This is a genomic window from Sphingobium sp. LMA1-1-1.1 (assembly GCF_040676365.1).
Taxonomy (GTDB): Bacteria; Pseudomonadota; Alphaproteobacteria; order Sphingomonadales; family Sphingomonadaceae; genus Sphingobium.
Genome location: NZ_JBEGHS010000045.1, coordinates 171213 through 225115, shown reverse-complemented (window position 1 = coordinate 225115; position 53903 = coordinate 171213). Strand labels below are relative to the sequence as shown.

Below are 53903 nucleotides of genomic sequence, written 5' to 3'. Positions count from 1 at the left end.
CGAAGGCGTGGATGGCGTCGCGCACTGTCAGGCGCATCGACATCCAATGGCGCGAGGATGTCCGCCATTGGCATCCGGGCCAGCCCTGGATCTGGGAAGCGGGCGGCTTTGGCGTGTTCGATCCGGGCATCAACGCCCTGTCGATCCTGACGGAAATCGTGCCGGAGCCGGTGACGATGCTGTCCGCCAGCCTGGAGGTGCCGGAAAACAAGGACGCGCCGATCGGCGCCGCGCTGCGCATGGCGACGGCTTCCGGTGCGGCGGTGGAGGCGGTGTTCGACTGGCGCCAGACGGGGCCGCAGACATGGGACATCGCGGTCGAGACCGCGAACGGCAGCCTGCTGCTGTCGGAAGGCGGCAACATGCTGCGCCTGGACGGGGAAATCCAGCTCAAGGCGCCGGACCAGGAATATCCCGCCATGTATCGCCGTTTCGTCGATCTGGTGGCACAGCGGGCGATCGACGCCGACATCGCGCCGCTGCGGTTGGTGGCGGACGCCTTTCTTTGTGGCCGGCATTGTCCTACGACGGCATTTGAGGACTGAACAGGGGGAACAGGGCAGTGGGAAGCGAGCGCAAGGACGGACCGGAACGCAAATTTCCGACGGACGAGGGCTCGCTGCGCATCCACCAGGCGATCGCCCGGCAATTGGGCACTGCGATCCTGACGGGCGTCCACAAGCCCGGCGACCTGTTCGAGGGCGAGATCGAGGCGTCGGTGCGGCTGCACGTATCCCGCACCGCCTATCGCGAGGCGGTGCGCATCCTGATCGCCAAGGGCATGCTGGAAAGCCGGCCCAAGGCGGGCACCCGCGTGCTGCCGCGCAGCCGCTGGAACGTGCTGGACCCGGAAATGCTGGCGTGGATGTTCGCCGGCGAGCCGGACCGCGATTTCGTGCGCGACCTGTTCGAACTGCGTGGCGTGATCGAGCCGGCGGCGGCCGAATTCGCGGCGCGGCGACGGACCGATGAGCAACTGGCCGTGATGGCGGCCGCGCTCGACGAGATGGAGAAGCATGGACTTTCCACGCCGGAGGGCCGGTCGGCGGACCAGCGTTTCCACCATGCGGTGCTGGCCGCGACGCATAATGACGCGCTGGCCGCGCTGGCAAGTTCGGTGGGGGCGGCGGTAAGCTGGACCACCACGTTCAAGCATCGCAAGAAGCTGCTGCCGCGCGACCCCCTGCCCGATCACAAGGCGGTCCACCAGGCGATCGCCGCCCGCGACACCGCCGCCGCGCGCAACAGCATGGTGGAACTGCTGCGACTGGCCATGGCCGACATGGACGTGGTGATGGCGGAACCTCGCAGGCCCTGAGCCTGGCGCGGCGACGGGAAAGCCCCCGTCAGTTCAACGTCCTCAGTTTACGGGGGCGCGCCGCCGGTAGCTCAGCGCTTCGGCCACATGGACGCGCCCGACGCGCTCCGCGCCTGCCAGGTCGGCGATGGTCCGCGCCACGCGCAGCACGCGGGTATAGCCGCGGGCGGACAGCTTCATCGCCGCGGCCGCCTGCGCCAGCAATTCGCGCCCGGCCTGATCCGGCCCGGCAACCTCCTCCAGCCTTTCTCCATCCACCTCGGCATTGGTGCGCAGCCGCGTGCCGTCATAGCGCCGCGTCTGCACCGCCCGCGCCGCCGCGACCCGTGCGGCGACCTCCGCCGATCCCTCGGCGGGAGGCGGCAGGACCAGGTCGGCCGCCGTCACCGCCTGCACCTCCACATGCAGGTCGATGCGGTCGAGCAGCGGTCCCGACACCTTGGCCTGATAGTCCGCCGCGCAGCGCGGGGCACGGGAACAGGCCAAGGCGGGATCGCCCAGATGGCCGCAGCGGCAGGGATTCATCGCCGCCACCAGTTGCACCCGCGCCGGAAAGGTCACATGCGCATTGGCCCGCGCGACGGTGACTTCCCCCGTCTCCAGCGGCTGCCGCAGCGAGTCGAGGACGGTCCGCTGGAATTCGGGCAGTTCGTCGAGGAACAGCACGCCAAGATGCGCCATGCTGACCTCGCCGGGCCGCGCCTTGTGCCCGCCGCCGACCAGCGCCGCCATGGAGGCGCTGTGATGCGGATTGCGGAAGGGACGGGCGCGGCTGATCCGGCCGCCCTCCAGCGTGCCGGCGACGCTCGCCACCATGGATGTTTCCAGCGCCTCGCCCGGCGTCAGTTCGGGCAGGATGCCGGGCAGGCAGCTCGCCATCAGCGACTTGCCCGCGCCGGGCGGGCCGACCATCAGCAGATTATGGCCGCCCGCCGCCGCGATCTCCAGCGCGCGCTTGGCGCTTTCCTGGCCCTTGACCTGGCGCAGGTCGGCGGTTCGCTCCGGCGGCTGCACCTCGCCGGGCTGCGGGGGCGACAGGGCGGCGGCGCCCTTGAAATGGTTGAGGATCGCCAACAGGTCCGGCGCGGCGATTACCTCCACCTGGCCGGCCCAGGCGGCTTCGGCGCCCTGCGCCACCGGGCAGACGAGGCCCAGTTCCCTCTCCCCGGCATGAAGCGCAGCGAGCAGCACGCCAGGCGTCGGGGCGATGCGGCCGTCCAGGCCCAGTTCGCCCACCACGACATAGCCCGCAAGCGTTTCGGCATCGATCACGCCCATGGCGCCCAGCAGCGCCAGCGCGATCGGCAGGTCGAAATGCGATCCCTCCTTGGGCAGGTCGGCGGGGGAAAGGTTCACGGTGATGCGCTTGGGCGGCAGCGACAGGCCGATGGCTGCGATGGCGTTGCGCACACGCTCCCGGCTTTCTGCGACCGCCTTGTCAGGCAGGCCGACGACGATGAAATTGGGGAGGCCGGGCACGAGCTGGCACTGAACCTCCACGCCGCGCGCTTCCAGCCCCAGATAGGCGACCGTCGATACCGTCGAAACCAATGATGTTCCCCCAACGCCCCAAACGGCCTGCCTTCGCAGGAACAGGCAGGCATTTCAATCTCTTGGTAGAGATGAGCGGGATCAGCCTTCTTCGGCGCGCCCCTTGAAGCCCTGGGCCACGACATACCATTCGACGCTGCCCTTGCGGCTGGCCGGCGGCTTGGCGTGCTTGATCGTGGTGAAATGCCTTTTGAGGATGGCGAGCAGGTCGGCGTCCGTGCCGCCCGCGAACACCTTCGCCACGAAGGTGCCGCCCTTGCGCAGATTTTCGACGGCGAACATGGCTGCCGCCTCGACCAGTCCCATGGTGCGCAGATGGTCGGTCGCCGCATGCCCGACGGTGTTGGCCGCCATGTCGGAAATGACCAGGTCGGGCGCGTCGCCCAGCGCCTCGGCCAGAAGAACGGGCGCCTTGTCGTCCATGAAGTCCATCTGGAACAGCGTGACGCCCGGAATGGGATCGGTCGGCAGCAGGTCGATGCCCACCACCTTCGCCTTGGGGCAGAGTTTCCGCACCACCTGCGCCCAGCCGCCCGGCGCCACGCCCAGGTCGACCACGGCGCGGGAACCCTTCACGAAATGGAATTTCTCATCCAGTTCGATCAGCTTGAAGGCGGCGCGACTGCGCCACCCTTCCGCCTTGGCGCGGCGGACATAGGGGTCGTTCAACTGTCGTTCGAGCCAGCGGGTGGACTGTGCCGTCCGCCCCTTCGCCGTCTTGACCCGCACCTTGCCGGCACCAGTGCCTCTCACATCTTCACTCCGTCGCGGTCCATCAGGCCGCGCAATATGCCCTCGCGAATGCCGCGATCGGCCACGCCCAGTCGCAGGGCGGGCCAGATGTCGAGGATGGATTCCAATATGGCGCAGCCGGCCACGACCAGGTCGGCCCGCTCCGTCCCGATGCAGGGCAGCTTCTGCCGTTCCGCCAGCGGCATGGAGGACAGCCGCGCCGAAATCGCCCGCATCGACGTGGAAGGGACGATCAGCCCGTCAATCGCCTGCCGGTCGTAGCGCGGCAGGTCGAGATGCAGGCTGGCGAGCGTCGTCACCGTGCCCGATGTGCCCAGCAGGCGAATATCGGCCTGCGGCGAGGGCAGCCGGCGCGCCAGCGGCGCAAAGGCGTCCGCTACACGCGCGCGCATCCGGGCATAGGCCGACAGCCGGTCCATGGGATCGGCATGGTCGAACGCCTCGCTCTCCGTCAGGGAGACGACGCCCCAGGGCGCGCTCACCCAGTCGACGATATGCGGCGCGCCCGCGCGATTGGCGTCCACCAGCACCAGTTCGGTCGACCCGCCGCCAATGTCGAAGATCAGCGCTGGCCCATCGCCCGGCTCCAGCAGCGCGTGGCAGCCCAGCACCGCCAGCCGTGCTTCCTCCTGCGCGCTGATGATGTCGAGGGCGATGCCGGTTTCCCGATAGACCCGCTGGATGAATTCAGCCCCGTTGGAGGCGCGGCGGCAGGCCTCCGTCGCGACCGAACGGGCCAGCGTGACATGCCGGCGGCGCAGCTTGTCGGCGCAGACCGAGAGGGCCGAAATCGCCCGCTCGATGGCTTCGTCGCTGATCCGGCCGGAAGCGGCAAGCCCCTCCCCCAATCGCACGATACGCGAAAAGGCGTCGATGACGATGAAGCCGTCCGCCGAGGGTTTGGCGATCAGCAGGCGGCAGTTGTTCGTGCCGAGGTCAATCGCCGCATAGGACCCCCGGCCCCGCAGCGCGTGAGGCAAGAGGCCCCGTGATTTCGACGGGGGAGTGAGGGCCGCAGCCTTGCTCCCATTGCCCGGACCGGAACGGACCCCCTTGCCCGAAATTCCGCCGGCCGGGCCGGAACTCTGCGGCGATGGGCGGCTGTGCTGCACCATGGCCGTATCTCTTTTCTTCTTCGCCAGCGCCGAGAGGCGCCGGAACTTGCCCCAAGAGTAGGCAAAGGAAGAGGAAAGCGCAAGGCGGGGCGGACAGCCCCCCTCAGACAAGCGGCATGAGGGCCGCGACGATCCACCGTTCCTCCGCGCGCAGCACGCCCCAGGCGCGGGCGGCGGCGCGGCTGTCCATCACCTCCACGCCGATCCCGCGGCCTTCCAGTTCGCGCACGAAGGCGCGCGGCGGCTGGCGCAGGGCCGCGCCGGTGCCGACCAGCAGGAATTCCGGCGGGACATCCAGATCGAGCAGGTCGCCCAGATCCGCGACGGTCAGCGCATCGACGGCGGGGGCATGACGCCAGGCGAGCGCCCGCACGGGAGAGAGCAGCAGGCCGTCGGGAAAGACATCGTCCCTGACGCGAAAGCCGCGACCCTGAAAGCCGGTGACGATCGGCCCCTGCCCCGCATCATCGCGGCGCAGCTCTATCCCGGACCTGTTCCCGTTCAGGGCCGCGCCCCGTCGTCGCGCGGGCCCATGCGCTCCGCCTGGGCGGCGGGATTGGCCTTGCTCGCCTTCTTCTCCGCCGCGGCGGGGGACAGGCCAAGGCTGATCAGCAGTGAGGAGGAGACATAGACCGAGGAATAGGTGCCAACGATGATGCCCAGCATCATGGCCGCAGTGAAGCCGCGCAGCACATGGCCGCCCAGCAGCAGCAGCGCGCCCAGCGCCAGCAGCACGGTGAGGGAGGTCATGACGGTACGCGGCAGCGTCTCGTTGACCGACAGGTCGATCAGCGACTTCATGTCCATCTTGCGATATTTGCGCATGTTTTCGCGGATGCGGTCGTCGATCACCATCTTGTCGTTGATCGAATAGCCCACGATCGTCAGCACGGCGGCGACGATGTTGAGGTCGAATTCCAACTGGGTGATGGCGAAGAAGCCCAGCGTCATCAGCACGTCGTGCATGATCGCGACGAAGGTGGAGACGCCGAACTGCCATTCGTAACGGAACCAGGAGAAGATCGCGATGCCGATCACCGCCAGCATCACCGCCAGCACGCCGTTCTGGATCAGCTCGCCCGAAACCTTGCCCGACACCGTGTCGTAGCGGGAGAAGGTGACGCCGGGGAATTCCGCCGTCATCGCCTTGCGCGCCTTTTCGACGATGGCGTTGGCCGCGCCCGCGCCGCCCTGTTCCGGCAGCGGCAGGCGGATCTGCACTGTCCTGGGATCGCCGAACTGCTGGAGCGAACCGTCGCCCACGCCCAGCCGGTCGATCACGCCGCGCACCTTGTCGGTTTGCGGCGGCGTTTCGAACTTCGCCTCGATCATCAGTCCGCCGACGAAATCGACGCCGAGATTGAGGCCCTTGTAGAAGGTCGCACCGACCGCCACCACGGTCAGCAGCGCCGTCAGGGCAAAGGCCCAGTGGCGCAGCTTCACAAAGCCGATATTGGTGTTGTCCGGGACGAGCTTAAGCAGTTTCATGTTTCTCTCCGCCCGTCAGATGTGGATTTCGGTCGGGCGCTTGGCGCGAACCCAACGCGACACCAGCAGGCGCGTGAAGGTGACGGCGGTGAACACGCTGGTCGCGATGCCGATCAGCAGCACGATCGCGAAGCCCTTGACCGGACCCGACCCCAGAGCGAGCATGATGCCGCCGGCGATGGCGTGGGTCACGTTCGCTTCGAAAATGGTGCGGCTGGCTTCCTTATAGCCATGTTCGATCGACTGGACCACATTGCGGCCCCGACGGCGTTCCTCGCGGATGCGTTCGTAGATCAGCACGTTGGCGTCGACCGCCGTACCGATGGTCAGCACGAAGCCGGCGATGCCCGGCAGGGTCAGCGTCGCCCCCAATATGCCCATCACGCCCAGGATCACCAGCACGTTGATGGCGACGGCCAGATTGGCGTACATGCCGAAGCGGCCGTAGCTCAGGAACATGAAGGCCGCGACGGCGACGACCGCGATGATCGAGGCGGTAAGGCCGGCCTTGATCGAGTCGGCACCCAATTGCGGACCGACCGTGCGCTCCTCCACCACGGTCAGCGCGACGGGCAGCTTGCCCGACCGCAGCGCGATCGCGAGCTGGTTCGCGCTCTCCACCGTGAAATTGCCGTTGATAACGGCGGAACCGCCCAGGATCGGCTCATTGATGTTCGGCGCCGACAGCACCTTGCCGTCCAGGATGATGGCGAAGGGACGGTTGACGTTCTGCGACGTCACCTGGCCGAATTTGCGCCCGCCCGCGCCATTGAAGCGGATGTTGACGTTCGGCTCGTTGCCCTGCTGGTTATAGCCCTGCTGCGCGTCGGTCAGGTCTTCGCCCGACACCATGACCTGCCGGTAGACGGCGATCATCGGCGGCCCGGCCGGATTGGTCGGATAGGGCAGCACTTCGCTGCCCACCGGGGCGCGGCCCTGCGCGACTTCGGCCGGGTTGGCGTTGACGTCGACCAGCTTGAATTCCAGCTTCGCGGTCTGGCCGAGCAGATCCTTCAGCGCCTTGGGATTCTGGAGGCCCGGCACCTGCACGACGATGCGGTTGTCACCCTGCTGCTGGATGGTCGGTTCGCGCGTGCCCATCTCGTCGATGCGTTTGCGGATGACTTCGGTCGCAACTTCCATCGCGCCCTTGACCGCATTGTCGATGCCCGCCTGGGTCGGCGTGATGACGATGGTGGAGCTGTTCACCACCTCGACATTGAAATCGCGCTGGCCGGTGAGGCCCGCACCCTGCGTCAGCGGCCGGATACGCTCCACGGCGGCGTCCACCTCCGACGGGTTGCGGACCATGAAGCTGAGCTTCCCGTCGCGGCTGGAAATGTCGCCGATCGCGATCTTCGTGTCGCCCCGACGCAGTTCCGTGCGGACCTGCTCCTCCATATTGGCGAGCCGCTGCTTGGCCACATCCTGCGTCGATGCTTCGAGCAGCAAATGGCTGCCGCCCGACAGGTCGAGGCCCAGATTGACGCGGGTCTGCATGAATTTGGGCAACTGCTCGACCACCCGGTCAGGCAGGAAGCTCGGCACGGCGCAGGCTATGCCGATCAGCAGCGGCGCCAGAATCGCAAAGACCGCCCAGCGGGGAAAGTTCAGCATGGACGTCTCAGTCGTTCGCGGGCTTGGCGGTGGCGGGATCGATCACGTCGGTCAGGGTGGACTTCACCGCCTTCACCTTCATGCCCGGCGCCAGTTCGACCTCGGCATAGAAATCGTCGACGCGGACCACCTTGCCGACCAGGCCGCCGCCGGTCACGACCTGATCGCCCTTCTTCACGGCATCGATCTTGGCCTTGTGGTCCTTCATCTTCTTCTGCTGCGGACGGATCAGCAGGAAGTAGAAGACGACGAAGATCAGGACCAGCGGGGCCATCTGAACCAGCATGGAGGCGCCGGACGATTCCCCGCCCGCGGTTTGGGCAAAGGCTGGAGATATGAACATGCTTGGGACTTTCGCCTTCTTCTCTTGTCCTGTCGCGGGCGCAGACAAACGCCCACAGATCAAGGGCGCGCGGCTAACACAGATCGCACGGCTGAGGCAACATGATTAGGGTTTCCGACGAATGCGCAAAAAGCCTGCATCGAATGGCTTGCATATTCGCCAAACTGCTTCTAATTGCGCCGCTCCGGTCGGGACGTAGCGCAGCCTGGTAGCGCATCACACTGGGGGTGTGGGGGTCGGAGGTTCGAATCCTCTCGTCCCGACCAAATTTCCGGCAGGGCTTTTTTCAGCCTGCCTGGTCTCCTTCCCTCGCCGGATGGCCTGCCTCAGCGCTTTTCCGCTGTCCTACAGCTAACCAAATGGGATAAATGATCCGCCTTTCGGAAACAGGAGGGCGGTTTTCATGGATATTGCGGCTATGATCGACGAGGTCATCGCGCGGGAGGGCGGCTACAGCAACCATCCGGCGGATCGCGGCGGTCCGACGAATTTCGGCATCACCCAAGGCGTGGCGCGGGAAAACGGCTATGGCGGCGACATGCGGGCGCTGCCCAGGTCGGTGGCCGAGATGATCTATCGCCGGCTTTATTGGGAGAAGCCGGGTTTCGCCTTTGTCGCCGAACTGGCTCCGGCGGTGGCGGAGGAACTGTTCGACACGGCCGTGAACATGGGGGCCACGGTCGCGGGCGGCTTCCTTCAGCGGGCATTGAATGCCCTCAACCGCAACGGGCGGGATTATGCCGATGTGAAGGTGGATCGGGCCGTGGGCGCGAGGACGCTCGCCGCGCTGGGCGCATTCCTGGCCGTGCGCGGGCGCGCGGGCGAGAAGGTGTTGCTCAAGGCGCTGGAGGCGCTTCAGGGCGAGCGCTATCTGGCGCTGGCCGAGAGCAGGCCCGCCAACGAGGCCTTTCTCTACGGCTGGCTTGCCAATCGGATCGGTTAGGAGGGTCGGCATGACCTCTACGCGCAGGCGCATCGCGCGCGACCGGTGGACGCTGTCGGCGCGTCCCGCCTTTCTTTATGTGATGTACGGACTGTTGCTGTGGTCGGTGCCGCTGGGGCTGATCGGCGGGGTGCGCCCCGACGTGGCGGCGGGGATCATCCGGGCGATGCAGGCCTATTTCAGTGCCTTGCCCGAACCGCTCTATGCGCTCTTCGGCACCGGTTATCTCGGATATACGGCAGCGCGGACCTGGGGGAAGGCAAAGGGGGTGGAGCGCTAGCACCATAGGGCGGATCGATCGCGGGGCGATGCAGGAGCGATCTTCGCGCGCCTATATCAGGCAAGACCGCGCCACATATGAGAGGGGCCGCTGGAGGGATAAGTCTCCAGCGGCCCATCATTGACATGGTCAGCGGCCGGAAGTGCCGCCCAAGGGAAACGTTGGTTCGCGCTATTCTGCGGATAGGGCGCTTCGCCTGCGGAACCGCAGTCGACAGTCACCGGATGTCTGCAAAACCGACGCTATGGCGTCGCTCAGCGGCGCGTTCCCCGAATGGACTTGACCGACCCCATTGCTGAACCATGAGACATCGGATCACCTCCTTTCGCTAGTTGAAGCCCCTATAGCCGTTCCCGGATACTGGTCCTTCGCCGTCTATGAAATGATATGTGAATCAGACGGGCCGCCAGTTCAAGGCTTGTAAAATTCTTTTTTCGAATCATACTTCTGCGTCCGCCGATCGCAGGTGATTTACCGTCACGTCGACGCAGTTCACCGGAAATCAGGGACTTAGGCGCGGCAGTCCTCAACGACGCGGCTCACCTCCGCCCAGCTTGGCAGCACCAGCATCTCCATGCCCTGCACCTCGACCGCGAAACGGCCCCGGCTATAGGCGATCTGGTCGAGCGTGGCGTCGCTCGCGGCGCGGATCGCCTGCGTCGCGGCGATGGTCCCGGCGGGGGCGCTTGCGGGCCAGTTGACCGCGCCATAGCTGGTCCGCACCGTCATTGCCGTCTGCGCCGGGCCGGGCCGCAAAAGCGCGATGCGGCGCGTCGCGCGGTCGCAGCGGATGATGAACAGGCTGCTTTGCGCGTCGGCGCCGAACAGGGCGACCGATCCGGCGCCGTCCACCTGATAGCGCCAGTCGCCCGCCGTGGTCGGCCGGTCCTGCCAGTCGGCCGGCGGGGGTGGAGGCGGCGCGGGCCTGGCGACGGGGGCCGGGCGCGGCGCGGGCACGGGCGCAGGTGCGCGCTGCGCAGGCGCGCCGACGCAGGAAGCCAGCACGGCCAGGGCGGCCACGGACAGGATGGAGGGCAGAGTGAAGCGCATCGCGCCTTCATGCCCCAGGGAACAGGATTGCATCAACCCGAAAAGGGCGCGACGATGCGTCGGACGGGTTGGAGATTCAGGGTCGCCGAAGCGCCGGATCTCACCGCTTTCGCGGCCACCCGTCATTGACAGCCAAGGGCCGAATCGCTAAGGGCACCCCTTCCCGACACGCTCACGAGCGGCAGTGCTGTGGCGCTGGCCGTCTTTTTTGCGTCTTGGGGCCTATCGAATCGGCTGTCGTCTGCCTAAGGACTGCAGCCCTGACGCTTTGAGATGGGGTGGCGCCAACCGCCCCGTGGAGCAGGAGTACAGATTACCATGGCACGTATTGCGGGTGTCAACATCCCGACCAACAAGCGCGTGATCATCGCGCTCACCTACATCCACGGCATCGGCCGTCACACCGCCGTCGCGATCGCCGACAAGCTGGGCATCGACCACAGCCGTCGCGTCCAGGACCTGTCCGACGCCGAAGTCCTGCAGATCCGCGAAGCCATCGACGCCGATCACACGGTGGAAGGCGACCTGCGCCGCGAAACCGCGATGAACATCAAGCGCCTTATGGACCTCGCCTGCTATCGCGGCCTGCGTCACCGCAAGGGCCTGCCGGTTCGCGGTCAGCGCACGCACACCAATGCGCGCACCCGCAAGGGCAAGGCGAAGCCGATCGCTGGCAAGAAGAAGTAATCGTTGAGGGTCAGCCCCTTCGGCTCGGCCCTCCGGTCACTTCCGCTTTTAACGATTTCAGTAGGATTAGAGCAAAATGGCACGCGAACCCCAGCGCATCAAGCGCCGCGAACGCAAGAACATCTCGGCCGGCGTCGCGCACGTCAACGCCAGCTTCAACAACACCATGGTGACGATCACCGACGCCCAGGGCAATGCGATCAGCTGGTCCTCGGCCGGCATGATGGGCTTCAAGGGCAGCCGCAAGTCGACCCCTTACGCCGCGCAGGTCTGCGCCGAAGACGCCGGTCGCAAGGCGGCCGAACATGGCGTGCGTACCCTGGAAGTCGAAGTGAAGGGTCCGGGATCGGGCCGTGAATCGGCCCTGCGCGCGCTGCAGGCCGTTGGCTTCCACATCACCTCGATCCGCGACGTGACGCCGATCCCGCACAACGGCGTGCGTCCTTCCAAGCGCCGCCGCGTCTGATAACGACGCGCGGCTTGTCGGCGGGCGGCGGACGCGTCGCCCGCTCACCCATCTGCATCGGTCGGAACGTCCTGTCGGGTCAGGATTTTGAACGTTTCGGCCACATCCCCAGGGGAAATACATGACTGTCAACATGAAGAACTGGCAGGAATTGAAGAAGCCCAACAGCCTTGAGATCAAGGTGGCGGGCGACGGCAGGCGCAAGGCGACCTTCGTCGCCGAACCGCTGGAGCGCGGCTTCGGCCTGACGCTCGGCAATGCGCTGCGCCGGGTTCTTCTCTCCTCGCTCCAGGGCGCGGCGGTCACCTCGATCAAGATCGAGAACGTCCTCCACGAATTCTCCTCGCTCGCGGGCGTGCGTGAGGACGTCACGGACATCGTCCTCAACATCAAGCAGGTCGCGCTCAAGATGGAAGGCGACGGTCCCCGCCGTCTCCAGCTGTCCGCCACCGGCCCTGCCGAAGTGCGCGCCGGCGACATCACCACCGTGGGCGACATCGAAGTGATGAACCCCGACCTGGTGATCTGCCATCTGGACCAGGGTGCGACCCTGAACATGGAACTGACCGCCGACGTCGGCAAGGGCTATGTCCCCGCCGTCGCCAATCGCCCGGCTGATGCCCCGATCGGCCTGATCCCGATCGACGCGCTCTATTCGCCGGTGCGCCAGGTCGCCTACAAGGTCGACAACACCCGCGTCGGCCAGGAACTGGACTATGACAAGCTGTCGCTGACCGTCGAGACCGACGGTACCGTGACGCCCGAGGACGCGGTGGCCTATGCCGCGCGCATCCTTCAGGACCAGCTCCAGCTGTTCGTCCATTTCGAGGACGCCCTGCCCGCTTCCGCTCCGGCTGCGGGCGCCGCCTCCGGCGCTTCGGCTGGCGAAGGCGAGAGCGACGCGAACCAGATCAACCGCTACCTGCTCAAGAAGGTGGACGAGCTGGAACTGTCGGTCCGCAGCGCCAACTGCCTCAAGAACGACAACATCATCTATATCGGCGATCTGGTCCAGAAGACCGAGGCAGAGATGCTGCGCACCCCGAATTTCGGTCGCAAGTCGCTGAACGAGATCAAGGAAGTGCTGTCGTCCATGGGCCTGCGCCTGGGGATGGACATCCCCGGCTGGCCGCCGGAAAATATCGAGGAAATGGCCAAGAAGCTCGAACAGGAGCTGCTGGGCTGAGACGAAGCGAGCCGCGCAGCGCAGCAGCGCGGCGGTTCGCAAAGCGAATGCGAACGACCGGCCAGCGACGCATGGCGTCGACTGACGTCACGGAATTTACTGCCGTGACGGTCCACCGGACGATCGAAAGGGCATAGGGCGGCGGCCCTTGAACGCCGCCTGGTCTGGGGTACCAGAGGGCGCCCATCGAAATAGCATTTCGATGGGACCCGCTAGACGGCCCCTTAACGAACGAAGGAAGAAAAATGCGTCACAAGGTTGGTCATCGCAAGCTGCAGCGCAGCGCCGGGCATCGCAACTCGCTGCTCCGCAACCTCGCCGCCTCGCTCATCAAGCATGAGCAGATCCTGACGACCACGCCCAAGGCGAAGGAACTGCGTCCTTACGTCGAGAAGCTGATCACCCTCGCCAAGAAGGGTGGCCTGTCGAACCGTCGTCTGGCCCATTCCCGCCTGCAGGACGACGCGCAGCTCACCAAGCTGTTCGAAGTCCTGGCCGAGCGCTACAAGGACCGCAACGGCGGTTACACCCGCGTGATCAAGGCCGGCATCCGCGCTTCGGACGCGGCGCCGATCGCGATCATCGAACTGGTCGACCGCGACGTCGATGCCAAGGGGCAGGATTCCGGTCCGGTCCAGGGCGCCGATGCCGATGAGCTGGAAGCGGCCTGATCGGCTGATACCACTGCTTCGAAAGTGGTAATTTGATTTCGGAACAGGCCGTGGCTTGATAAGAGCCACGGCCTGTTTCGTTTGTTTTCATGGGGATGGAAGTTGGAGAGGATGCGCGCCCTTGGCTGCCTGGCTCTGGCGTCGCTGCTGCTGCTTGCCCTCCCCGCCGGTGCAGAGCCGGGCGCAGGTCCGATTGCGCCCGGAGACGAAGCAAACGTAGCGCGCAACCTGGCCGCTGCGAGCGGTTCGGGAAGCACGCTTCCGGAGACAGCATATCGTCCGCGCGGCAATGACGGCGATCTGCACGGCCATGGCCTGCGCTACCCCGAGGCAAGGCGGATCGACCTGATCGAGGATCATTTCGGGGTCAAGGTGAGCGATCCCTATCGCTGGCTGGAAAAGGAGCCGCGCGACGATCCTGCCGTCCGCGACTGGGTGGGACAGGAAAACCGCCTCACCCGCCGCTACATTGACGGCTTGCCGGGGCGCGAGACCCTCAAGAAACGAATGCAGGCGCTGTTCGCCCATGGCCGCTACATGATCCCGCGCAAGGCGGGGGGGCGCTACTTCTACGGCTATAACAAGGGGCTCCAGAACCAGACGCCGCTCTATGTGCGCGACGGACTGAACGGCGCGCAGCGATTGCTGATCGATCCCAATGCCTGGGCGGAGGACGGGTCGGACGCGCTGGCGGAATGGGCGCCCTCGCCCGACGGCCGCTTCCTGCTCTATGCCGTGCAGGAGGCGGGCAGCGACTGGCGCACGCTGAAGGTTCTGGACGTCGCTTCGGCCCGGCCGCTCGACGATGTCGTGCAATGGGTGAAATTTTCCCAGCTTGCCTGGGACGGGCAAGGGCAGGGTTTTTTCTATTCGCGCTTCGACGCGCCGCGGGATGGCGCCGGGTCGCAATCCGCAACGGTGGGGCAACAGCTCTATTATCACCGGCTCGGCACGGCACAGGCGCAGGACCAGCTGATCTACGCCACGCCCGATCAACCGCGCCTCAGCCATACGGCGCAAGTGACGCAGGACGGGCGCTGGCTGGTCATCAGCAGCTTCCAGGGCACGGACCCGCGCCGGGAGCTGCATCTGGCCGAACTGACCGGCGGCAGGGTGAAGATACGCCCGCTGGTGAAGGGCATCACCAATGACTGGCGACTGATCGGCAGCAGGGGGTCGACGCTCTACTTCATCACCGACCAATATGCCCCGCATTTGCGCGTGGTTTCGATAGACGCCCGCTTCCCCCGGCGCAGCAGCACACAGGTGGTGGCCGAACGCATGGATACGCTGGCGGGCGGGTCGCTGGTGGGGGACCGGCTGATCCTCGCCTATCTGTCCGATGCGGAAAGCGTGGCGGAACTGGTCGACCTCAGCGGGCGGAAGGTCAGCGACGTGCCGCTGCCGGGCATGGGCACGGCGGCGGGCTTCGGCGGGCGCGACGGCGACCCGGAAACCTTCTTCAGCTTCTCGGGCTTTGCCACGCCATCGAGCATCTACCGCTTCGACACGGCGACGCTGCGCTACGAGCTGTTCGCCCGGCCGGAACTGCCCTTCAATCCCGACGACTACGGCATTGAACAGATCAGCTATCCCTCGAAGGACGGCACGATGATCCCGATGACGGTCATCCGCAAGAAGGCGCTGGCCCTTTCCAGAACGCCCGCGCCGACGATCCTGTACGGCTATGGCGGCTTCAACATCGCGCTGACGCCTGGTTATTCGGCGACGCGCATGGCGTGGCTGGAGCAGGGCGGCGTCTATGCCATCGCCAATCTGCGCGGCGGCGGCGAGTTCGGCAAGGCATGGCATGATGCGGGCCGGCTGGCCAACAAGCAGAATGTGTTCGACGACTTCATCGCGGCGGGCGAATATCTGAAGGCCAATGGTTATACCACGAAGGACGGCCTCGCCATCGAGGGGCGGTCCAATGGCGGGTTGCTGGTCGGCGCGGTGGTGAACCAGCGGCCCGACCTGTTCGCCGCGGCCCTGCCCGCGGTGGGCGTGATGGACATGCTGCGCTTCGACCGCTTCACCGCGGGCCGCTACTGGATCGACGATTATGGATCGCCGGACCGGGAAGAGGATTTCCACCTGCTTTACGCCTATTCGCCCTATCACAACATCATAAGCGGCAAGGACTATCCGGCGATCCTCGTCACCACGGGCGATACCGACGACCGGGTGGTGCCGGCGCACAGCTTCAAATATGCCGCGGCGCTGCAGGCGGCGGAGCTGGGGCCGAAGCCCCGCCTCATCCGGATCGACACCAGGGCGGGGCACGGCGCTGGCAAGCCTGTGGACAAGTTGATCGACGAATATGCCGACAGCTATGCCTTTGCCGCCTATTACACAGGGCTGAAACTGAGCGCACAGCCGCAATAGCCGCAACCGTCCGACGCGGCGCCTGGCGGTCCGATGGACCGGGCCGGCGCTTAGCCATGGCGACACACCCGGCGTTCAGGCCCCCGACAGCCACAACCGCCTAGAGCGATTTCCAAGCGATCGGAACCGATCGCTGATTAAGAAATCGCGGCAAACAAGGAATTCGGAGCGGCTATCTGATTCAATCGGATCGAAACCCGCTCTAGCCATCGGCAAGATTTGCGTTGAGGGACGAGGGCCATGAACAAGATGAGGTGGATGACAGGGTCGCTGATCGCGCTGGGCCTGCTGACGGGCGGCATCGCATCGGCGCAGCCCTATCGACCGGGGCAAAGCGCGCCGCAGGAACAGGACGGGCTGTCGGACGAAGCGCAGCCGCCGGCCGATGACGCCGCCCCGGATGATCGCCCCGGCCAGGCGCGTGCCGACGATGATTTTTCCGACGTCGTGGCGGCGGATCAGGATCATGCCGACGCCGCATCCCCCGGCCGCGACGGCAGGCAGGACGATCTGGCCGAGGCGCGCCCCTCTGATCAGGAAGGGGAGGATGCGATCACCTACTGCGCTCTCGCCGCCCGCGACGAGGCCGAACGGGACGGCGGCTATGCCGAGGTGCGGCAGGTGCAGGAGCCCCGCGAGACGCGCAACGGCTATGATGTGGAGGGCGATGTCGAGGTCCGATCCGGCTGGCGGGCGCAGGACGGCCGGCCGCGCCACTTCACCTGCTCGGTGCAGAATGGCCGGATCGCGGACCTCTATTTCGGACGGGATCGCGCCGCCCGCTAAGCGCGCTCGGTTCGCCGCAGCACCGCCACGCTTTGCCCTATCCCCTTTTTCGTCAATATATTAGCATTGACGCGAATCAGGGGAGACAGGGGTGGCCGCGTTTCTTTTCGCGACCGAGAATATCGTTTTCGTCTCGGCGATCGTGCTCATGCTGCTCATAGGGGCGGTGCAGGCCATCGGCATCGCGAGCGATTTCGATCTCGACATTCACGGCGACGCGGATCTGCTGGGCTGGCTGGGGCTGGGCTGGCTGGGGCTGGGCCGGCTGCCGCTGTTGATGCTGCTCGCGATCTTCCTGGCGCTGTTCGGCATGATCGGGCTGATCGGACAGCATCTGCTGCTTGACTTCGCCGGCGCCATGCTGTCGCCGCTGATCGCCGCGCCCGCCGCCTTCCTCGCCAGCCTGCCCTTGACCGGCTTTGCCGCGCGGTGGCTCGCCCCCTTGCTTCCCCGCGACCAGAGCAGCGCCGTTCCGCTGGACGCGCTGACCGGCAGCTTTGCCCGCATCGTCACCGGCGTGGCGCGCAGCGGCTCCCCCGCCCGCGCCCGGGTCGAGGATGCCTATGGCCAGGCGCATTATGTCATGGTCGAACCCGACAATGCCGGCCAGACGCTGGAAGAGGGCGAAACCATCCTGCTGGTCCGCCGGGAGGACCATGTCTTCCGCGCCATATCGCATGGCGACCATTATCTGCCCCGCCTTTAGGAGTATTCCATGAATTTGCCCGCCGTGCAGGAGAGCTTTTCGCTCATGCCCTACCTGATCATCTCCGGGACGGGGCTTCTCCTCCTGATCGTGCTCGGCGTCGTGCTGGCGCGGCTCTACAAGCGGGCGTCGAAGGAAATCGGCTTCGTGCGTACCGGCTTTGGCGGGGAGAAGGTGGTGATGAACGGCGGCGCGCTGGTGCTGCCGATCTTTCATGAGACGATGCCGGTCAACATGAACACGGTGCGGCTGGCGGTGGAACGCAAGAACAGCGACGCGCTGATCACGCTGGACCGCCTGCGCATCGACGTGAAGGCGGAATTCTATGTCCGGGTGAAGCCCGATGCGCAGTCCATCGCCACCGCAGCGCAGACGCTGGGCGCGCGGACGATGAATCCGGAGGCGTTGAAGGAACTGGTCGAGGGCAAGTTCGTCGACGCGTTGCGTTCCGTCGCCGCGGGGATGACGATGAACCAGTTGCATGAGCAGCGCAGCGAGTTCGTGCAGAAGGTGCAGCAGGTGTCGTCCGTCGATCTCGCCATGAACGGGCTGGAGCTGGAGAGCGTGTCCCTCACGGGTCTGGACCAGACCTCGATCGAGCATTTCAACGCCAATAATGCGTTCGACGCAGAGGGCCTGACCAAGCTGACCGAGCAGATCGAACTGCGCAAGAAGTCGCGCAACGACATCGAGCAGGAAACCCGCGTCCAGATCGAGACCAAGAATCTGGAAGCGGAACGCCAGTCGCTGCTGATCTCTCGCGACACCGAATTCGCCCGGCTGGAGCAGGAACGCGAGGTCGAGATGCGCCGCGCCGTGCAGGCGGCGGAGGTGGCCCGCGAACAGTCGCTGCGCCAACAGGAGGCGGACCAGGCGCGCATCGAGGCGAAGAAGCTGGTCGACAGCCAGCAGATCGAGGCCGACCGCGCCGTGCAGCAGGCCCGCATCGCGCAGGAACAGGCGCTGGAGCTCGCCCGGCAGGAGCAGCAGATCGCCGTGCAGAACAAGAGCCGCGAGGAGAGCCAGGCCAAGGCGCAGGCAGACGAAGCCCGCGCCAAGGCGGTTGCCGCCGAGGAGCAGGTCCAGACCTCGCGCCAGACCGAGATTGCCGAACGCACCAAGCGCATCGAGTTGATCGACGCGGCGCGGGAAGCCGAGCGCGCCGCCATCCAGGTGCGGGTCGAGGCGGAAGCGGAGAAGCAGGCCGCGGCCGACCGTGCCGAGGCGCTGCGCCTGGCGGCCGAGGGCGAGGCGGAAGCCGCCAAGCTGCGCGCCGAGGCGGACCGGGTCCGTTTCGAGGTCGAGGCGGCCGGTCAGCGCGCGGTCAATGAGGCCGCGAATATATTGTCGTCGGACCAGATGTCGCTGCAGACGAAGATGGCCCTGCTCAAGGTGCTGCCCGATCTCGTGCGGGAGGCGGCCAAGCCGATGGAGGCGATCGATTCGATCAGGATCGTGCAGGTCGACGGGATCACCGGCTCCCATGGGGACGGCGCGACGGTGATCGGCGGCAGCGAGCAGAACCTGGCCAATGCCGCGGTTTCCGCCGCCCTGCGTTACCGGGCGCAGGCACCGGTGATCGACGGCCTGATGAAGGAATTGGGGCTGGATGGCTCCAGCCTTGATTCGCTGGTGAAGGGCGCGGTGGAGCCCGCTTCGGCGTCCTTCGCGCCGATCGTCGTCGAACCCGTGGACGGCGAGCGCGTGGCGCCACCCCGGCCCTGATCGAACGAGCCCGGACCATGCGTGGATATGATGCTTCCCGCCACATGCTGGCCATCGCGCTTGCGGCGCAGGCGGGGTTCATCGACGCATTGGGTTTCCTGAAGCTCGGTGGGCTGTTCGTCTCCTTCATGAGCGGCAATTCCACCCGGCTCGGCGTGGGGCTGGCCGCCGGCGCGGCGGTCGCGGGGATGGCGGCCGGATTGATCGGGGCCTTTGTCGGCGGCGTGCTGGCGGGCGCGCTGGTCGCGCGGCGAGCGGGGCGCTGGCGCAAACAGGCGGTGCTGGGCCTGGCGACCGCACTGCTGCTCTGCGCCGCGCTGCTCGCCCTGCCCGAGAGGCCGGGCACGGGGCTGACGCTGCTGATGGCGGCGGCGATGGGCACGGTGAACAATGTCTTCCAGCGCGAGGGGGAAGTCAGCATCGGCGTCACCTATATGACCGGCGCGCTGGTGAAGCTGGGACAGCAACTGGCGGTGGCGCTGAGCGGTGGGCCGCGATGGAACTGGCTGCCCTATCTGATGCTGTGGCTGGGGCTGGTAGCCGGCGCTATGACCGGGGGCGGGCTTTTCGCGATGATGGGCCTCCACGCGCTGTGGATCGCCGTTGCATTTTCCGGACTGCTGCTGTGGTGGAGCGGTCATTTGGGTCCGGTCGACCTGGCATGACGGGCGCGGCGCCCAGGGCGGGTTCGGTCCAGCGGGATCGAAACGGGGCCCGGGATTTCTGCCTTCCGCGATTTCTTAGCCAGCGATCGCTTGGAAATCGCTGTAGAGCGTGTTGCAAGCAGAAGGAATCATCCGCCGGATCGAAAAACACGCTGAAAACAATATCCTATGGCATTTGATCCGTTACGATCAGAAGCGGAACGGCACCAGGAGTCTATCATGCCCCCCCGCCCAACCCACCGCCGCAAGGCTGCGATCGCCTTCATATTGGTGACGGCGCTGCTCGACGTGATGTCGATGGGGATCATCATCCCGGTACTGCCGCAACTGATCGAGACGCTTTCGGGGTCCAGCAGGTCGGCGGGGATGTGGAACGGGCTGTTCGTGGCCTTGTGGGCCGGGATGCAGTTTCTCTGTTCGCCGGTCATCGGCTCGCTGTCCGATCGGTTCGGGCGGCGGCCGGTCATCCTGATCTCGGTCGCGGGACTGGCGCTCGATTTCCTGCTGATGGCGGTCGCGCCCAATCTCTGGTGGCTCGCGGCGGGGCGGCTATTGGGGGGCGTGACCTCGTCCAGCTTCACCTCCACCTTTGCCTATATGGCCGATATCACCCCGCCCGAAGGGAGGGCGCGGGGCTATGGGCTGATCGGCGCGGCGTTCAGCGGCGGTTTCGTGGCGGGGCCGCTGCTGGGCGGCGCGCTGGGAGAGGTTTCGCTGCGGGCCCCCTTCTGGGCGGCGGCCGGCCTGTCCGCCCTTGCCTTCTTCTACGGGCTGTTCGTGTTGCCGGAGTCCCTGCCCCGCGACAAGCGGATGGATTTTTCCTGGAAACGGGCCAATCCCTTCGGCGCCCTGCGACTGCTGCGGTCGCATCCGGAACTCTCCAGCCTGGCGATCGTCAATTTCCTGCTCTTTTTCGCGCATCACCTCTTCTCCGCCGTGTTCGTGCTCTATGCGGGCGACCGCTATGGCTGGGGGGCGTGGCAGGTCGGCGCGCTGCTTGCGCTGGCCGGCATTCTGGACATGGGCGTGCAGGCTTTGCTGGTCGGGCCGGTGGTGAAGCGGCTGGGCGACCGCACGACCATGGTGATCGGGCTTGCCTTCGGCGCGATCGGCCTGTCGGCGATGGGACTGGCGCCGACCGGCTGGCTGTTCGTCGCGGCGATGTTCCCCAACGCGCTCTGGGGGCTCGCCATGCCGACGATCCAGTCGCTGATGACGCAGCGCGTGTCGGAATCCGAACAAGGCCAGTTGCAGGGGGCGAACAACAGCGTGGGTTCCATCGCAGGCATAGTGTCGCCGCTGTTCTTCGGCACCCTCTATTCCCTGTCGGTGGGCCCGAAGCCGCTGCTGCCCTTCATCGGCAGCGCTTTCCTGATCGCTGCGGCGGTGCTGGCGAGCGGGGCCGCGCTGGGATGGGCGGCGGGGCGGCGCGACGACGCGGCTTCGCTGGACAAGGGGGCACAAGCGCACTAACCGGGCGCGAATCCCTTCCTCTGGTCAAATAAAGGCGATTCGATGACGCTGCCCCTTCAGGATTCCATCCTCATCGTGGATTTCGGCAGCCAGGTGACGCAGCTGATCGCCCGCCGCGTGCGCGAGGCCGGCGTCTATTCCGAGATCGCCCCGTTCAACAGCGCCGCCGAAGCATTCGACCGGCTGAAGCCGAAGGGTATCATCCTTTCCGGCGGCCCGTCTTCGGTGATGTGGGAGGACAGCCCCCGCGCGCCGCAGCATTTCTTCGAGGCGGGCATTCCGATCCTGGGCATCTGCTATGGCCAGCAGACGATGATGCAGCAGCTGGGCGGCAATGTCGAAGGCGGAGAGAGCGGCGAATTCGGCCGGGCCTTCATCGAGGTGAAAAAGGGCTGCGCGCTGTTCGACGGCCTCTGGACGGAGGGCGAGCGCCACCAGGTGTGGATGAGCCACGGCGACAAGGTGACGAACCTGGCGCCGGGTTTCGAAGTGGTCGCGGTCAGCGAAGGCGCACCCTACGCCATCACGGCCAATGAGGAAAAACGCTTCTACGCGACGCAATTCCACCCGGAGGTCGTGCACACCCCGGACGGTGCGAAGCTGCTCGCCAATTTCGTGCGCCATGTCTGCGGCCTTGCCGGCGACTGGACCATGGCGGAATTCCGCGCGACCAAGATTGCCGACATCCGCGCACAGGTGGGCGAAGGCCGGGTGATCTGCGGTCTGTCGGGCGGGGTCGACAGCGCCGTTGCCGCCGTGCTGATCCATGAGGCGATCGGCGACCAGCTGACCTGCGTGTTCGTCGACCATGGGCTGATGCGCCTGGGCGAGGCGGAGCAGGTGGTGAGCCTGTTCCGCGAGCATTACGGCATCAAGTTGGTCCATGCGAATGCGGAGGAGCGCTTCCTGGGCGGGCTGGCGGGCCTGACCGATCCGGAGAAGAAGCGGAAGTTCATCGGCGGCGAGTTCATCGCCCTGTTCGAGGAAGAAGCGAAGAAGATCGGCGGCGCGGACTTCCTGGCGCAGGGGACGCTCTATCCCGACGTGATCGAATCGGTGAGCTTTACCGGCGGGCCTTCGGTGACGATCAAGTCGCACCATAATGTGGGCGGCCTGCCCGAGCGCATGAACATGAAGCTGGTCGAGCCGCTGCGCGAGCTGTTCAAGGACGAAGTGCGCGCGCTTGGCCGCGAACTCGGCCTGCCGGAGATTTTCGTCGGGCGGCATCCCTTCCCCGGCCCCGGCCTTGCCATCCGCATTCCTGGCGAAGTGTCGAAGGAACGCTGCGATATCCTGCGCAAGGCCGACGCCATCTATCTGGAAGAAATCCGCAATGCCGGGCTGTACGACGCGATCTGGCAGGCCTTTGCAGTGCTGCTGCCGGTCCGCACAGTGGGCGTGATGGGCGACCACCGTACCTATGACAGCGTCTGCGCGCTGCGGGCGGTGACCTCCACCGACGGCATGACGGCGGACATCTATCCCTTCGACGCCGCCTTCCTCAGCCGGGTGGCGACGCGGATCATCAATGAGGTGAAGGGCATCAACCGGGTGGTCTACGACTACACCTCGAAGCCTCCGGGTACGATCGAGTGGGAATGATTCAGGCCCATCCGAAAGCCGCCGATTATCCGCTGAAATACGATCTAACCAACTGAAAACAAAAATAAATTCTTTCTGTGCCTATCGATATCTATCGGTGGGCATAGATGTCGTTTGGCGGCCTCGCTGACGGGCCTCGCCCCCATTGATCAACCGGAAAAACGAAAGTACCGTCAGGAGTAAAGAGGCTCATGACGGTACTTTTTCTGATATAAGACGCTGAATTATAAGCGTTTTCTACGCCATTGACCTCCAAAAACCGTGTGACGGTACTTTTCCGCAAGGAGGCCCGAAATGTTGACCGATGCAGCACTCAAGTGCTTGAAACCAAAAGACAAAATGTACAAGGTATCTGATCGTGACGGCATGTATGTGCGCGTTGCACCGTCAGGCGCCATCTCGTTCAGACTCGACTATCGGCTGAACGGCAGGCGGGAGACCGTCTACCTCGGTAGGTATGCCCGTGACGGGATATCGCTCGCCAGGGCTCGCGAGTTATGCATCGACGCGCGGCGCGCGATCGCCGAAGGGCGGTCCCCCGCCATCGAGAAGCAGCGGGAGAAGCGCCGGATCAAGGAAGCAAAGAGCTTCGGCCAGTTCGGCGAGAAATGGCTGACCAATGCGACCATGGCCGACAGCACACGTGCGATGCGTCGCTCTATCTTCGAGCGCGAGCTCATGCCCGTCTGGCGGAATCGTCTCCTGACAGAGATCACGCCGGACGACCTTCGCGCTCACTGCGGCAAGATCGTCGAACGGGGGGCCCCTGCCACCGCGATCCACGTGAGGGATATCCTGAAGCAAATCTACGGCTTTGCTATTCTCCACGGTGAGAAGGTCGCCAACCCGGCCGATGATGTCGGCCCGGCCTCGATCGCCACTTTTACGCCGAAGGACCGCGCACTCTCGCCGGCCGAGATCCGCATTATGTTCAAACAGCTCGAGCATGTCGCGACGTTGCCAACGATCCGCCTCGGTATGAAGCTCTATCTCCTCACCATGGTCCGGAAGAGCGAGTTGCAGGATGCAGTGTGGGACGAGATCGATTTCGACAATGCTGTCTGGACAATCCCGAAGGAGCGCATGAAGCGATCAAAGCCGCACAACGTCTACCTCTGCCGGCAGACGTTGGACATCATGATTGCGCTCAAGACCTGCTCCGGCAACTCCCGATATCTGTTGCCATCCCGGTACGACGCGGACGCTCCGATGTCGCGCGCGACCTTCAATCGGGTCACCTATGCCGTCGTCGAACAGGCCAAGAAGGAGGGGCTGCCGCTGGAGCCTTTCACGGTCCACGATCTGCGGCGGACGGGCTCGACGCTGCTAAATGAGCTGGGCTTCAACAGCGACTGGATCGAAAAGTGCCTGGCGCACGAGGACGGGCGCTCATCGCGCGGCGTTTACAACAAGGCCGAGTATGAGGTGCAGCGCCGGCATATGATGCAGCAGTGGGCGGATACCGTGGATGCCTGGATCGACGGGCGGAAGCACGCCCCAACGCTTCTGCCGACAGCTATGCCTGTGATGGAGCTTGATCCCGCCCTTTGACCGGCCGCGTCTTGCGCTTGGTGACGTCAGGGTGCTGTGCTCGACGGATCGGGGAAGCCCGCCGTGCCATCAGCCAGGCCTCAACCTCGGCCAGATCCCAAACGATACACCGTGGCGAGAGCGCGAACCGACGGGGGAACTGGCCACGTTGTTCCATTTCATAAATCGTGCTGTCAGCCATTGGCACCATCTCGCGCAACTGGTGGCGTCGGATTGTTCGCCTGATTTGGGGAGCTTCGGTCTTCGGCATTCTCAATCTCCTTCGTTGCCGAGGCGATTGAGAACGATAGATGTCGGTACCGGAAGCCCCCTTGAACTGCCCTGCGGCATTTTCGGGCTATAGCGTACACATCGGCAGGTTCTTCCTGACTGCTAGGTGCAGCATAGGGACGAATAGGTCTGATGGACAAGCTCGAAACGTGTGCAGCTCGCCACATGGGGACGCATTCAGTAAACGCGACTCCCTTCAAAATCCGTAGGAACTCGCGCGTCCCCCGAACACCCGTTTGCTTACGCTGCTGTGCGAGCGCCTCCCGACCGACCGTGCCGTGATCGACGAAATAGCATAATATTTTACCCGGATATAATTGACAACCAATTTTTACCCGGGTATTAATTGTGCATTCCACTGAACGAGTACGCTATGCCCGATCCTTTTACCAAGCCCTGCACAGCGTTTGCCGGACAACGATTGCTGCTTACAGGCCCACTCGCTGAAGTAGCCTTGGCGGTTCGGCGATCAAGCGTCGTGACCGACACGGTTCTGGTGTTCGACGACGCGACGGGTCGTATCATCGACGTTGATCTACGTGGTGACGATGCCGAGATTCTTGAACGGCTATCCCAACCCCGGAAGATTAATGCGGGACGCTATCGCCCCAAAACTGACCCGTCGTCTGACCCGACGGGATCGGAGGAAGCTCAGAGCCAGAAAACCCGAGGCCGGCCGAAGTTGGGAGTCGTCGCCCGCGAGGTGACCTTGCTGCCCCGGCAGTGGGAATGGCTGACAGACCAGCCCGGCGGGGCATCCGCGACGCTGAGGCGCCTCGTGGATGAGGCGCGAAAAGTGGCGAGTCCCCGCCAGCAAAGGCGAGCAGCCCAAGAGGCCGCGTACCAGTTCATGCAGGCGATCGCGGGCGATCTGCCCGGCTACGAACAAGCGACCCGAGCCCTCTTCGCCGACGACCGGTCCTCATTGGAAAGCCGAATCGCTACGTGGCCTGAAGACATCCGCACCTATGCTCTGCGTCTCGCATTCGGTGCGGGCGACAACCAAGGCGTTTAACCCGCCATTCAACGGAACACTCATGACCAGAACCGAAACGATTCCTTACCTCGAACCGACACAGGAAGCCGGCCGCACGTTCGTACAGCGCGATCTCGCCGGCCCCGTCGTGATGCTCAACCTGCTGCGCTTCAGGGGTGTCGCCGATTATTCGGGCCACCCTGAGTTGGCACCTGCCAGGCCCATCAGCGGTGCTGAGGCTTTCAATCTCTATGTTGAGCACACACTGCCCTTCTTACGAGAAACCGGCGGCGATCTCCTCTTTCTCGGCCATGGCGGTCCCTTCCTGATCGGCCCGGCCGATGAACATTGGGATCTGGCGATGGTGATCAGGCAGGCCAGTGCTGCGTCCTTCCTCTCCTTCGCCAGCCATAAGGGCTATCTCGCTGGACTTGGTCACCGCACGGCGGCGGTGACGGATTCTCGACTTCTGCCATTGTCCGAAATCGCGCTACCCGCCGCAGGAGCGAGGCCATGAATATTGCAAAGGCAAATGGCATCGAGCTCGCGTGGGACAGTTTCGGCCATGCCGATGCGGAAACGATCCTGCTAATTTCGGGGCTTGGAACGCAGATGATCCGCTGGTCCGAGCCCTTCTGTAACGGGCTGGCCGCGCGAGGCTATCGCGTGATCCGCTTCGACAACCGCGATGCGGGCCGCTCGACGCATTTCAGCGCTTCGCTCGCGCCGGATTTCGGCGCGCTCGCAACTGCCCTAATGGCCGGGCGCAGGCCCGACGTGCCTTATACGCTTTACGACATGGCAGCGGATGCGATCGGCCTGCTTGATGCGCTCGGGATTGCCAAGGCGCATGTCGTCGGGCGCTCAATGGGGGGAATGATCGCGCAGGTTCTCGCGAGCAATCATGCGGATCGGGTCCTTTCGCTGACGTCGATCATGTCGAGCACCGGCAATCCGGTCCTGCCGCAGGCGGCACCCGATGTCATGGCGATGATGATGCGTCCTGCGCCTGATCCTGTGATCGATCCGGAAGGCTTTCTCGCGGTGCGCCTCGCGTTCGCGCGCAGAATCGCCGGGACGGGTTATCTCTTCGATGAAGAGGCCCATCGCGCCATTCTCCTTGATGAAGTAAGGCGTAGCTACGATCCGGGAGGCACTGCGCGGCAGATCGCTGCCATGGCGGTGGCTGGAGACCGGCGAGCACGCCTTGCAAACATCACGGTCCCGACACTCGTCATCCACGGCAAAGATGATCCATTGATCCCGCCCGCCTGCGGTCAGGATACGGCGCGCTCCATACCGAACGCGGTCTACCTGCCCATCGAGGGCATGGGTCATGATTTGCCACGAGACGTTGAAGAACGGACCATCGACGCGATCTGCAACGTGATGGCAGGCCAATTGTCAGCTGAAGGAACCTGACCATGGCGCAGGGCCAAAGGGTGACGCCGGTCGTCACCCTTCCATTCCCTGTGCCAGTAGACTTTACGAGGTCACAACCGGGCCAACAATGGCCTGGCCAAATGTTTCGCACACGGACTGGACGTCGTTGAGGTCATGCGGAACCGGCAGAGCATCCATGGCCTGGAAAAAGCGGTCATGGCGTGCGGGTGTCGATACCAACATCACGCGCGCCACGCCTCCCATCGCGGAAAAGCCATGGGTGACGCCTTTGGCAACGAAGAGCCGATCTCCCGCCCTTACCTCAATCTTCTGCACGCCGATCAGGAATAGCAACCGCCCTTCGCTGATGCAGAAGACCTTATCCTCCTCAAACGAAATGTGCGCCGGTGCGCCCTGATCCGGTTGGACCGTCATCGCCATGACGGTCATGGGAGCAGCTTCACCGCCGAGCAGGATGTCGGCATCGATACCCGAGAAGCGGGCGGTTGCGTGAGAGGAGAGTACGCCGCTTGCAGGCGCAGCGGGATGAGCGGGGATGTCCATGATGTGGTCTCCTTATGATCCGGACCCACTGTACCTCATCAGAGCAAGCACGATTATCTGGCAAGTTCTGCCATCATCATCTATTATTCTGGACAATGATGAAGCTTGATCCGATCCAGACCTTTGTCGAAGTGGTTCGTGCTGGCGGGTTTACCGCAGCGGCGCGGCACACGGGCACACCGCGTTCGACGGTAAGCCTTCAGGTCAAGGTGCTCGAAGAAACGTTAGGGATTCGGTTGCTCAAGCGCTCGACCCGTTCCTTGGCCCTGACGGACGAGGGACAGCGCCTGTATGACAAGGCGTCGGGTCCGGTAGATGTTCTCGTCCGGGCGCTTGATGACCTGCAAGCGGGAGATGGCGTTCTGGGCGGTCTGATCAGGCTGACTGTCCCGGCGGATTTCCCCACCGCGCTGCTGGCGAGCGCAATCACCAGCTTCACGCAGGCCCACACGGCAGTCCGCTTTCAGATCATGTCGACAAATGCCGTGATGGACCTTGTCGAGGACAACATCGACATTGCGGTCAGAGTCGGCGCGAACCCTGCCCAGACTGCAGTTGAACGACGGTTGCTCGACATCGAATGGGCTTTCTATGCGAGCACATCGTGGCTGGAGCGAAAGGGGCGGCCGGAAAATATCAGCGAGTTGGAGGATTTCATCTCCCCGCAACCAGTCTTGCGCGTATATCTGGAAAAGCATGTGCTTGGTGGTGTTTCCCTACCTGCCGGTGCGATCGAGGTCGATAGCCATGCCTTGGCCCGGGATCTGATGTTGAATGGCTTTGGTGTCGCTCTATTGCCGCAGGGCTTGTGCCACGATGACGTTATAAGCGGCAACGCCGAACCGATCCTCCCGCACGCCGGACTCCGCCCGACGCGGCTCAATCTAACGTTTCCAAATCGAGCGGACATGGTGCCAAGGGTGCGCGCCTTCGCTGATCACATATGCGCTCACTTTCGCTGAAGAAGTCGTCATCGCGGCCGACGTTCATTGTAATTCAGGAGCGCATTATTGGGGCAACACACCGCATTTGCCGACGATGCCCGACCACGAACCATTGAGGTAAGGGAACAGAAGGTCCAGAGAATAGTGAGACAACAGCGGCATAGCCGGGATATGAGCGACCCGGCCACCTGCCTCGTCTCAGTCGTAAAAGTCCGGCGCGAGCCTGAACTGCGACCACATCTCCGGGTCATGGCCTGGGACAAGAGTGGCTCCGACCTGCTCGGCCAGCAGTCGCAATTTTCCCACCGAGCGCACGGTATCCACGGCGGAAGCAAGGAAGCCGGGCAGTGCCCTCTCATGCCAGTGGTCCATCGTATAAACCGCGTCGGCGGCAAGCAGGATGGAGCCATTGTTGGGGAGGGTCACGAGAATGGATTGGTGACCGAGCGTATGTCCCGGGGTGAAAACCATCTGAAGGACGCCGTCGCCGAACAGGTCATAATGATCGGACGCGTCGCCTTCCAGGAATTGCCAGCTCAGACCGGGGCGGTCGAAGTCCTTGTGCGCATACGCACCGGCGGCGAACCAATCGGGCGTGAAAGCATACTCATATTCCCGTCGCTGAACGATGTGTTTTGCGCGGGGAAAGCGTCCAATTGCGCCGGTGTGATCCGAATGAAGGTGAGAAAGCACGACAAAGCTGACGTCCTCAGGCAATAACCCGAGCGTCGCCAATTGCGCGACGCAACCCTGGCTTTCGGCCATGACGGGTTTGTAGGAATCGACGGAGGCGCCCCAGTAGCCGCGCGGATCGGCCAGTCCCTCGGCCGCCAGGCCGCCGTCTATGACGACGTTGCCCTTGGGATGAACGAGGAGAAACCAGGGGGCCGGTATTTCGTAATCGGCGCCGTTGCCCCGGTTCATCTTGATATCGTGCACCTTGCATTGCTGAGTGCCCGACTGAAACATGTAAAGCTTGATGTTGCTCATGAGCCTGTCACGCCGTGATCGGTTGAAGTTGCGGAGCGCAATTTGCATGATGGATGGCCCGATCGGTAGGCAGCTCAATCCGCTTTTATTTATCGGATGATCCGATAAAATATCGATCATGGATTATCTGGCGGCAATGCGGGTTTATGTGCGGGTAGTAGAGCGCGGCAGCATGTCTGCAGCGGCTCGCGATCTCGGTATAGGCCAGCCGGCCGTCAGCGAGCGGATCGAGCGACTCGAGGCCGATTTCGGCACACGCCTGTTGCGGCGGAACACGCGCACGATTTCCGTGACGGATGTCGGCGCGGTGTTCTACGAACGGTGCAAGATCGCCATTGAAGCTGCCGATGATGCGCTCGCCAGCGTGCAGGAAGGTATGCCGTTACGCGGCACATTGAGGATCGCGGCGCCCTACGGGTTGGGGGAGGTCATGTTGCCCTCCATTCTGCTCGAGCTTCGCAATCGTCATCCCGAACTCAAGGTGGATCTGGTACTCAATGACCGGATCGTCGATCCGACCACCGAAGGGGTGGATATTTCGTTCCGGCTGGGCGACCCCGGCGAGGGCAACTTCGTGGCACGTAAGCTGGGCCATGTTTCCCGCGTTCTGGTTGCTTCACCCGGATATCTTGAGCGCTATGGCGCGCCGATGACGCCGGCAGAGCTTTTCCGCCACCCCTTCGCGCGCGTGTCTGGCCTGTTCAACGATGGCCATCTTCCCTTGCAAACGGCTGATGGGCGACTGACGTCGGCGCCGGTCGACATCGTCATGACCATGAGCAACTGGCGGCCTTTGCACGCCATACTGCTCGACGGCGGGGCAATTGGTGTCTTGCAGGAGCCCGTTTGCTCCGATGACCTCGCCGCCGGGCGCCTCAGGCGCATCCTGCCGGACTTCGGGTTGCCCGGCTTTGACCTTCATCTTCTTTATTCGGCGACCCGACCGATCCCATCTCGAATCCGGACGCTTGCGACCTTGTTCGAGCGTGAACTCCCAAGCCTGATCGAGTCTAGCCGTCTTGCACCGCATACGCATTCGGAAAGGAAGTAAGAATGGCTTTCCCACAAGCAGCACTGACTTTGATTGGGGACACGTCAAAGCCGCATCGCCTGACACTGCGCCCACGCCGTCCGTCCGACGCTGACGCCTTATTTCTAACGATGGCCGATCCAGACATGATGCGGTGGTGGTCTCGCGCACCCTTTGAGTATGTCGAGGACCTGCGGGAGTATTTCGCCAACGACGATCAATCGAACTGGCGCTCATGGGCGATTGTACGGACAGGTGAAGAGCTTGCCATTGGCTTCGTGGCGGCAGGCCAGAAACGCGAAGGTGTGTCCGAGATCGGCTATCTGCTTGCGCGCGAAGCACAGGGGCATGGGTATGCGCGCGAAGCTGTCACCATGCTGATCGACCAATTATTCGTCGAAGGACAACGGCGCATTTTCGCCGATACCGATCCGGAAAACCAGCCGTCGATCGCGCTGTTGACGAGGCTCGGCTTCACGCTGGAGGGGCGCCTGCGGGCCGAATGGCAGACGCATATCGGCGTTCGGGACTCTCTGATTTACGGGCTTCTGACGGAGGAATGGTCATCCCGGACTGCGGGATAGTCCGCGCCCTGACTTTGGCCGGAACGGACTGCAGAGGACTCTGCGCGTTCGGACCCCCGTGAGAGCCGCCAGGTCATTAACGCGTCGGCGCCGCGCCCTGGCCGCACGCCGAGATGATCCCTCTCGACTGGCCCACTTGTTTCCCGATTGACGGTAATCAATTTGACGCCTTGGCCCGTTCGCCTGTCGATGAAGTCGAGGGGCGGTCCTTCGAGGTTGGACAGGTTCCACTGGTCGCCGATCTGCACCATTGCCTGCATGAGGAGGCCGAGATCGCGCCCTCTTCCGGTCGGCTGATATTCGAACCGCTCGGGCCGTGTCTGATACCGCCGTCGCTCGACGAGCCCGTTTTCCTCCAGCAGTTTAAGCCGGTCCGACAGGGTGGCGTTGGTGACACCGCTCGATTGGCGCAGGTCGTCATAACGGCGAATGCCGAGCAGCAGGTCCCGCATGATGAGCATACCCCAGCGATCCCCGATCGCGCCCATCACGGCGGCGATCGAGCAAGCCATTCCCTCGAACCCTTTCGACCGCATCGTTTTCGCTCGCCTCTACTTGCTTCGGATGCGCCAGCGATAGCATGTCGTAACTCTGATGATAAGATCTTGACTAACTCTTATTATGAGAGTTACATGCAACCGCTATATAGGAGGTAGTTGATGGTCGAGACTGGAAAGTCACAACAAGGAACTGCAATCGTCACTGGCGCGTCCTCCGGCATCGGTGCCGTCTATGCCAATCGACTCGCCACTCGGGGTTTCGATTTGATTCTGGTGGCGCGTCGGTTTGATCGCCTGGAGGCAGCTGCCGATCGGATACGCGGCATGAGTGGGCAGCGCGTCGACATTATCGCCGCTGATCTTGCGAACGAAGACGGTATTCGTCGCGTTGAGGAGATCGTTCGCGACGCTCCCGATCTCAGCTTGATCGCCAACGTCGCGGGGGCGGGTGCGTTGGGGCCGGCGTCGCTTGTCGATCCAACAGCGGTCGACGCCATGCTCCAGGTCAATATTGTGGCGTTGACTCGGCTGTCGCTGGCGGCCGCCCGCCGCTTCACCAGCATCAAAAGCGGGACGATCATCAACATCGGATCAATCGTCGCGCTGATGGCCGCACCGGGTGCTGGCGCTTACTGCGGATCCAAATCATATGTTCTCTATTTTTCGAGGGCCCTTCAGGCTGAAGTGGGGAGCCATGGGGTGACCGTTCAGGTCGTCATGCCGGGCCCCGTGCATTCGGAATTTTTCGGGGAGAGGCCGCCGCCTTTCCCGCCCGAATTATTCATGTCGGCCGAAATGCTCGTCGACACCGCGCTGGCTGGCCTGGACCGCGGTGAGGCCGTGATTTTCCCGAACCTGCACGATGCGGAAGCGTGGAACAGGTTCGAGGGTTCCCGCACGGAACTGATGCAGGCGCTGCTGCAAACCGGGCTACCGGCGCAACGCTACGCCGCTGAAGCCGCCAGCAAGAATTGACGTTCGTCGTCCGAGGAGAATAATTATGCCGATGTGGCAAATCTACCATCCGGAAGCTGCCTTTTCCGAATCCGACAAACAGGAACTGGCTGGGAAAATCACGGCGATCTACGAGAGTTTCTTGCCGCGCTTTTATGTGAACGTCTTTTTTCATTCGATCCCGAAAGACGGCCTTTTCATTGGCGGCCAGGTGGCGAACGACTTTGTCCGCGTCACGATCGATCATATCGCGCGCTCGATCGACGACCCGGAAATGCAGCAGCAATTCCTAGTCGGCTGCTCGCGGGTGCTCGAGCCCTATGTCGCCGGGCGCGGCTATCGTTGGGAGTTGCATATCGACGACACACCCTTCGATTTGTGGATGATTAACGGCCTGAAACCGCCTCATCCAGGCACGCCAGCCGAATTGAAATGGCGTTCGGAGAACAGGCCGTCAACCTATTGAGTCGAGGAGGCTCGAAATGTTGACAGTGAGGATTTCCCGTTGCTGCATGAACGGTTGTCGATTGCAGATAGAGTCCAGTTATAGCCAGTTACAGCGACGATCAGCTATGATTTGCTCCCGACGTATTCGGTAGGAAATTCCAATGGAATTATCATCCGTACTTATTTTTGCGTTCGCCCTGTTGCTGAACGCTGGAACCCCGGGTCCAAGCGTTGCCGCTCTGGTTTCGCGCGTGATCACTAGAGGCTGGCGAGACATCATGCCCTTCGTCGCTGCCATGTCGATCGGTGAAGTGATCTGGCTTACGATGGCGATGGCTGGCCTCACCGCGATGGCGCAGACCTTCCAATTTGGCTTTCATGTCTTGAAGTGGCTGGGCGTCATCTATCTCTGCTGGCTGGCGATCAAGATGTGGCAGGAGCCTGTCGGCGAAAATGCTGAAGATCTTCCGCGTTCTGCCTCATCCTTGTCGATGTTCGGTGCAGGCATAGCTTTGACCCTGGGAAATCCCAAGATCATGGTATTCTATATTGCTCTCTTACCATCCTTGATCAAACTTTCTGCGGCTGGGATTGTCGAATGGGGGATCCTTGCAGCCATTACGCTTTTGACGCTGGCCGGAGTAGACCTAACCTGGATCTTCTTTGCTCATAAAGCCCGGCATCTCTTGCGAACTCCGCATGCTACGCGGATCGCCCACCGAATTGGTGCCGTCGCCTTGGGCGGTGCTGCGACCGCTATCGCGAGGCAAAACTGATGATCGAGACGAGAGCAGCAAGATATGAGGATTTGGCAGCGGTTCATTCGATCACACAAAGGGCGTATGCTGCCTGGCTGCCGGTCTTGGGCTACCCAGCCCAGCCGATGACGGATGATCATGGGCCTCGCATCAAACGAGGCGAAGTTCTGCTGGCTTGCCATGGTCAACATGTGCTCGGCCTGATTGCTGTAGAACCTAGTGACGACCATCACCTTATTTTCAGTGTCGCCGTTGATCCGGACAGCGCTGGAAAAGGTATCGGCCCTCGTCTTATCGCAGAGGCGGAGCGACAGGCGTTCCTTGCCGGGAAGAGACGCATGACGCTCTACACCAACGCGCTCATGGTGAGAAACATCGAGCTTTATCTGAAGCTCGGCTATCGAGAAACGGGCCGCCGACCAAATACGGCGAGGCCGGGATTTACGATCGTAGATATGGAAAAGATGTTGGACGACATATGAAAGATGCCCCCGCATTCGTTGCAACGAAACCTCCTCATAACCTCCCACGATACCGCCTTCTGACTGGCAAAGATGACGCGACTTTCTGTCACCGTATTTCAGAGGCTCTGGATCTTGGCTTCCAACTGCACGGCTCTCCTGCCGCTACTTTCAACGGACAAGATGTCATTGTTGCGCAAGCTGTCATTTGGCCGCGCGCCGGCTAACTTTGATGGTTGTACAGGCGTCAATGGCAATGCAATATAATCTGTGATCGGGCGATGCCCGAGCCTGCGCTATCAGTCCTTCCGGTCATGACGAAGATTCCCATGGAGCAGCAAAGCTCATACAGAGCACTCATCAGAACTCCCGGCTTGATGCCTCTCATCTGTGCTGCAACCTTGTCTCGTCTGGCCGGGCGTATGTTCATCCTTACGTTGGTGCTGTTTTTACTCGCGCGGTTCTCTTCACCGGCACTGGCCGGCTGGCTGACGTTCGCGGCAATCGTTCCGGGTTTGCTGGTTAGTCCGGTCGCGGGCGTTCTACTCGACCGCGTAGGCCCGACGATCGCGGTTAGGATCGACATGATTGCCAGCGCAACATTCATTGGCGCTATCTGCATCGTTGGCTGGCTCGATTGGGCAACGCCGCCAGTTATGCTTTTCCTGGTAGTCCTGTTCTCTCTGGCCGGCCCGTTGGGCGCGGCGGGTACGCGAACGCTGTTGCCTCGCCTGGTGCCCTCCCATGCGCTCGATCGTGCGAATGCGCTCGATACAGCGATCTATGCCGTCGTCGATGTCGTCGGGCCCGCAATGGCCGGCATTGTCGTCGCTTGGCTCGGGCCTGAAAGCGCGATGTCGGTGATCTCCTTCTCTTACGCCGCTGCCGCCATCTGCCTGTCCTTTGTACCGCTCCTTCCCGGATTGGCGTCCAGACAGATTTCGTTCATGCAACAGACAGTGGAAGGTATTCAGATCGTCGCCAGACAACCGACGCTGCGCGGCCTCGCCATCTCCTATTCGATGTACCAGGTCACCTGGGGCGTGCTCTATGTTGTGGTCCCAGTTTTCGTCGCCAGCCATTATGACGCCTCGGTTGGTAGCTCAGTGACAGGCTTCCTGTGGGCTGCGATGGGGATTGCTGGCGGAATTGGCGCACTTCTCGCAGGACACCTGCGAACGACCGGTCGCGAGCGTCACATTATGGCGATCGGAATGGTCATTACGGCCTTGGCGGCATGGCCGGTGGCTGCAAAGTTTGGTTTTGGCGGACTTGCCATCGGCCTTATGCTTGCCGGCGTCATGTCCGGTCCGATCGATGTTGCTCTTCTGACGCTTCGCCAGCGTCGAACCGATCCGCAACAGCTCGGCCGCGTCATGTCGATTTCGATGAGCCTGAATCTGGCCGGTTTCCCTCTCGGTTCCGCCTTGGCCGGCATGGTAATTACGTCGTCCTTGTCCGCAACTTTCGTTCTGGCAGGCATCGCCTCTATCGTTGCGGCTATCGCAACGATATCGATCCCGTCCGATATAAAATCCGTTGCCTGACTATGCACTTGGTTAGCGAGAGACGGCGTTGGCTCTCAGTCGCGGCGCCGGTCATCAGTCCCGGAGATGCTCGAGACAGGCATACCTAACAAGTTGCGCTGTGTGCTGCGCCTTGCCATGTTCCGCAATGCTACTTATTATATCCATAAGTTCCCTTTTTATGGAATAATAAGGATGATTTTGGCGGCATGTCTGAAGAGTTTTATACTGTCGGTCAGGCGGCGGAGCGTTTGACGCTGCACCCGAAAACCGTGCTCCGGCTTATCCGTGAAGGACGCCTGCAAGGGACGAAAATCGGTAAATCCTATCGAATTCTACGATCCCACCTGGATGCATTCGCCGGCGCGGCGCGGGCTCCGCAGCAGCCGATCACGGCACGAGTATCCTGTGTTGTTGATGTGCCGAATGTCTCCCCCGAACTGTCGCGTCGCCTGACAGTAACCATTCAGGCAATGCTGCTTTCTCAGGAGCGCAGCCCCGACCGCGTTCAATTCAATTCCGTCTATGATGCGGAGTTGCGGCATTTGAAGCTGATAATGATCGGCTCCGTATCCGATACTTCCGAACTCTTGAGGAGCCTGGACAGGCAACTGGAGGCGGTCAGGTGACGACGGAGATATCGAATATGTCGAAACTCGACACCGTGCTCGTCGATCAATATCGGAACGTTCTTGGTCAATGGCCGGTTGCTGCCGATCACCTCTGGGTCGATACACGAGAGGGCACCACTTTTGTCGTCGCCTGTGGTCCCAGGGATGCGCCCCCGCTCGTCCTCCTGCATGGAGCGCTGACCAATTCGGCAATCTGGATGTTCGATGCCGAACTTTGGTCGCAGTCGTTTCGTGTCTACGCCGTCGACGTGATCGGGGAGCCAGGACTGAGTACAGCTAAACAGCTTCCCTTGGAAGGCGGTAGGTACGCGACGTGGCTCGACGACGTGCTTGCCGGGCTGGATCTGGAAAGCGCCGCCTTTGTCGGCGTTTCTTTCGGAGGGTGGCTTGCTCTGGATTACGCCGTCCGCCGGCCGTCTCGTGTCGATCGTCTCGCGTTGCTTTGTCCGGCGGGAATCGGCCGCCAGAAGCCGTTCTTCCTAAAAGCCTTGCCGCTTCTGTTGCTCGGCTCCTGGGGAAAGGCAAAGGTTCGCGCTATGGTCATGGGCCCGCAGCCGCAAACGTTGGCCGACAGGGCGCGACCTTTGATGGATCTCGTCTCCAGCATTCATTCGAAAGTCCGCCCACGGTCGATTACGATTCCGCTCGTCTCAGATGCAGATCTCAGGAGCCTGAAGATGCCCGCCCTCATCATTGTTGGGGGACGGGATGCTCTTATCCATTCAAGCGAGACCAGGCGGCGGGTGGAGAGCACTATGCCGAACGCGCAACTTCATTATCTGGAACAGGCCTTTCATCACCTCCCCAATCAGCGGGAAACCATCTTCAATTTTCTTCGCGGCAAGCAAATGGGACGCATTCCATGAGCGACGTCATTACAATCCTGGGCAATTTACGCGTATTGTCGTGCGACCCGAACGGTCAGCACATTTCTACAGAGGCTGACGTCAACAGCCTCATCGGAACCGCCTTTGGCGAAAGGGCCGATCTGGTCGCACTACCCGCAGTGCGATTGGCGCAGAATTTCTTCGATCTCCAAACGGGATTTGCGGGGCTGCTCGTTCAGAAATTCGTCAATTACCAACTTCGCCTGGCAGTCCTCGGCGACATTTCAGGTGCATGCGCGCGAAGCAGAGCGCTGAAGGACTTCGTGTATGAATCAAATCAGGGATCGTCGTGCTGGTTTCTGGGCGATCTGGAGGACTTGGGCAGGAAGTTGGTCTGACGTTCCTAAACACCGAACGAGCGTGAACACCTTCTGTCACGCATGTGGAGTTTGCGGTGCTCACTCCTCATAGGCGACTTGGTAATTTCTCCCCGCTCGCTCGATGCGCGCGAAACCGAGCTCACCAAGATGCATTCCGGCGATCAGAAGCCGTTCCGAACTGACAATATCCAGCAGCCTCGATCGTGTCGCTGCGGCGAGATGCGTATCCTGATCGAACGCGATCGACACGTCCGGCCGCGGGATTTGGATCTCTGGGAAATGGACTATGTCGCCCCAGACCAACAGGTTCTGGCCACCGGACTCAAGACGGTAGCCGGTATGTCCTGCCGTATGACCAGGGAGCGGAACTGACGTCATGCCGGGAAGCACGTCTCCGGTCTCGAACATGCGCAACCTGCCACGATAAGCGGCAAACGCCTGACGGGCGAAGATGAAGTTGCCATGGGCACGCTCGGGCGCGCGGCTCAGATTACCGTCATCCTGCCAGAACGCGACTTCCTGTTGAGACACGATGAGCTCGGCATTCGGGAATGCGGCTTCGCCTGAGGAGTCGATCAGGCCGCCGACATGGTCTGGATGGGCGTGCGTCAACAGGATGGCGTGAATGGCAGCAGGTTGGATGCCCGCCTGGGCGAGGTTGTCCTTCAGCCGGCCGCCCCATTGTTTGAAACCGCCCGCGCCGGCATCGATCAGAATCGTGCGACCACGTCCGCGCACCAGATAGCAGTTAATGTGGATAGCGGTGTGATCCAGTATCCCCGCATTCTCCTGCAATTGAGAGGCATCGTTAGCATCGATACTCGAGAGTAGGCCGAAATTGGCGTGGAGATAGCCGTCACTGATGGCGGTGATAGTAAGGTCGCCAATGGTCTGGCTGGGAAATTCGGTCATCGTCATGGTTCGTCTCTGGCGTGAGTTCAGTTGCGTGCGTGGATGCTCGCCGCTTCATAGCCGAAGCAGCGAATGCGCGCGGTCAGATCGGTGCTGCACTGAATGACGTCGTCCAATTCCATCATGAACCGGTCCATCACGGCCGCTGTCCGGAACGGTTCGAGGCGATACTGGATCTCGACAAAGGCCGGATGCCCCCGGCCATGCCGAACGGTGACAAAAATGACATGCACATTCTCCAAGGCCGCCCGAAGGATGCCGGTGCAGAGCGCTGTGCATCGCTCCGTGAGCGCCACGAGCGTCTCTTCCGGCGGCATCCTGTCTTGCGAGATGTAGAGGGTGACATTCGGCATCGGCGTTCACCGCGCGCTTGCGGAGGCGACGTCATCGCCGTTCGTCAATTGCGGCGTCATCGGCGCATAGACGTGAACATCGTCCGGCAGATGTCCGATATCTCCGATCATGTCGCGACCTGCTTTCGCGAGCCAGCGATGTTCCGGGAACTTCTCCATGGCGACCGCGCGCATCGCAAACGGCGTCAGGCCCAATTCGCGCAGCGGCTGAGGGCCTGTTGTGCTCAGCACCAGATATTCGGTTTCGCCGACGGCCGGGGCGCGCTCGATGCCCTCGTACAGGTTCCGGTGCCAATCGGTGATGTGTTGCTGCCAACGGGCGAAATTGCCGCCGCCCTTCTGGCTATATTCTTCGCCGGTCAGAGTATCGAGGCTGTCGATCGAATGGAGAGCGAGGTAGACGGGACAGCCGGCGCTCAACGCTTTGAAACGCTGTGAGGTGTGAAAGCCGCTGACAGAAATCAGGGCGGGCAGCTTATCCAGGTTGTAAAACGCGTTCCATTCCGCTTCGCTGTGCGGATCAGCAAAGCTGCATTCAACCGTATAAATCATCATATCGCCTCCGGCCGCCCGGCCGGCCGCGCAGCGCTTCCGGCTTCGTTTGTAATTGACATTTTGTCATGGTAGAAGGCGAGCGATCCGCTGAATATCGATATTGCATCATCGTTCAATGATCTAATATCAAGCTGGGGTCGGTCTAACACAGATCAAGCCTGCGGAGACCTCCGATGCGCCGTAAAATTCCCAGCAATTCAGCGCTCATGGCGTTCGAGGCATCGGCGCGTCACGGCAGCTTCGCGCGCGCAGCGGACGAGCTGGCACTGACCGAAGGAGCAATCAGCCGCCAGATCGGTCGGCTGGAGGCTTTCCTCGGCGTGACGCTGTTCGAGCGCGTCGGCAATCGCGTCAGGCTTCTGCCAAGCGGGGAACGGTATGCAGCCCAGGTTCGAGAGTCTCTCGACCGGCTGGAACGTGACAGCCAGTATCTGATGGGGCAGCCCAAGGATGGCGCCAGCATCGATATCGCGACAATTCCGACGTTCGCCACGCGATGGCTCATTCCCCGCCTTGGAGGATTTCAAGAGCGCCATCCCAACATCATCGTGCATCTTGCCGAACGAATGGAACCATTTGTGCTCGCCGGAAGCGGTTTCGACGCCGCCATCCATTACGAGCATCCCGCATGGACCGGAATGAGGACGCACCGGTTGCTGCACGAGACGCTGGTGCCTGTCTGTCATCCGGCGCTTCTCGACAAAGGCGCAGACGCGGTGTCGCTCGACCGCCTGCCACGTCTGCACCGTCGCCAGAACCCGGATGCCTGGCAGCGTTATGCGCAGGAAACCGGAATCACGCTGACCAATCCTGCGGTCGGCTCATACTACGACCTCCACATCATGCTGATCGAGGCCGCGATTGCGGGACTTGGCGTTGCGCTGGTGCCGCGCCTCTATGTCGAGACGGAATTGGCGGAAGGTCGTCTGGCCGCACCCTGGCCTGAAGGCCAGTCGATCTCCAAGACCTTCAGCCTGATCCTTCCTGAGCCGATCCGGTTGAGTGACGGTCCGATACAGGCATTTGCGGATTGGCTGCTTTCGGTAGTGCAAACTCTGCCCCGCGCCGGCTGAGCAGGCGGCTTTCCGTTCCGCCATAGAGTCACGCACCTTGCCGAGAAAGGCCGCGACGACGATCTGAGGGCGACTAGATGGGAAGAGTGCGCCGATATCGTTGGTCGCTGTAAAAGCGCTTAGATCGGCAGGGGTTGACTTCAACACGCCGAGGTGAGAAGGAAGCTGCGTATCAGCGCCGCCGGAAAGGCGGCCGAGATCTTTTTGGCGCAACGCCAAAGGAGATCTACATGAAAGACGATACAAGCTCTACGATCATCGGCCGTAAAACAGTTGGCAATGGTCCACAGAAGGTCATCATGCTGCATGACTGGCATGGAGACCACACTTTATATACCCCCATCTTGCCGTACATCGACGGCAATACGTTTCATTACGCCTTCGCTGATCTTCCAGGCTACGGATTGTCTCGCGGTCACGCCGGGCCAGCCAGCATTCAACAGACTGCATCGACTATTATCGCCTTGGCCGATGAACTCGATTGGCCGCGATTCCATATCGTAGGGCATTCCCTGTCCGCGATGATCGCGCAATACCTTGCGGTATTGGTACCAAACCGCATCGTCAGCCTGACTGCTGTCTGTCCGATCCCAGCCAGCGGTTCACTGGCCAGTGACGACGCGCTAGCGTTTTTCGCTTCTACTGCCCGGGACGACGACGCATTTCGCAGGTTGATTGGTTATTTGTCGGGCCAGTTATCGAAGGGGTGGACGGAAGCGAAACGGATTCGGAGCCGCCTTGCCTCCTCGCCCGAGGTGAAGATGCAGTATTTCGGGTTGTTCCGAACGGACTTCTCCCAACGGCTTCTGGGTTCGGCTACAAAAGTCAACCTTATCCTAGGGGACCATGATCCAGGTTTGGATGAGGCGACCGTCGCGCCTCTATTTCGACAATGGTTTGACGATCTGACTGTGGAAACCATTGTTAATTGTGGCCACTACCCAATGGAGGAGGCGCCTCCGTACTTCGCAACTACGCTTGAGCGCCTTCTGATGAAGGGGACGATCGGGTCTCTATGAGCGCCGGCGCGCCCCTTGGATCTCGTGCGGCGCACGCCGAGGGGCGCCGTAGCGGATGCCGGTTGGTCTCTGGGAAGGATATCTGCCTCTTGCAAGCGGTAGCCTTGTTCCTCATGCGCAAGATGCATGTAGAATTGGCGTTGCGCTTCTATGTCGAGATGGAAGCCGTGAAAGGTCGTCTGGTGGCATCCTGGCTCGAAGTTCATTCGATTTCCACGACCTTCAGCCTGTCTCCCAGAGCAGGCCCAGTTGAGTGACGGCCTGATACAGGCTGGCTGCTTTCGGAAGTGGAGACTCCGCCCCGCACCGGCTGAGGTGACGGCTTGCTCGATCGACAGTAGACGTTTCGCTGCCGCTGGCAAGTCGTTCGATTATACGTTTCTCGTAACGATGCGTGCTACGTCGACCAAAACGGCTTCCTGCTCCGCCACTGAGCCACGTGCCTTGCCCAGATAGGCCGCGACGACGATCGGAGGACGATTGGGCGGGAAGAGCACGCCGATATCGTTGGTCGATATTCCTTCCCAGGTCCCGGGTTTGTTCGCGATCCGCCACCCAGCCGGTAAACCAGCCCGCAGGCGTTGTGCGGCCGCATCCCTGGACGCCATCATCCACTCGGTCAGGTGCGCCCGCGACGTCGGCGACAGAGCAGAGCCGAGCACGATGCGTTGCAGTGTGCCCACCATCGCGCGCGGCGAAGTCGTGTCGTGCGTCTCTCCGGACTTGACGATATTGAGAGCCAATTCGGTCTTGTCGATACGGGTCGTTTGATCACCTATTGAGCGCAGATAGGCGGTCAATGCAGAAGGTCCGCCGAAGCTGGCCATCAGTAGATTTGCCGCGGTGCTGTCGCTGACAATTGCTGCCGCTTCGCAGAGCTGCTCAACTGTCATGCCGTCAGTAAGGTGCGGTTTAGTCGCCTTGAAAGGCATAACCAGATCCTTTTCGCCGAAGAAGACTCTTCGGTCCAGCTTCTCTTCTCCGCGATCAACGCGTGCGAGCGTGAACGCGATAGCCAGAGCCTTGAACGTGCTGCACAGAGCGAAGCGTTCATCGAGACGGTTCCCAATTACCTGACCGGTCGCGGTGTCCAGGACCGCCACGCCAAGATGACCACCACTACGGATTTCGAGTTCCCGGAGCCGGTCTTCGACGATGCTTCGGCCGTTATCTGCGCGCGCGCCATGCCCTAACAACCAAGGCAATGCAATGAGTGGGGTCAAAAATGTAGTCCGTCGTGTGAACATCCGAGTCATTTTGCCTTTGCTTCCGCCATATCTTCAAGTTGCTATCTGTCGCGACCCCGTGCGTCAGGTTAATCATCGGGACCGATACTGCTTTTTTAGACCGTTTTTTGACAAGATTGTGGGCGTTTACGTGCATTATTCAGTATGCCCACGTGGATTGCAGTCCACCACTTGGTTCGCGCCGCGCGTTAGTGGCCCGCCACGGCGTGACTTCAAAGAACTTCAGGTTGTGAAATAAAAAAATGTCAGTCATTCACCGTACTTCAGGTGGATGAGCGGATAAGGTTTTCCTTGCCCGTCGAGCGGAGAACGACCGATGTGCTTGAAGCCCATTTTTTCATAGAAGCCGACCGCCTGACTGTTCTGCTCATTGACGTCGGTTGACATTTTAGGATGAAGTGTAAGGCCGTGGCGTACCAGCGCGGCACCAATTCCAGTTCCTCGACATGCGGGATCGACGAACAGCGCCTCCATGTGGCCCTTGTCGATCAGCATGAAGGCTAGCGGATAGTCATTGGCATCCACGGCAAGCCAAAGCGGCGCTTGGGGCAGAAAGCCACGCACCATCTCTTCGATGGAAAGGCGATCCTCCGGCGAGAGAAAGTCATGTGTTGCATCAACCGCGCCACGCCAAATTTCCACTGCGCGGTCGCCCTCGTCAGGACGGGAGCGTCTAATTGTAGTCATTGTGCCTTCCTCATTAATTTGCCGGAAACAAAGGGAGCCACGCAGAGCCCATTGCTCCGTCAGGCATGCCAATCAGCCCGCTGGATCACAACCCTATAGCCATCGGGATCTTCAAAGGTGCGGCCTGAGCGATCCCAATAGGGGTTGAACGCCGGGACGGCTCTGAACCCGGCTCCTTCCATCTTTCGACGGCAACCTGCCATTCTGTAGGGTCCGGAAGGTAGAACACGAGGAGATTGTCTCGTGTCGGCGCGCGACCTGCGGCATGTCCATGCGCCTTCGTGAACTCGAAATGATAAGGTGCGCCTGCATGTCCGAGCATCACGCCGTCGAAACCATCGTGGTCCTCAAATCGATACAAAATTTCCAGCCCGAGGCCGTCTCCATAAAAACGAATAAGCGCTTCTATATCGTCGGTGGGACGGGCGACGCGTAGCTTGGGGAGAGCCATTAGAAGTTTCCAATAATGCTGGCTGGCGACCGGAACAGAAGGCACGCTGCAGCCGTGATTGACAAAAGCCATCTGTGAGGCGACGACGGCTACGCTGCTCGCTACTTTCCGATTTTCGGTCTTCCGGATCAAGTTCGGGACGACACTTCGAGAGCATCGTGGCCACTGCCGATACTGAATGCTATTTCCTGCCCGAACGACAATTCAAGCGTGTTGCCATCCGGGTCAGAGATATACGTCCAGAGGCCGACCGGCGGCCCATCATTGCGCGGGGCAGACCGCAGGATGCCGCGGCGCTCAGCTTCGGCCGCACGGCGCGAGACATCTCCCGGCTTGGCACACGCAATGCCTATGTGACCGAATGGTCCGAGTGGCGTATCATTCAAATTCGTAGATGCAACGAGGACAAGCGCGAACGGGCGCGAGCCATCCGCCATCCACGCGACCTCTTCGATATCGCCGCCTGCGGTTCGGCGATGAATTACCTGAAGATCGGCAAATTCCTGATAGAAGGCGATGCTCTTATCGAGATCGCGCACGACCAGCGCTACGTGGGACAACCCTAGATCTGTTTCGGGCGACCGGATCATGTTCAATTCTCCTTTTCCCTCAATTTGCATCATTGACAGATCGAATGGAAATCGAAGATCTATATAGGAATCATGCGGGATACGAATGATTTCCATCCATCCGATTTGAGTTTGCTGCCGTTTCTCGAGGCGCTGATCGAGGAGCGACATGTCTCGCGCGCAGCATTGCGGCTCAACCGTTCGCAGCCGGCGGTCAGCCACGCTCTGGCGAGGTTAAGGGACATCTTCAACGATCCGCTGCTGGTGAGAGGCGAAGGCGGCCTGCAGCGTAAGCGCGGTCTGGAGGCCGCCTTGCGGCAACGCCAGCGGTGGGGATGTTTATCGCCTTTGACGAGGGCGCTGGCGGTGCGGGAAGTTGTAGGTTCTACGACCAGTCATACGAGCACTCGTATGACTGGTCGGATGGAGGTGGTCGGCCGGATGTCGGGTCGCCGGCGATGGTCGGACGAGGAGAAGCTGGAGATCCTGGCCGAGGCGTTCCGGCCGGGTGTGCGGGTCTGCGACGTCATCGCCCGTCGCGAGGTGTCGAGCAGCCTGATCTACACGTGGCGCAAGCAGTTGCGGGAGGGCAAGCTGGTGTGCGTGGTGCCGTCGTTGCCGGTGTTTGCCGAAGTGCAGGTGGCGGAACCGGTTGTGCCGACATCGCAGCCAGCGCCCTGTTCATCGGGGCTTATCCAGATCGAACTGCCGGGCGGCGTGCGGGTGAATGTCGATGCGGGCGTGGATGCGGACGCGCTTGCACGGGTGTTGTCGGTGCTGCGGTGAACCCGGTGCGGCTGCCGACGCGGGTGTTCCTGGCGTGCGGTGTGACCGACATGCGCAAGGGGTTCGATGGCCTGGCGGTGCTGGTGCAGCAGGTGCTGGCGCAGAACCCGCATGCGGGCGCGCTGTTCGCGTTCCGCGGCAAGCGCGGTCATCTGGTCAAGCTGCTGTGGTTCGATGGCCAGGGGCTTTGTCTGTTCTCCAAGCGGCTCGACCGTGGCCGTTTCGTCTGGCCGGTGACGGCGACCGGCACCGTGACGCTGACGCCGGCGCAATTGTCGATGCTGCTGGAGGGCATCGACTGGCGCCGGCCGGAACGGACGTTCGCGCCGACGTTGGCAGGATGAAAACGGCAGTTTTGCGCCACTTTCCCTCGCTCCCCGACCTGCGATCTGCTATGAAATGCGGGTGCCGGAAGCGTCCGCTCCCCCTGCTGATGCCGCCGCGCGGATCGCCGCGCTGCAAGCCTCGCTCGCCCGGGCGAATGCCGCACTTGCCGCCCGCGACCTGCTCATCGACACCCTGCGCGGACAGATCGCGCGGCTGCGGCGGATGCAGTTCGGTGCCTCGTCCGAGAAGCTCGGCCGCGAGATCGAGCAGCTCGAATTGGCGCTGGAGGAACTGGAAACGGAGCGCGATGCACCTGTGCCCGAGGTGGCCGACAGCGGCGTAGTGGTTCGGCCGATGCCCGTCCGCAGTTTGCCGGGACATCTGCCGCGCGAAGAGGTCGTCCACGAGCCGGCGTCGGGTGCCTGCACCTGCCCGGACTGTGGCGGTGCGTTGCGCCCGCTTGGGGCAGATGCGCACGAGATGCTCGACATCGTGCCGGTGCGCTGGCGCGTCGTGCGCAATGTCCGCCCCAAATACAGCTGCCGGGTATGTGAGAAGATCGTCCAGGCTGCCGCCCCGGTCAGCGCCGTGGCACGCGGCAAGGCCACCTTCGCGACGCTGGCGCACATCGTCGTCTCGAAGTTCGACCACCATCTGCCGCTCTACCGCCAGGCCGAGATGATGGCCGCGCAGGGGCTCGACATCGACCGCTCGACATTGGCGGGCTGGACCGGACAGGCCGCAGCGCTGCTCGACCCCGTCGTCAGCCGCATCCGTGACGCGGTCCTCAAGACCGAAAAGATCCATGCCGACGATACGCCCGTGCCGGTACTCGACCCCGGTCGCGGCAAGACCGCGACCGGGCGGCTGTGGGTGTATGCCGCCGACGACCAGGCGTCCGGCGGCACGGCGCCACGCGCGACCTGGTATCGCTTCACGCCCGACCGCACCGCCGCACATCCCATGTCTCATCTCGCCGGCTTCCGCGGTTTTCTTCAGGCGGATGCCTATGCCGGATACGACGGGCTCTACCGCGGCGGCGTCACCGAGGTCGCCTGCTGGGCGCATTTCCGGCGCAAGGTCTTCGACCTGCACGAGCGCTCGCCCACGCCACTGACCACCGACATCCTCGAACGCATCGGCACCCTTTACGCTGTCGAGGCCGAGGTTCGCGGCCAACCACCCGATGTGCGATGTCGTGCCCGGAAGGAGAAAAGCCGGCCCCTGGTCGACGCCTTGCGTGAGGTGCTCGATGCAGCCTTGCGCCGTTTGTCACCCAAATCCGACATGGCACGGGCCATCGCCTATGGCACCAAGCGCTGGCCGGCGCTGTCGCGCTTCCTCGATGATGGTCGCCTCGAGATCGACAACAATATCGCGGAACGTGCGCTGCGCGGCGTTGCGGTCGGACGCCGCAACTGGCTGTTCGCTGGCTCGCGCGCCGGTGGCGAGCGTGCCGCGGCGATCTACACCGTCATCCAGACCTGCAAGGCGAACGGTGTCGACCCGCAGGCCTATATCGCCGACGTCATCGCCAGGGTCGCGGGCGACTGGCCCGCCAGTCGCTGGGACGAACTCATGCCGTGGAACTGGTCCCCCGAACCTGCCAGACTGGCGGCATGAGCGCCGAGATCATCGCCCGCCTGCATATCGTCCTGGACGACATCGAGCCCGCCATCTGGCGCCGGGTCGACGTGCCGGTCACCGCCAGCTTCAAGATGCTCCACGACATCGTCCAGGCCTCAATGGGCTGGGAAGATTGCCATCTGTGGCATTTCGAGGCCGGCGACCGGCGCTACGGCATCCCCGACCCGATGTGGCCGGAGAGCGGCATGACCGCAGCCAAAAACGTGAAGCTCGCGACGCTCATCGACCGGGGCGTGCGGGAGTTCGTCTACACCTATGACATGGGCGACGACTGGCGGCACACCATCACCGTCGAGACCGTCGGCCACGGCGAACCCGACGTCAAATATCCGTGCTTCATCGACGGGGAAAGGCGCTGTCCGCCCGAGGACGTCGGCGGCTTGCCTGGGTTCGAGATGTTCCTCGATGCCATGGCCGACCCCGGCCACGAAGAACACGACTCCTTACGCGAATGGTATGGAGGCCCCTACAACGCCGACGACATCGACGAACGCTTCACCCGCCGCGCCGTCGCCGCCATCGCCATCCGCCGACACGCCGGCAAACTCGCCTACCAGAAGAGCCGCGCGCAATAACAAGGCGGTCTAGCGCCCACGCTTACCCTGCAGCCAACAGCGCGGGCGCTTCAACTCGCTGAGCCACTGGGTGAGGCCCTTGCGCTGATGCGCTCCATGGTCGCCCAGCCGTCCTTCAACGCGGAGCAGTGCCACCGCCATTTTCGTCTTTCTCTGTCGGACTATGGAGCGGCAATCCTCCTGCCCACCCTGGTATCGCGACTTCGAAAGTCGGCACCGTTGGTGGACCTTTCCATCGTATCATATGGTAGGGAACGCGCGCTTGCCGCGCTGATAGACGGGGAGATTGATCTGGCGGTTGGGGTATATCCCATCCTCAAGCAGGCTGGTCACGCCGACCTCAAAAGTGCACTGCTCTTTGAGGAGACGTTTGCTTGCCTGTTCGATGAATCGAGCGGACGGGGCGTGTTTTCCTTCGATGACTATCTCGCTCGTCCTCATGTGCGCGTTAGTGTTGCGTTGCAAGACGACAGTGAGGTCGACGACGCGCTTGCACGTCTTGGTTACAAGCGCCGCATCACAGTTCAGCTTCCACATTGGTCTGCCGCACCCGACCTTGTCAGGGGAAGCGATCTCGTGCTGACCGCAGCGAAGCGTAGCATTGAGCATCTGGGAAAGAGAGGCCTCCAGTGCAGCGAACTGCCGTTTCAGCTGAGCAGCTTTCCATTCGTCCAGACATGGCATCGACGTCGCGAAAAGGATGCCCCGCATAGATGGCTCCGAGAGGAAATCGCCGCGATAGCCGGTGCCAAGGGGCAGAGGTAGATATCCGGGCAGTCGTCGAGCACCGTGAGCTTGGCAGCAGGGACGTGCTTGGCACCGTTCACCGTGTCGGCAGTTGGTCAACCACGCCTGGATTTTCGATCGTAGCCTTGAGGATGTGCGCGAGATCCTGAGCGGCTTCTGGCAGATGTTCCTGCTTCAACATCCGCAACTCAAGTGGCGGCAGTGCCGGCAAGCAATTGTCCAGCCGGCGTATTCCGGGCGGCACGCCATGGGCTGTGCGTACGGTGACGCCCAATCCAAATCGTAAGGCAGCCCAAACACCGGGCAGGCTGGGCGTCGTAAGGGAAAGGCGCCATCGGACGCCAGCCTCATCAAGCGAGCGAAGTGCAGCCTGCCGGAACAGGCAGGGATGATCAAAGAGCACAAGCGGAAGAGTGCCAGAGACATCACGAAGCGGTTCACTGTCTTCATCTTTGGAAAGCCACAACATCGGCATCGTCGCCAGGAGTTCCCCAGTTCCCGGACGATCCATGCCTGCGAAAGCGAGAGCAAGATCGAGCCGCCCGGACTTTACTTCGTCTTCGAGCGCGTAGTTTCTGCCTGCACGGACCGCGACATGCACGTTCGGTCGTTTCTGGGAAAAGGTCGCGAGAGCACTGGGCATGACGTCCTCGAAGAAATCCTGTGGCAGGCCCAGGCGGATGGTTGGCGGTGCCACCGATGCACCCAACGCCATGGCTGCCTCATCATGCATGGCTACGATCCGACGCGCGTAACTGAGGAGAGTGTCGCCTGCTTCCGTTGGTACCAATCCGCGACCGCGCCGGTGGAACAGGGCATGACCTGCCTGCTCTTCGAGGCGCTTCAGCTGCATACTGACAGCTGACTGCGATCTGCCGAGATGTAGAGCGGCGCGCGCGAAACTCCCGAGGTCGGTGCCCACGATTATCGTACGCAGCGCTTCAATGTCGAACTGTGGCACCATCTACCCGATTCCTTGAAGTTGGAATTCAACCTTATCAAATTTTCGAATTTGTTAGGATGGATTAATCTCCTGAGAAAACAGGAGACACAGGATGAATAAGTCGACGTCGATCGGGTTCATTGGGCTGGGCACAATGGGATTGCCGATGGCTTTAAATCTCGTCCGAGCGGGAACGAAACTGATCGTGTGGAACCGTTCTGCTGAGCGTTGCGGGCCGCTGGTGGAACTCGGCGCGATCGCGGCACCCAGCGCTGCCGAAATATTTGAAAGATCCGAGACGGTTATCCTGATGCTTGCCGACGAGGCTGCCACCGACGCCGTGCTTGGCCGCGGATTACCCGATTTTACCCAACGTGTGGCCGGACGCCGGATCGTCGCGATGGGCACGGTGCGCCCCGGCTACTCATTTGCGTTGGCAAACGAGATCAAGAAGGCAGGCGGGCGCTATGTGGAGGCACCAGTCTCGGGGTCGCGCAAGCCTGCGGAGGCCGGTGAACTTGTGGGGATGCTGGCGGGGGAGAAAGAGGACCTGGCCGAGATACGGCCTATACTCGAACCGCTTTGTCGGGAAGTCTTCGATTGTGGCCCGGCACCCAACGCTCTGCGCATGAAGCTCGCGGTTAACGTGTTTCTGATCACCATGGTAACCGGGCTCGCCGAGGCGGCGCATTTTGCCGAGCGGCACGGTCTCGATCTAAACCGTTTCATCACCATTCTTGACGCCGGCCCGATGGCGAGCGACGTGTCGCGGATCAAGGCTGCGAAGGTGGTACGTCGAGATTTCGAGCGTCAGGCAGGGATTTCCGACGTTCTGAAGAACAGCCGGCTCGTCATTGAAGCCGCCCGGGAGGCAGCCATAGCCTCGCCTCAGATGGACGCCTGCTTCACGCTCTACGCAGAGACGGAAGCCTTGGGCCTTGGCGGCGACGATATGATCGCTGTGGTCCGAGCAATCGAAGAGCGAACCACAGCGATTTCGCTAGCGAAAAGCGCCGAGAGCAAGGCGTGAATGAAGATCGGATGGACGTGCCAGACCTCACGTTTGATCTTCGGTACCTTCGCTGCGCTATCGCGGCCGCCGCGCACGGTAGTTTTCGGCAGACGGCACTTGCGCTGGATACATCACAATCCACGGTAACGCGCCGTATCCAACTTCTCGAACACCGCTTGGGTTTCACGCTTTTCGTTCGAGATAGACGAGGGGTTCGGTTAACACATGCGGGCGATAATTTCCTCAAAGAGGCAGCGCCTGGAATCGATCAACTTCGTCGTGCCGTCCGTTTGGGTTCATCAAAGGGTGAATTGCATACCAGCATGCTGCGTATCGGTATTCTTGCTTCCCTGGCTGCGGGATTCCTGCATCTCGCGCTCAAGGAAGTGAGACGGCGGCATCCGAGGATTAAGATCATATTGCACGAAGGAACTGCAGAGAACAATCTGGACCGGTTGACGAAAGGAGACTTGGATATCGTCTTCGTTGCGGGACTGCCTCAGTTGCCCCGCCATAAGAGCGAAATCTTATGGCGAGAGCGCATTTTTGCTGTGCTACCTGATTCTCATTCTCTGGCGATTAAGTCGGAACTCTCTTGGGAGGACATTCGCTCGGAGACGTTCATCCTCAGCAGTAATGGCTCAGGCCCAGATGTCCTTGATCTTCTCGTCCGAAAAATCGGGCAGATGGGGTTCAGGCCCAGAATCGAGGTACATCATGTTGCCCGGGAAAATCTCATAAATCTGGTGGCTATGGGCTACGGAGCAACCGTGACCAGCGCGTCAGCTCTTGGGTTGTCGGTCAAAGGCGCAGTTTTTCGGCCAATCGCTCACGACACCGAGGATGTGCCGTGGAGTGCCGTGTGGTCAGAAGCCGAAGAAAACCCTGCTGTTTTCGGATTTCTGGAGATTGTACGATCTATTGCTGCTGTTGAGCATTGCGCGCCTGAGCCTTTCGCGCCTTCGCAAATCCCCGATCCGACGCGATGAAGCGCTCCAGCATGGGGACGATGAGCCGGACGGGATCGGCAGTGGCGTGCCCGGCCTCTCTGGCGAGGATGTCGGCATAGGCCGCGAGATCGCGGTGCAAATCGGCGGGCAGTTCCAGCGTCACCTTGACCGGCTTGTCGTCGGCGATGGGACCGAGTTTCAGCTTGGACATTTCAACCTCTGTAGGGTTCGAGTACGAGATCGCGGGTGACGAGCACGCGGACGGGGAAGCCCAGACCGATGGTGAGCGTCGGGGCGATATCGAGCTGGCGGCCGACGACCTGCCGGCCCACCTGGCTGATGCTGTCGGACGCACCCTGACGCAGCGCGCGGGCGATCTCGCTTTCGTCGCTCGAAGACCCCATCTGGCTCCCGATCGACAGCAGGGTGGAGAGAGCGGCCGCCTTGAACAGCTCGCCCCAATGGTAGTCGACGCCATCCTGAAGGCCGGCATAACCTTCGGCGTCCGCGCCCGGCTGGCGTTCCAGCACGATCGAACGGCCATTCGGGAAGATCAGCCGGTTCCAGACGAGCAGGATGCGCTTCTGGCCGAAGCCAACGCCGTTGTCGTATTGGCCAACGACGCGCGTTCCCTGTGGGATCAACAGGATCTTGCCTGTCGGACTGTCGTAGATGTTCTCAGTGACCTGCGCGGTGATCTGGCCGGGCAGATCGGAACGGATGCCGGTGATCAGGGCTGCGGCAATGACCGCCCCCGCCTGAAGCACGTTGGCTGATGCGGGTGCGGCGACCCGATCAGGCGAGACGGTGCGCTTGTCGGGCGCGGCGTCGAGGAACGCCTGTTGGCGCTGCTGGGCCGAGGGGGTTGCCGGCTGGGGCGCAAGGCCAAGGCCAGCGAGGTCCGTGGATGGCGTGGCAGTCGCGGTGGGCGACATGGCGGTGCTATTGGTCGCGGGTCGGGTCTCGGTCGTGGCAAAAAGCTTGGCGAGCCGCGCTGCTTCCAGTTCCTGGGCGCGGCGCTGTTCCTCCGGACTGGGGCCGGATGGCACGGGCGTGGTGATCCCCGGTGCGGGAATCGGCTGGCCGCCATTCTGCGCATTGAGGATCGGACGGCCGAGATCGCCGGGCAACGGCGGCCCGAGCTTCGGCACGCCCGAATAATCCTTCGGCAGACCGTTGATGCCGTCCGGCGTCGAGCGATTGTCGGTGGAATAGAGTTCCTGCCCCTGGCCGCCATTGCGGGTTTGGAGCGCGTAATAGAGCGCGCCGCTGATCGCGAGGCTCCCGGCAGCGCCGAGACCGATCAGCACCTTGCGCGACAGGCGAGTGACGCGCGGCGGTTCGGGGCGCAGCCGCATCGGCGCAACCGGCTCGCCAGTAAGCTCGCGTTCCGCGCCTTCTTCTTTGTCAGCATTGATCGGGCCGCCGCTCATGACGCGGGCCTCCCGTCGGTACGGCTGATGCGGACGCGCTTCTGGTTTTTGTCAGCCCCGAAGCGCAGTTCGGCGGCCGCGAACAGCCGGTCGACGATCATGTAGTTGCCGCGCACGCGGTAGTTCACCAGTTCGGAGGTCGCCCCCTCGGGGCCGACGACGAACAAAGGTGGCATCTCGCCCTGCGCGATGCCACGCGGGAACTCGATGAACACCTGCCGGCCGTCGTCGAAGGCGCGGAGCGGTCTCCACGGAGCGCGGTCGCCCGTGACCTGGTAGCGGAAATTGACCTTCGACAGATCAACGCCGCTGGCGACCGGCTGCACGGCTTCCGCTTGGCTGTTCTGGCGGCGGAGCGCGATGAGCTGGTCTTGCGGATATTGCCAGGAGACCGACGCCATATAGGTCTTCTCGGTGGAACGCAGTTCCATATGATAGGTGCGCCGGTCGGTGTTGATGACGAGATTGGTCGTCAGCTCCGCCCGCGTTGGCTTCACCAGGATATGGGCCTGTTTGCCCGAACCCGTGCCGCTCTCGGTATCGCCGATGATCCAACGCACGGTGTCGCCGGCTGCGACGGGACCGGAGCCGACGAGCTGCTCGCCGGGCTGGAGACCGATATCGGTGATCTGCCCCGGTGCGGCATAGACCTGATAGAGCGCGCCATCGACGAAGGGATAGACCTGCATCGCATTGATGAAGCCGTTGCGCACCGGCTGCATCCGGGCGGCGGCATTGGCCTGATTGACGCGGACGGTCGGATCGGCGGCCTCGGGCACGGGCTTGCCGTCCTTCCCGACCGGCTTCAACTGGCCGGGAAGCGGCAGCGGCTTGGGCAGACTGACGACGGTGACGGGTGCCGGAGGATCGACTGTCTGTACGGCCGGGGCCGCGTCATCATAGGAGATCTCGGGTGGCGGTACACGTCCGGCGCAGCCAGCGAGCGCCGACGTGCAAAACAGGATCAGCGGGAACGCGGCTTTACGGAAAGCCGGCCTCCCGGTTTTGCGAGAGGCAGGCGTCATTGTCC

At 62.5% G+C, this 53903-nt stretch carries 64 protein-coding genes, 1 tRNA gene and 1 pseudogene (2 of these 66 cut by a window edge); 41 read left to right on the top strand and 25 right to left on the bottom strand.

The window, feature by feature from the left end:
- Both MRBLMA1_RS17825 and MRBLMA1_RS17820 read left to right on the top strand, forming a co-directional pair.
- On the top strand, positions 1–545 hold the 3' portion of the coding sequence (locus MRBLMA1_RS17825) for a Gfo/Idh/MocA family protein (RefSeq protein ID WP_363738585.1). It extends 379 nt beyond the left edge of the window; 545 of the gene's 924 nt are visible here — the last part of the coding sequence; the start codon falls outside the window, past its left edge; it ends in the stop codon at positions 543–545.
- A gap of 17 nt (positions 546–562) precedes the next feature.
- Positions 563–1318, top strand: a complete 756-nt coding sequence (locus MRBLMA1_RS17820; protein ID WP_133652647.1) for a FadR/GntR family transcriptional regulator — start codon at positions 563–565, stop codon at positions 1316–1318.
- Positions 1319–1360: 42 nt separating this feature from the next.
- Here MRBLMA1_RS17820 and MRBLMA1_RS17815 read toward each other — a convergent pair whose 3' ends face one another.
- The 7 genes from MRBLMA1_RS17815 to yajC form a co-directional block, all read right to left on the bottom strand.
- A complete protein-coding gene (locus MRBLMA1_RS17815; RefSeq protein WP_363738583.1) occupies positions 1361–2869 on the bottom strand; it encodes a YifB family Mg chelatase-like AAA ATPase in 1509 nt (502 codons plus the stop codon).
- An 81-nt stretch (positions 2870–2950) separates the two neighbouring features.
- Positions 2951–3622 carry an RlmE family RNA methyltransferase gene (locus MRBLMA1_RS17810; RefSeq protein ID WP_363738581.1) on the bottom strand — a complete coding sequence of 224 codons (672 nt, stop codon included), beginning with the start codon at positions 3620–3622 and terminating at the stop codon, positions 2951–2953.
- Complete coding sequence (locus MRBLMA1_RS17805; RefSeq protein ID WP_363738579.1) at positions 3619–4737, bottom strand: Ppx/GppA phosphatase family protein; 1119 nt, start codon at positions 4735–4737, stop codon at positions 3619–3621. Before MRBLMA1_RS17805 ends, MRBLMA1_RS17810 begins: the two co-directional genes overlap by 4 nt.
- 103 nt (positions 4738–4840) lie before the next feature.
- Positions 4841–5125: an MTH938/NDUFAF3 family protein gene (locus MRBLMA1_RS17800; RefSeq protein ID WP_414714660.1), complete on the bottom strand. Its 285-nt coding sequence runs from the start codon at positions 5123–5125 to the stop codon at positions 4841–4843.
- 113 nt (positions 5126–5238) lie between these two features.
- Complete coding sequence (gene secF, locus MRBLMA1_RS17795; protein WP_363738577.1) at positions 5239–6225, bottom strand: protein translocase subunit SecF; 987 nt, start codon at positions 6223–6225, stop codon at positions 5239–5241.
- Between the two features lie 15 nt (positions 6226–6240).
- Positions 6241–7842 (bottom strand): protein translocase subunit SecD, encoded by a 1602-nt coding sequence (gene secD, locus MRBLMA1_RS17790; protein WP_363738576.1) that lies wholly within the window; start codon positions 7840–7842, stop codon positions 6241–6243.
- A 7-nt stretch (positions 7843–7849) separates the two neighbouring features.
- A complete protein-coding gene (gene yajC, locus MRBLMA1_RS17785) occupies positions 7850–8185 on the bottom strand; it encodes a preprotein translocase subunit YajC (protein WP_363738575.1) in 336 nt (111 codons plus the stop codon).
- A gap of 189 nt (positions 8186–8374) precedes the next feature.
- Between yajC and MRBLMA1_RS17780 the strand changes: the two genes are divergently transcribed.
- From MRBLMA1_RS17780 to MRBLMA1_RS17770, 3 genes are all read left to right on the top strand, one after another.
- Positions 8375–8451 (top strand) — tRNA-Pro (locus MRBLMA1_RS17780).
- Between the two features lie 137 nt (positions 8452–8588).
- Positions 8589–9128 carry a glycoside hydrolase family 108 protein gene (locus MRBLMA1_RS17775; RefSeq protein WP_363738574.1) on the top strand — a complete coding sequence of 180 codons (540 nt, stop codon included), beginning with the start codon at positions 8589–8591 and terminating at the stop codon, positions 9126–9128.
- A 10-nt stretch (positions 9129–9138) separates the two neighbouring features.
- Entirely contained in the window at positions 9139–9408 is a 270-nt protein-coding gene (locus tag MRBLMA1_RS17770) for a 3TM-type holin (RefSeq protein ID WP_363738572.1), read from the top strand.
- A gap of 510 nt (positions 9409–9918) precedes the next feature.
- On the opposite strand, the gene MRBLMA1_RS17765 is transcribed toward MRBLMA1_RS17770, so the two are convergent.
- Positions 9919–10458, bottom strand: a complete 540-nt coding sequence (locus tag MRBLMA1_RS17765) for a hypothetical protein (RefSeq protein WP_363738570.1) — start codon at positions 10456–10458, stop codon at positions 9919–9921.
- A gap of 318 nt (positions 10459–10776) precedes the next feature.
- Here MRBLMA1_RS17765 and rpsM point away from each other — a divergent pair, with 318 nt between their 5' ends.
- The 12 genes from rpsM to MRBLMA1_RS17705 all read left to right on the top strand — a co-directional run bounded on the left by rpsM (position 10777) and on the right by MRBLMA1_RS17705 (position 24361).
- Entirely contained in the window at positions 10777–11145 is a 369-nt protein-coding gene (gene rpsM, locus MRBLMA1_RS17760) for a 30S ribosomal protein S13 (protein WP_097090689.1), read from the top strand.
- Between the two features lie 76 nt (positions 11146–11221).
- Positions 11222–11611, top strand: coding sequence for a 30S ribosomal protein S11 (gene rpsK / locus MRBLMA1_RS17755; RefSeq protein WP_004208752.1), 390 nt, complete (start codon positions 11222–11224; stop codon positions 11609–11611).
- A 121-nt stretch (positions 11612–11732) separates the two neighbouring features.
- Positions 11733–12797 (top strand): DNA-directed RNA polymerase subunit alpha, encoded by a 1065-nt coding sequence (locus MRBLMA1_RS17750; protein WP_363738566.1) that lies wholly within the window; start codon positions 11733–11735, stop codon positions 12795–12797.
- A 245-nt stretch (positions 12798–13042) separates the two neighbouring features.
- Complete coding sequence (gene rplQ / locus MRBLMA1_RS17745) at positions 13043–13468, top strand: 50S ribosomal protein L17 (protein ID WP_133652635.1); 426 nt, start codon at positions 13043–13045, stop codon at positions 13466–13468.
- A 111-nt stretch (positions 13469–13579) separates the two neighbouring features.
- Positions 13580–15853: a prolyl oligopeptidase family serine peptidase gene (locus MRBLMA1_RS17740; protein WP_363738564.1), complete on the top strand. Its 2274-nt coding sequence runs from the start codon at positions 13580–13582 to the stop codon at positions 15851–15853.
- Positions 15854–16093: 240 nt separating this feature from the next.
- A complete protein-coding gene (locus tag MRBLMA1_RS17735) occupies positions 16094–16639 on the top strand; it encodes a hypothetical protein (RefSeq protein WP_363738562.1) in 546 nt (181 codons plus the stop codon).
- A 91-nt stretch (positions 16640–16730) separates the two neighbouring features.
- Entirely contained in the window at positions 16731–17345 is a 615-nt protein-coding gene (locus MRBLMA1_RS17730) for an OB-fold-containig protein (protein ID WP_363738560.1), read from the top strand.
- A 9-nt stretch (positions 17346–17354) separates the two neighbouring features.
- A complete protein-coding gene (locus MRBLMA1_RS17725; protein WP_363738558.1) occupies positions 17355–19070 on the top strand; it encodes a flotillin family protein in 1716 nt (571 codons plus the stop codon).
- 17 nt (positions 19071–19087) lie between these two features.
- The gene (locus tag MRBLMA1_RS17720) at positions 19088–19735 is read left to right on the top strand and encodes a YoaK family protein (protein ID WP_363738556.1); all 648 of its coding nucleotides are present in this window, start codon (positions 19088–19090) and stop codon (positions 19733–19735) included.
- A gap of 219 nt (positions 19736–19954) precedes the next feature.
- Positions 19955–21208 (top strand): TCR/Tet family MFS transporter, encoded by a 1254-nt coding sequence (locus MRBLMA1_RS17715; RefSeq protein WP_363738554.1) that lies wholly within the window; start codon positions 19955–19957, stop codon positions 21206–21208.
- Positions 21209–21250: 42 nt separating this feature from the next.
- Entirely contained in the window at positions 21251–22810 is a 1560-nt protein-coding gene (gene guaA, locus MRBLMA1_RS17710) for a glutamine-hydrolyzing GMP synthase (protein ID WP_363738552.1), read from the top strand.
- A gap of 294 nt (positions 22811–23104) precedes the next feature.
- Complete coding sequence (locus tag MRBLMA1_RS17705) at positions 23105–24361, top strand: tyrosine-type recombinase/integrase (protein ID WP_363738550.1); 1257 nt, start codon at positions 23105–23107, stop codon at positions 24359–24361.
- Here MRBLMA1_RS17705 and MRBLMA1_RS17700 read toward each other — a convergent pair.
- Positions 24327–24611, bottom strand: coding sequence for a helix-turn-helix transcriptional regulator (locus tag MRBLMA1_RS17700; RefSeq protein ID WP_363738548.1), 285 nt, complete (start codon positions 24609–24611; stop codon positions 24327–24329). The genes MRBLMA1_RS17705 and MRBLMA1_RS17700 overlap by 35 nt on opposite strands.
- 393 nt (positions 24612–25004) lie before the next feature.
- Between MRBLMA1_RS17700 and MRBLMA1_RS17695 the strand changes: the two genes are divergently transcribed.
- From MRBLMA1_RS17695 to MRBLMA1_RS17685, 3 genes are read left to right on the top strand one after another with little or no spacing between them, the layout of a single operon-like run.
- Entirely contained in the window at positions 25005–25646 is a 642-nt protein-coding gene (locus MRBLMA1_RS17695) for a DUF2239 family protein (protein ID WP_363738545.1), read from the top strand.
- A gap of 22 nt (positions 25647–25668) precedes the next feature.
- The gene (locus tag MRBLMA1_RS17690) at positions 25669–26124 is read left to right on the top strand and encodes a DUF1330 domain-containing protein (RefSeq protein ID WP_112948891.1); all 456 of its coding nucleotides are present in this window, start codon (positions 25669–25671) and stop codon (positions 26122–26124) included.
- A complete protein-coding gene (locus MRBLMA1_RS17685; RefSeq protein WP_316126895.1) occupies positions 26121–27029 on the top strand; it encodes an alpha/beta fold hydrolase in 909 nt (302 codons plus the stop codon). Before MRBLMA1_RS17690 ends, MRBLMA1_RS17685 begins: the two co-directional genes overlap by 4 nt.
- Before the next feature lie 63 nt (positions 27030–27092).
- On the opposite strand, the gene MRBLMA1_RS17680 is transcribed toward MRBLMA1_RS17685, so the two are convergent.
- A complete protein-coding gene (locus MRBLMA1_RS17680; protein ID WP_363738543.1) occupies positions 27093–27554 on the bottom strand; it encodes a cupin domain-containing protein in 462 nt (153 codons plus the stop codon).
- Between the two features lie 95 nt (positions 27555–27649).
- Here MRBLMA1_RS17680 and MRBLMA1_RS17675 point away from each other — a divergent pair, with 95 nt between their 5' ends.
- Positions 27650–28516 carry a LysR family transcriptional regulator gene (locus tag MRBLMA1_RS17675; protein WP_363738541.1) on the top strand — a complete coding sequence of 289 codons (867 nt, stop codon included), beginning with the start codon at positions 27650–27652 and terminating at the stop codon, positions 28514–28516.
- Between the two features lie 180 nt (positions 28517–28696).
- Here MRBLMA1_RS17675 and attM read toward each other — a convergent pair whose 3' ends face one another.
- Entirely contained in the window at positions 28697–29608 is a 912-nt protein-coding gene (attM, locus tag MRBLMA1_RS17670; protein WP_363738539.1) for an AttM family quorum-quenching N-acyl homoserine lactonase, read from the bottom strand.
- Between attM and MRBLMA1_RS17665 the strand changes: the two genes are divergently transcribed.
- The gene (locus MRBLMA1_RS17665; protein ID WP_363738537.1) at positions 29607–30539 is read left to right on the top strand and encodes a LysR family transcriptional regulator; all 933 of its coding nucleotides are present in this window, start codon (positions 29607–29609) and stop codon (positions 30537–30539) included. The genes attM and MRBLMA1_RS17665 overlap by 2 nt on opposite strands.
- Before the next feature lie 2 nt (positions 30540–30541).
- Positions 30542–31102: a GNAT family N-acetyltransferase gene (locus tag MRBLMA1_RS17660; protein ID WP_363738535.1), complete on the top strand. Its 561-nt coding sequence runs from the start codon at positions 30542–30544 to the stop codon at positions 31100–31102.
- On the opposite strand, the gene MRBLMA1_RS17655 is transcribed toward MRBLMA1_RS17660, so the two are convergent.
- Positions 31057–31614 (bottom strand): winged helix-turn-helix transcriptional regulator, encoded by a 558-nt coding sequence (locus MRBLMA1_RS17655; RefSeq protein WP_363738533.1) that lies wholly within the window; start codon positions 31612–31614, stop codon positions 31057–31059. The genes MRBLMA1_RS17660 and MRBLMA1_RS17655 overlap by 46 nt on opposite strands.
- A 147-nt stretch (positions 31615–31761) precedes the next feature.
- Here MRBLMA1_RS17655 and MRBLMA1_RS17650 point away from each other — a divergent pair, with 147 nt between their 5' ends.
- From MRBLMA1_RS17650 to MRBLMA1_RS17610, 9 genes are all read left to right on the top strand, one after another.
- Positions 31762–32577 (top strand): SDR family NAD(P)-dependent oxidoreductase, encoded by an 816-nt coding sequence (locus MRBLMA1_RS17650; RefSeq protein ID WP_363738531.1) that lies wholly within the window; start codon positions 31762–31764, stop codon positions 32575–32577.
- Between the two features lie 25 nt (positions 32578–32602).
- Entirely contained in the window at positions 32603–33022 is a 420-nt protein-coding gene (locus MRBLMA1_RS17645; RefSeq protein ID WP_363738529.1) for a tautomerase family protein, read from the top strand.
- 142 nt (positions 33023–33164) lie between these two features.
- Positions 33165–33779 (top strand): LysE family translocator, encoded by a 615-nt coding sequence (locus MRBLMA1_RS17640; RefSeq protein ID WP_363738527.1) that lies wholly within the window; start codon positions 33165–33167, stop codon positions 33777–33779.
- Positions 33779–34243, top strand: coding sequence for a GNAT family N-acetyltransferase (locus MRBLMA1_RS17635; protein WP_363738525.1), 465 nt, complete (start codon positions 33779–33781; stop codon positions 34241–34243). The genes MRBLMA1_RS17640 and MRBLMA1_RS17635 overlap by 1 nt, the downstream gene beginning before the upstream one ends.
- Complete coding sequence (locus MRBLMA1_RS17630) at positions 34240–34449, top strand: DUF1737 domain-containing protein (RefSeq protein ID WP_363738523.1); 210 nt, start codon at positions 34240–34242, stop codon at positions 34447–34449. The genes MRBLMA1_RS17635 and MRBLMA1_RS17630 overlap by 4 nt, the downstream gene beginning before the upstream one ends.
- Before the next feature lie 87 nt (positions 34450–34536).
- A complete protein-coding gene (locus MRBLMA1_RS17625; RefSeq protein WP_363738521.1) occupies positions 34537–35769 on the top strand; it encodes an MFS transporter in 1233 nt (410 codons plus the stop codon).
- Positions 35770–35957: 188 nt separating this feature from the next.
- The gene (locus MRBLMA1_RS17620; RefSeq protein ID WP_023288334.1) at positions 35958–36377 is read left to right on the top strand and encodes a helix-turn-helix domain-containing protein; all 420 of its coding nucleotides are present in this window, start codon (positions 35958–35960) and stop codon (positions 36375–36377) included.
- A gap of 17 nt (positions 36378–36394) precedes the next feature.
- Positions 36395–37246 (top strand): alpha/beta fold hydrolase, encoded by an 852-nt coding sequence (locus tag MRBLMA1_RS17615; RefSeq protein ID WP_023288335.1) that lies wholly within the window; start codon positions 36395–36397, stop codon positions 37244–37246.
- Positions 37243–37605 carry a DUF4180 domain-containing protein gene (locus tag MRBLMA1_RS17610; protein ID WP_023288336.1) on the top strand — a complete coding sequence of 121 codons (363 nt, stop codon included), beginning with the start codon at positions 37243–37245 and terminating at the stop codon, positions 37603–37605. The genes MRBLMA1_RS17615 and MRBLMA1_RS17610 overlap by 4 nt, the downstream gene beginning before the upstream one ends.
- Before the next feature lie 60 nt (positions 37606–37665).
- Here MRBLMA1_RS17610 and MRBLMA1_RS17605 read toward each other — a convergent pair whose 3' ends face one another.
- From MRBLMA1_RS17605 to MRBLMA1_RS17595, 3 genes are read right to left on the bottom strand one after another with little or no spacing between them, the layout of a single operon-like run.
- Entirely contained in the window at positions 37666–38505 is an 840-nt protein-coding gene (locus MRBLMA1_RS17605; protein ID WP_363738519.1) for an MBL fold metallo-hydrolase, read from the bottom strand.
- A gap of 20 nt (positions 38506–38525) precedes the next feature.
- Positions 38526–38816 carry a hypothetical protein gene (locus MRBLMA1_RS17600; protein WP_363738517.1) on the bottom strand — a complete coding sequence of 97 codons (291 nt, stop codon included), beginning with the start codon at positions 38814–38816 and terminating at the stop codon, positions 38526–38528.
- A 42-nt stretch (positions 38817–38858) separates the two neighbouring features.
- Positions 38859–39407, bottom strand: a complete 549-nt coding sequence (locus tag MRBLMA1_RS17595) for a hypothetical protein (RefSeq protein WP_363738515.1) — start codon at positions 39405–39407, stop codon at positions 38859–38861.
- 173 nt (positions 39408–39580) lie between these two features.
- On the opposite strand from MRBLMA1_RS17595, the gene MRBLMA1_RS17590 reads away from it, so the two are divergent.
- Both MRBLMA1_RS17590 and MRBLMA1_RS17585 read left to right on the top strand, forming a co-directional pair.
- Entirely contained in the window at positions 39581–40480 is a 900-nt protein-coding gene (locus MRBLMA1_RS17590; protein WP_363738514.1) for a LysR substrate-binding domain-containing protein, read from the top strand.
- A 230-nt stretch (positions 40481–40710) separates the two neighbouring features.
- Complete coding sequence (locus tag MRBLMA1_RS17585; protein WP_112948876.1) at positions 40711–41499, top strand: alpha/beta fold hydrolase; 789 nt, start codon at positions 40711–40713, stop codon at positions 41497–41499.
- 371 nt (positions 41500–41870) lie between these two features.
- Here MRBLMA1_RS17585 and bla read toward each other — a convergent pair whose 3' ends face one another.
- The 5 genes and pseudogenes from bla to MRBLMA1_RS17565 all read right to left on the bottom strand — a co-directional run bounded on the left by bla (position 41871) and on the right by MRBLMA1_RS17565 (position 44570).
- Positions 41871–42755 carry a class A beta-lactamase gene (bla, locus tag MRBLMA1_RS17580; RefSeq protein WP_112296154.1) on the bottom strand — a complete coding sequence of 295 codons (885 nt, stop codon included), beginning with the start codon at positions 42753–42755 and terminating at the stop codon, positions 41871–41873.
- Positions 42756–42995: 240 nt separating this feature from the next.
- Positions 42996–43433, bottom strand: a complete 438-nt coding sequence (locus MRBLMA1_RS17575; protein ID WP_363738512.1) for an acetyltransferase — start codon at positions 43431–43433, stop codon at positions 42996–42998.
- Between the two features lie 59 nt (positions 43434–43492).
- Positions 43493–43615 carry a hypothetical protein gene (locus MRBLMA1_RS22330; RefSeq protein ID WP_414714774.1) on the bottom strand — a complete coding sequence of 41 codons (123 nt, stop codon included), beginning with the start codon at positions 43613–43615 and terminating at the stop codon, positions 43493–43495.
- A pseudogene (locus MRBLMA1_RS22325) lies at positions 43606–43884 on the bottom strand (VOC family protein); the annotation flags it as partial. The pseudogene MRBLMA1_RS22325 and the gene MRBLMA1_RS22330, both read right to left, overlap by 10 nt.
- A gap of 128 nt (positions 43885–44012) precedes the next feature.
- Positions 44013–44570: a VOC family protein gene (locus tag MRBLMA1_RS17565; RefSeq protein WP_363738508.1), complete on the bottom strand. Its 558-nt coding sequence runs from the start codon at positions 44568–44570 to the stop codon at positions 44013–44015.
- Here MRBLMA1_RS17565 and tnpA point away from each other — a divergent pair.
- The 5 genes from tnpA to MRBLMA1_RS17540 all read left to right on the top strand — a co-directional run bounded on the left by tnpA (position 44547) and on the right by MRBLMA1_RS17540 (position 48553).
- On the top strand, positions 44547–45239 hold the full coding sequence (tnpA, locus tag MRBLMA1_RS17560) for an IS66-like element accessory protein TnpA (protein ID WP_363738506.1): 693 nt from the start codon (positions 44547–44549) through the stop codon (positions 45237–45239). The two genes, MRBLMA1_RS17565 and tnpA, sit on opposite strands and share 24 nt — an antisense overlap.
- Complete coding sequence (tnpB, locus tag MRBLMA1_RS17555; RefSeq protein ID WP_363738505.1) at positions 45236–45583, top strand: IS66 family insertion sequence element accessory protein TnpB; 348 nt, start codon at positions 45236–45238, stop codon at positions 45581–45583. Before tnpA ends, tnpB begins: the two co-directional genes overlap by 4 nt.
- 55 nt (positions 45584–45638) lie before the next feature.
- Positions 45639–47189: an IS66 family transposase gene (tnpC, locus tag MRBLMA1_RS17550; protein ID WP_363738503.1), complete on the top strand. Its 1551-nt coding sequence runs from the start codon at positions 45639–45641 to the stop codon at positions 47187–47189.
- The gene (locus tag MRBLMA1_RS17545; RefSeq protein ID WP_363738501.1) at positions 47186–47788 is read left to right on the top strand and encodes a plasmid pRiA4b ORF-3 family protein; all 603 of its coding nucleotides are present in this window, start codon (positions 47186–47188) and stop codon (positions 47786–47788) included. Before tnpC ends, MRBLMA1_RS17545 begins: the two co-directional genes overlap by 4 nt.
- A gap of 87 nt (positions 47789–47875) precedes the next feature.
- The gene (locus tag MRBLMA1_RS17540) at positions 47876–48553 is read left to right on the top strand and encodes a LysR substrate-binding domain-containing protein (RefSeq protein WP_363738499.1); all 678 of its coding nucleotides are present in this window, start codon (positions 47876–47878) and stop codon (positions 48551–48553) included.
- Between the two features lie 58 nt (positions 48554–48611).
- Here the strand turns inward: MRBLMA1_RS17540 and MRBLMA1_RS17535 are convergent, their stop codons facing one another.
- Positions 48612–49499: a LysR substrate-binding domain-containing protein gene (locus MRBLMA1_RS17535; protein WP_363738498.1), complete on the bottom strand. Its 888-nt coding sequence runs from the start codon at positions 49497–49499 to the stop codon at positions 48612–48614.
- A 91-nt stretch (positions 49500–49590) separates the two neighbouring features.
- Between MRBLMA1_RS17535 and MRBLMA1_RS17530 the strand changes: the two genes are divergently transcribed.
- A complete protein-coding gene (locus tag MRBLMA1_RS17530; RefSeq protein ID WP_363738496.1) occupies positions 49591–50508 on the top strand; it encodes an NAD(P)-dependent oxidoreductase in 918 nt (305 codons plus the stop codon).
- 11 nt (positions 50509–50519) lie between these two features.
- On the top strand, positions 50520–51479 hold the full coding sequence (locus MRBLMA1_RS17525; RefSeq protein ID WP_363738495.1) for a LysR family transcriptional regulator: 960 nt from the start codon (positions 50520–50522) through the stop codon (positions 51477–51479).
- On the opposite strand, the gene MRBLMA1_RS17520 is transcribed toward MRBLMA1_RS17525, so the two are convergent.
- The 4 genes from MRBLMA1_RS17520 to trbF all read right to left on the bottom strand — a co-directional run.
- On the bottom strand, positions 51409–51651 hold the full coding sequence (locus MRBLMA1_RS17520) for a DUF2274 domain-containing protein (protein WP_363738494.1): 243 nt from the start codon (positions 51649–51651) through the stop codon (positions 51409–51411). The genes MRBLMA1_RS17525 and MRBLMA1_RS17520 overlap by 71 nt on opposite strands.
- 1 nt (position 51652) lies before the next feature.
- Entirely contained in the window at positions 51653–52798 is a 1146-nt protein-coding gene (locus MRBLMA1_RS17515; protein ID WP_363738949.1) for a TrbI/VirB10 family protein, read from the bottom strand.
- A gap of 71 nt (positions 52799–52869) precedes the next feature.
- Positions 52870–53898: a P-type conjugative transfer protein TrbG gene (gene trbG / locus MRBLMA1_RS17510; RefSeq protein ID WP_363738493.1), complete on the bottom strand. Its 1029-nt coding sequence runs from the start codon at positions 53896–53898 to the stop codon at positions 52870–52872.
- Positions 53895–53903: the end of a conjugal transfer protein TrbF gene (trbF, locus tag MRBLMA1_RS17505; protein ID WP_363738491.1), read on the bottom strand. It continues 675 nt past the right edge of the window; 9 of the gene's 684 nt are visible here — the last part of the coding sequence; the start codon falls outside the window, past its right edge; it ends in the stop codon at positions 53895–53897. The genes trbG and trbF overlap by 4 nt, the downstream gene beginning before the upstream one ends.

Coding starts and splice junctions, on each gene's coding strand:
- MRBLMA1_RS17545 (WP_363738501.1), top strand. CDS start 47,186: ATGAGCGCCGAGATCATCGCCCGCCTGCATATCGTCCTGGACGACATC.
- trbG (WP_363738493.1), bottom strand. CDS start 53,898: ATGACGCCTGCCTCTCGCAAAACCGGGAGGCCGGCTTTCCGTAAAGCC.
- MRBLMA1_RS17690 (WP_112948891.1), top strand. CDS start 25,669: ATGACCAGAACCGAAACGATTCCTTACCTCGAACCGACACAGGAAGCC.
- MRBLMA1_RS17590 (WP_363738514.1), top strand. CDS start 39,581: ATGCGCCGTAAAATTCCCAGCAATTCAGCGCTCATGGCGTTCGAGGCA.
- MRBLMA1_RS17540 (WP_363738499.1), top strand. CDS start 47,876: ATGCGCTCCATGGTCGCCCAGCCGTCCTTCAACGCGGAGCAGTGCCAC.
- MRBLMA1_RS17575 (WP_363738512.1), bottom strand. CDS start 43,433: ATGACTACAATTAGACGCTCCCGTCCTGACGAGGGCGACCGCGCAGTG.
- MRBLMA1_RS17685 (WP_316126895.1), top strand. CDS start 26,121: ATGAATATTGCAAAGGCAAATGGCATCGAGCTCGCGTGGGACAGTTTC.
- MRBLMA1_RS17600 (WP_363738517.1), bottom strand. CDS start 38,816: ATGCCGCCGGAAGAGACGCTCGTGGCGCTCACGGAGCGATGCACAGCG.
- MRBLMA1_RS22330 (WP_414714774.1), bottom strand. CDS start 43,615: ATGGAAGGAGCCGGGTTCAGAGCCGTCCCGGCGTTCAACCCCTATTGG.
- MRBLMA1_RS17705 (WP_363738550.1), top strand. CDS start 23,105: ATGTTGACCGATGCAGCACTCAAGTGCTTGAAACCAAAAGACAAAATG.
- MRBLMA1_RS17645 (WP_363738529.1), top strand. CDS start 32,603: ATGCCGATGTGGCAAATCTACCATCCGGAAGCTGCCTTTTCCGAATCC.
- MRBLMA1_RS17735 (WP_363738562.1), top strand. CDS start 16,094: ATGAACAAGATGAGGTGGATGACAGGGTCGCTGATCGCGCTGGGCCTG.
- MRBLMA1_RS17650 (WP_363738531.1), top strand. CDS start 31,762: ATGGTCGAGACTGGAAAGTCACAACAAGGAACTGCAATCGTCACTGGC.
- MRBLMA1_RS17525 (WP_363738495.1), top strand. CDS start 50,520: ATGGACGTGCCAGACCTCACGTTTGATCTTCGGTACCTTCGCTGCGCT.
- secD (WP_363738576.1), bottom strand. CDS start 7,842: ATGCTGAACTTTCCCCGCTGGGCGGTCTTTGCGATTCTGGCGCCGCTG.
- rplQ (WP_133652635.1), top strand. CDS start 13,043: ATGCGTCACAAGGTTGGTCATCGCAAGCTGCAGCGCAGCGCCGGGCAT.
- MRBLMA1_RS17620 (WP_023288334.1), top strand. CDS start 35,958: ATGTCTGAAGAGTTTTATACTGTCGGTCAGGCGGCGGAGCGTTTGACG.
- MRBLMA1_RS17585 (WP_112948876.1), top strand. CDS start 40,711: ATGAAAGACGATACAAGCTCTACGATCATCGGCCGTAAAACAGTTGGC.
- MRBLMA1_RS17715 (WP_363738554.1), top strand. CDS start 19,955: ATGCCCCCCCGCCCAACCCACCGCCGCAAGGCTGCGATCGCCTTCATA.
- MRBLMA1_RS17660 (WP_363738535.1), top strand. CDS start 30,542: ATGGCTTTCCCACAAGCAGCACTGACTTTGATTGGGGACACGTCAAAG.
- rpsK (WP_004208752.1), top strand. CDS start 11,222: ATGGCACGCGAACCCCAGCGCATCAAGCGCCGCGAACGCAAGAACATC.
- MRBLMA1_RS17595 (WP_363738515.1), bottom strand. CDS start 39,407: ATGATGATTTATACGGTTGAATGCAGCTTTGCTGATCCGCACAGCGAA.
- MRBLMA1_RS17770 (WP_363738572.1), top strand. CDS start 9,139: ATGACCTCTACGCGCAGGCGCATCGCGCGCGACCGGTGGACGCTGTCG.
- MRBLMA1_RS17750 (WP_363738566.1), top strand. CDS start 11,733: ATGACTGTCAACATGAAGAACTGGCAGGAATTGAAGAAGCCCAACAGC.
- MRBLMA1_RS17680 (WP_363738543.1), bottom strand. CDS start 27,554: ATGGACATCCCCGCTCATCCCGCTGCGCCTGCAAGCGGCGTACTCTCC.
- MRBLMA1_RS17530 (WP_363738496.1), top strand. CDS start 49,591: ATGAATAAGTCGACGTCGATCGGGTTCATTGGGCTGGGCACAATGGGA.
- guaA (WP_363738552.1), top strand. CDS start 21,251: ATGACGCTGCCCCTTCAGGATTCCATCCTCATCGTGGATTTCGGCAGC.
- MRBLMA1_RS17615 (WP_023288335.1), top strand. CDS start 36,395: ATGTCGAAACTCGACACCGTGCTCGTCGATCAATATCGGAACGTTCTT.
- tnpC (WP_363738503.1), top strand. CDS start 45,639: ATGCGGGTGCCGGAAGCGTCCGCTCCCCCTGCTGATGCCGCCGCGCGG.
- attM (WP_363738539.1), bottom strand. CDS start 29,608: ATGATCGATATTTTATCGGATCATCCGATAAATAAAAGCGGATTGAGC.
- MRBLMA1_RS17695 (WP_363738545.1), top strand. CDS start 25,005: ATGCCCGATCCTTTTACCAAGCCCTGCACAGCGTTTGCCGGACAACGA.
- MRBLMA1_RS17520 (WP_363738494.1), bottom strand. CDS start 51,651: ATGTCCAAGCTGAAACTCGGTCCCATCGCCGACGACAAGCCGGTCAAG.
- yajC (WP_363738575.1), bottom strand. CDS start 8,185: ATGTTCATATCTCCAGCCTTTGCCCAAACCGCGGGCGGGGAATCGTCC.
- MRBLMA1_RS17565 (WP_363738508.1), bottom strand. CDS start 44,570: ATGGAAATCATTCGTATCCCGCATGATTCCTATATAGATCTTCGATTT.
- MRBLMA1_RS17635 (WP_363738525.1), top strand. CDS start 33,779: ATGATCGAGACGAGAGCAGCAAGATATGAGGATTTGGCAGCGGTTCAT.
- MRBLMA1_RS17765 (WP_363738570.1), bottom strand. CDS start 10,458: ATGCGCTTCACTCTGCCCTCCATCCTGTCCGTGGCCGCCCTGGCCGTG.
- tnpA (WP_363738506.1), top strand. CDS start 44,547: ATGCGGGATACGAATGATTTCCATCCATCCGATTTGAGTTTGCTGCCG.
- MRBLMA1_RS17640 (WP_363738527.1), top strand. CDS start 33,165: ATGGAATTATCATCCGTACTTATTTTTGCGTTCGCCCTGTTGCTGAAC.
- MRBLMA1_RS17805 (WP_363738579.1), bottom strand. CDS start 4,737: ATGGTGCAGCACAGCCGCCCATCGCCGCAGAGTTCCGGCCCGGCCGGC.
- rpsM (WP_097090689.1), top strand. CDS start 10,777: ATGGCACGTATTGCGGGTGTCAACATCCCGACCAACAAGCGCGTGATC.
- secF (WP_363738577.1), bottom strand. CDS start 6,225: ATGAAACTGCTTAAGCTCGTCCCGGACAACACCAATATCGGCTTTGTG.
- MRBLMA1_RS17720 (WP_363738556.1), top strand. CDS start 19,088: ATGCGTGGATATGATGCTTCCCGCCACATGCTGGCCATCGCGCTTGCG.
- MRBLMA1_RS17625 (WP_363738521.1), top strand. CDS start 34,537: ATGACGAAGATTCCCATGGAGCAGCAAAGCTCATACAGAGCACTCATC.
- MRBLMA1_RS17665 (WP_363738537.1), top strand. CDS start 29,607: ATGGATTATCTGGCGGCAATGCGGGTTTATGTGCGGGTAGTAGAGCGC.
- MRBLMA1_RS17700 (WP_363738548.1), bottom strand. CDS start 24,611: ATGCCGAAGACCGAAGCTCCCCAAATCAGGCGAACAATCCGACGCCAC.
- MRBLMA1_RS17630 (WP_363738523.1), top strand. CDS start 34,240: ATGAAAGATGCCCCCGCATTCGTTGCAACGAAACCTCCTCATAACCTC.
- MRBLMA1_RS17740 (WP_363738564.1), top strand. CDS start 13,580: ATGCGCGCCCTTGGCTGCCTGGCTCTGGCGTCGCTGCTGCTGCTTGCC.
- bla (WP_112296154.1), bottom strand. CDS start 42,755: ATGACTCGGATGTTCACACGACGGACTACATTTTTGACCCCACTCATT.
- MRBLMA1_RS17775 (WP_363738574.1), top strand. CDS start 8,589: ATGGATATTGCGGCTATGATCGACGAGGTCATCGCGCGGGAGGGCGGC.
- MRBLMA1_RS17725 (WP_363738558.1), top strand. CDS start 17,355: ATGAATTTGCCCGCCGTGCAGGAGAGCTTTTCGCTCATGCCCTACCTG.
- MRBLMA1_RS17610 (WP_023288336.1), top strand. CDS start 37,243: ATGAGCGACGTCATTACAATCCTGGGCAATTTACGCGTATTGTCGTGC.
- MRBLMA1_RS17535 (WP_363738498.1), bottom strand. CDS start 49,499: ATGGTGCCACAGTTCGACATTGAAGCGCTGCGTACGATAATCGTGGGC.
- MRBLMA1_RS17655 (WP_363738533.1), bottom strand. CDS start 31,614: ATGGCTTGCTCGATCGCCGCCGTGATGGGCGCGATCGGGGATCGCTGG.
- MRBLMA1_RS17515 (WP_363738949.1), bottom strand. CDS start 52,798: ATGCGGCTGCGCCCCGAACCGCCGCGCGTCACTCGCCTGTCGCGCAAG.
- MRBLMA1_RS17675 (WP_363738541.1), top strand. CDS start 27,650: ATGATGAAGCTTGATCCGATCCAGACCTTTGTCGAAGTGGTTCGTGCT.
- MRBLMA1_RS17605 (WP_363738519.1), bottom strand. CDS start 38,505: ATGACGATGACCGAATTTCCCAGCCAGACCATTGGCGACCTTACTATC.